Annotated in this window: 65 protein-coding genes and 1 pseudogene (2 of these 66 cut by a window edge); 43 read left to right on the top strand and 23 right to left on the bottom strand. The window is 49.3% G+C overall.

What is annotated here, in order from left to right:
* The 12 genes from mlaE to IE082_RS05685 all read left to right on the top strand — a co-directional run.
* A protein-coding gene (mlaE, locus tag IE082_RS05740; RefSeq protein WP_189492873.1) for a lipid asymmetry maintenance ABC transporter permease subunit MlaE crosses the window boundary here: on the top strand, nt 1-73 show its 3' end. Its footprint begins 710 nt before the window's first position; 73 of the gene's 783 nt are visible here — the last part of the coding sequence; its start codon lies beyond the left edge, outside the window; its stop codon occupies nt 71-73.
* A 13-nt stretch (nt 74-86) separates the two neighbouring features.
* Complete coding sequence (gene mlaD / locus IE082_RS05735; protein WP_189492871.1) at nt 87-575, top strand: outer membrane lipid asymmetry maintenance protein MlaD; 489 nt, start codon at nt 87-89, stop codon at nt 573-575.
* Nucleotides 576-600: 25 nt separating this feature from the next.
* A complete protein-coding gene (locus tag IE082_RS05730; protein WP_189492869.1) occupies nt 601-1,524 on the top strand; it encodes an MlaA family lipoprotein in 924 nt (307 codons plus the stop codon).
* Nucleotides 1,525-1,600: 76 nt separating this feature from the next.
* Nucleotides 1,601-2,182 carry an MlaC/ttg2D family ABC transporter substrate-binding protein gene (locus tag IE082_RS05725; RefSeq protein ID WP_189492867.1) on the top strand — a complete coding sequence of 194 codons (582 nt, stop codon included), beginning with the start codon at nt 1,601-1,603 and terminating at the stop codon, nt 2,180-2,182.
* A gap of 110 nt (nt 2,183-2,292) precedes the next feature.
* Nucleotides 2,293-3,231, top strand: a complete 939-nt coding sequence (locus IE082_RS05720) for an ABC transporter ATP-binding protein (protein ID WP_189492865.1) — start codon at nt 2,293-2,295, stop codon at nt 3,229-3,231.
* A 2-nt stretch (nt 3,232-3,233) separates the two neighbouring features.
* On the top strand, nt 3,234-3,989 hold the full coding sequence (locus IE082_RS05715) for an ABC transporter permease (protein ID WP_189493056.1): 756 nt from the start codon (nt 3,234-3,236) through the stop codon (nt 3,987-3,989).
* Between the two features lies 1 nt (nt 3,990).
* The gene (locus IE082_RS05710) at nt 3,991-4,236 is read left to right on the top strand and encodes a BolA family protein (RefSeq protein WP_189492863.1); all 246 of its coding nucleotides are present in this window, start codon (nt 3,991-3,993) and stop codon (nt 4,234-4,236) included.
* A gap of 32 nt (nt 4,237-4,268) precedes the next feature.
* Nucleotides 4,269-5,564, top strand: coding sequence for a UDP-N-acetylglucosamine 1-carboxyvinyltransferase (murA, locus tag IE082_RS05705; RefSeq protein WP_189492861.1), 1,296 nt, complete (start codon nt 4,269-4,271; stop codon nt 5,562-5,564).
* A gap of 151 nt (nt 5,565-5,715) precedes the next feature.
* Nucleotides 5,716-6,216, top strand: a complete 501-nt coding sequence (locus IE082_RS05700) for a YdcF family protein (RefSeq protein ID WP_229809740.1) — start codon at nt 5,716-5,718, stop codon at nt 6,214-6,216.
* Nucleotides 6,217-6,441: 225 nt separating this feature from the next.
* Nucleotides 6,442-6,981 carry an SRPBCC family protein gene (locus IE082_RS05695; protein WP_189492859.1) on the top strand — a complete coding sequence of 180 codons (540 nt, stop codon included), beginning with the start codon at nt 6,442-6,444 and terminating at the stop codon, nt 6,979-6,981.
* Between the two features lie 19 nt (nt 6,982-7,000).
* Nucleotides 7,001-7,420 carry a VOC family protein gene (locus IE082_RS05690; protein ID WP_189492857.1) on the top strand — a complete coding sequence of 140 codons (420 nt, stop codon included), beginning with the start codon at nt 7,001-7,003 and terminating at the stop codon, nt 7,418-7,420.
* A 131-nt stretch (nt 7,421-7,551) separates the two neighbouring features.
* Complete coding sequence (locus tag IE082_RS05685; protein ID WP_189492855.1) at nt 7,552-7,887, top strand: zinc ribbon domain-containing protein YjdM; 336 nt, start codon at nt 7,552-7,554, stop codon at nt 7,885-7,887.
* 39 nt (nt 7,888-7,926) lie between these two features.
* Here IE082_RS05685 and IE082_RS05680 read toward each other — a convergent pair.
* Together IE082_RS05680 and IE082_RS05675 are read right to left on the bottom strand one after the other, a co-directional pair.
* A pseudogene (locus tag IE082_RS05680) lies at nt 7,927-8,622 on the bottom strand (alpha/beta fold hydrolase); the annotation flags it as partial.
* 27 nt (nt 8,623-8,649) lie between these two features.
* Complete coding sequence (locus IE082_RS05675; RefSeq protein WP_189492850.1) at nt 8,650-8,796, bottom strand: hypothetical protein; 147 nt, start codon at nt 8,794-8,796, stop codon at nt 8,650-8,652.
* Between the two features lie 173 nt (nt 8,797-8,969).
* Between IE082_RS05675 and hisG the strand changes: the two genes are divergently transcribed.
* The 6 genes from hisG (at nt 8,970) to hisC (ending at nt 13,712) form a co-directional block, all read left to right on the top strand.
* On the top strand, nt 8,970-9,605 hold the full coding sequence (hisG, locus tag IE082_RS05670) for an ATP phosphoribosyltransferase (protein WP_189492848.1): 636 nt from the start codon (nt 8,970-8,972) through the stop codon (nt 9,603-9,605).
* Between the two features lie 108 nt (nt 9,606-9,713).
* Nucleotides 9,714-10,232 (top strand): cysteine hydrolase family protein, encoded by a 519-nt coding sequence (locus IE082_RS05665; RefSeq protein WP_189492846.1) that lies wholly within the window; start codon nt 9,714-9,716, stop codon nt 10,230-10,232.
* Nucleotides 10,233-10,291: 59 nt separating this feature from the next.
* A complete protein-coding gene (gene hisD / locus IE082_RS05660) occupies nt 10,292-11,605 on the top strand; it encodes a histidinol dehydrogenase (RefSeq protein ID WP_189492844.1) in 1,314 nt (437 codons plus the stop codon).
* 78 nt (nt 11,606-11,683) lie between these two features.
* Nucleotides 11,684-12,106, top strand: a complete 423-nt coding sequence (locus IE082_RS05655; RefSeq protein ID WP_189492842.1) for a hypothetical protein — start codon at nt 11,684-11,686, stop codon at nt 12,104-12,106.
* 32 nt (nt 12,107-12,138) lie between these two features.
* Nucleotides 12,139-12,594, top strand: a complete 456-nt coding sequence (locus IE082_RS05650; RefSeq protein ID WP_189492840.1) for a hypothetical protein — start codon at nt 12,139-12,141, stop codon at nt 12,592-12,594.
* 2 nt (nt 12,595-12,596) lie between these two features.
* The gene (hisC, locus tag IE082_RS05645) at nt 12,597-13,712 is read left to right on the top strand and encodes a histidinol-phosphate transaminase (RefSeq protein ID WP_189492838.1); all 1,116 of its coding nucleotides are present in this window, start codon (nt 12,597-12,599) and stop codon (nt 13,710-13,712) included.
* A 1-nt stretch (nt 13,713) separates the two neighbouring features.
* Here hisC and IE082_RS05640 read toward each other — a convergent pair whose 3' ends face one another.
* On the bottom strand, nt 13,714-13,896 hold the full coding sequence (locus IE082_RS05640; protein WP_189492836.1) for a hypothetical protein: 183 nt from the start codon (nt 13,894-13,896) through the stop codon (nt 13,714-13,716).
* Between the two features lie 205 nt (nt 13,897-14,101).
* Between IE082_RS05640 and hisB the strand changes: the two genes are divergently transcribed.
* From hisB to pyrE, 12 genes are all read left to right on the top strand, one after another.
* Entirely contained in the window at nt 14,102-14,698 is a 597-nt protein-coding gene (gene hisB / locus IE082_RS05635; RefSeq protein WP_189492834.1) for an imidazoleglycerol-phosphate dehydratase HisB, read from the top strand.
* A gap of 48 nt (nt 14,699-14,746) precedes the next feature.
* Nucleotides 14,747-15,373: a MarC family protein gene (locus IE082_RS05630; protein ID WP_189492832.1), complete on the top strand. Its 627-nt coding sequence runs from the start codon at nt 14,747-14,749 to the stop codon at nt 15,371-15,373.
* A gap of 4 nt (nt 15,374-15,377) precedes the next feature.
* Nucleotides 15,378-16,013 (top strand): imidazole glycerol phosphate synthase subunit HisH, encoded by a 636-nt coding sequence (hisH, locus tag IE082_RS05625; protein ID WP_189492830.1) that lies wholly within the window; start codon nt 15,378-15,380, stop codon nt 16,011-16,013.
* 100 nt (nt 16,014-16,113) lie between these two features.
* Nucleotides 16,114-16,860 (top strand): 1-(5-phosphoribosyl)-5-[(5-phosphoribosylamino)methylideneamino]imidazole-4-carboxamide isomerase, encoded by a 747-nt coding sequence (gene hisA, locus IE082_RS05620; protein WP_189492827.1) that lies wholly within the window; start codon nt 16,114-16,116, stop codon nt 16,858-16,860.
* Nucleotides 16,860-17,630 carry an imidazole glycerol phosphate synthase subunit HisF gene (gene hisF / locus IE082_RS05615; protein ID WP_189492825.1) on the top strand — a complete coding sequence of 257 codons (771 nt, stop codon included), beginning with the start codon at nt 16,860-16,862 and terminating at the stop codon, nt 17,628-17,630. Before hisA ends, hisF begins: the two co-directional genes overlap by 1 nt.
* A 52-nt stretch (nt 17,631-17,682) precedes the next feature.
* Nucleotides 17,683-18,081 (top strand): phosphoribosyl-AMP cyclohydrolase, encoded by a 399-nt coding sequence (gene hisI, locus IE082_RS05610; RefSeq protein ID WP_189492823.1) that lies wholly within the window; start codon nt 17,683-17,685, stop codon nt 18,079-18,081.
* Between the two features lie 18 nt (nt 18,082-18,099).
* Nucleotides 18,100-18,477, top strand: coding sequence for a phosphoribosyl-ATP diphosphatase (locus IE082_RS05605; protein WP_189492821.1), 378 nt, complete (start codon nt 18,100-18,102; stop codon nt 18,475-18,477).
* Nucleotides 18,478-18,491: 14 nt separating this feature from the next.
* Entirely contained in the window at nt 18,492-18,857 is a 366-nt protein-coding gene (locus tag IE082_RS05600) for a histidine triad nucleotide-binding protein (protein WP_189492819.1), read from the top strand.
* A gap of 79 nt (nt 18,858-18,936) precedes the next feature.
* The gene (gene tatA / locus IE082_RS05595) at nt 18,937-19,152 is read left to right on the top strand and encodes a Sec-independent protein translocase subunit TatA (RefSeq protein WP_189492817.1); all 216 of its coding nucleotides are present in this window, start codon (nt 18,937-18,939) and stop codon (nt 19,150-19,152) included.
* A gap of 6 nt (nt 19,153-19,158) precedes the next feature.
* Complete coding sequence (gene tatB, locus IE082_RS05590) at nt 19,159-19,650, top strand: Sec-independent protein translocase protein TatB (protein WP_189492815.1); 492 nt, start codon at nt 19,159-19,161, stop codon at nt 19,648-19,650.
* 45 nt (nt 19,651-19,695) lie between these two features.
* On the top strand, nt 19,696-20,487 hold the full coding sequence (gene tatC / locus IE082_RS05585; protein ID WP_189492814.1) for a twin-arginine translocase subunit TatC: 792 nt from the start codon (nt 19,696-19,698) through the stop codon (nt 20,485-20,487).
* 196 nt (nt 20,488-20,683) lie between these two features.
* Complete coding sequence (pyrE, locus tag IE082_RS05580) at nt 20,684-21,352, top strand: orotate phosphoribosyltransferase (RefSeq protein WP_189492812.1); 669 nt, start codon at nt 20,684-20,686, stop codon at nt 21,350-21,352.
* 48 nt (nt 21,353-21,400) lie between these two features.
* On the opposite strand, the gene IE082_RS11520 is transcribed toward pyrE, so the two are convergent.
* Complete coding sequence (locus IE082_RS11520) at nt 21,401-21,541, bottom strand: hypothetical protein (RefSeq protein ID WP_444542694.1); 141 nt, start codon at nt 21,539-21,541, stop codon at nt 21,401-21,403.
* A gap of 386 nt (nt 21,542-21,927) precedes the next feature.
* Here IE082_RS11520 and IE082_RS05575 point away from each other — a divergent pair, with 386 nt between their 5' ends.
* The 8 genes from IE082_RS05575 (at nt 21,928) to IE082_RS05540 (ending at nt 28,357) form a co-directional block, all read left to right on the top strand.
* Entirely contained in the window at nt 21,928-22,119 is a 192-nt protein-coding gene (locus IE082_RS05575; RefSeq protein ID WP_268244681.1) for a tryptophan 7-halogenase, read from the top strand.
* A 294-nt stretch (nt 22,120-22,413) separates the two neighbouring features.
* On the top strand, nt 22,414-22,602 hold the full coding sequence (locus IE082_RS05570) for a hypothetical protein (RefSeq protein ID WP_229809739.1): 189 nt from the start codon (nt 22,414-22,416) through the stop codon (nt 22,600-22,602).
* 28 nt (nt 22,603-22,630) lie between these two features.
* Nucleotides 22,631-23,275, top strand: coding sequence for a glutathione S-transferase N-terminal domain-containing protein (locus IE082_RS05565; protein ID WP_189492806.1), 645 nt, complete (start codon nt 22,631-22,633; stop codon nt 23,273-23,275).
* Nucleotides 23,276-23,316: 41 nt separating this feature from the next.
* Nucleotides 23,317-24,285 (top strand): hydroxymethylbilane synthase, encoded by a 969-nt coding sequence (gene hemC / locus IE082_RS05560; protein ID WP_189492805.1) that lies wholly within the window; start codon nt 23,317-23,319, stop codon nt 24,283-24,285.
* A 2-nt stretch (nt 24,286-24,287) separates the two neighbouring features.
* A complete protein-coding gene (locus tag IE082_RS05555; protein ID WP_189492803.1) occupies nt 24,288-25,064 on the top strand; it encodes a uroporphyrinogen-III synthase in 777 nt (258 codons plus the stop codon).
* Nucleotides 25,065-25,167: 103 nt separating this feature from the next.
* Nucleotides 25,168-26,364, top strand: coding sequence for a hypothetical protein (locus IE082_RS05550; RefSeq protein WP_189492801.1), 1,197 nt, complete (start codon nt 25,168-25,170; stop codon nt 26,362-26,364).
* Entirely contained in the window at nt 26,364-27,566 is a 1,203-nt protein-coding gene (locus tag IE082_RS05545) for a heme biosynthesis protein HemY (RefSeq protein ID WP_189492799.1), read from the top strand. Before IE082_RS05550 ends, IE082_RS05545 begins: the two co-directional genes overlap by 1 nt.
* Nucleotides 27,567-27,583: 17 nt before the next feature.
* Nucleotides 27,584-28,357, top strand: coding sequence for a peptidylprolyl isomerase (locus IE082_RS05540; protein ID WP_189492797.1), 774 nt, complete (start codon nt 27,584-27,586; stop codon nt 28,355-28,357).
* Nucleotides 28,358-28,413: 56 nt separating this feature from the next.
* On the opposite strand, the gene IE082_RS05535 is transcribed toward IE082_RS05540, so the two are convergent.
* From IE082_RS05535 to IE082_RS05500, 8 genes are all read right to left on the bottom strand, one after another.
* Complete coding sequence (locus IE082_RS05535) at nt 28,414-29,007, bottom strand: OmpA family protein (protein ID WP_189492795.1); 594 nt, start codon at nt 29,005-29,007, stop codon at nt 28,414-28,416.
* 129 nt (nt 29,008-29,136) lie between these two features.
* On the bottom strand, nt 29,137-29,490 hold the full coding sequence (locus IE082_RS05530; protein ID WP_189492792.1) for a RidA family protein: 354 nt from the start codon (nt 29,488-29,490) through the stop codon (nt 29,137-29,139).
* Between the two features lie 244 nt (nt 29,491-29,734).
* Complete coding sequence (locus IE082_RS05525; RefSeq protein WP_189492789.1) at nt 29,735-30,736, bottom strand: DUF2167 domain-containing protein; 1,002 nt, start codon at nt 30,734-30,736, stop codon at nt 29,735-29,737.
* A gap of 10 nt (nt 30,737-30,746) precedes the next feature.
* Entirely contained in the window at nt 30,747-31,175 is a 429-nt protein-coding gene (locus tag IE082_RS05520) for a CDP-alcohol phosphatidyltransferase family protein (protein ID WP_189492786.1), read from the bottom strand.
* 63 nt (nt 31,176-31,238) lie between these two features.
* Complete coding sequence (locus IE082_RS05515; RefSeq protein WP_189492783.1) at nt 31,239-31,568, bottom strand: YkgJ family cysteine cluster protein; 330 nt, start codon at nt 31,566-31,568, stop codon at nt 31,239-31,241.
* A 103-nt stretch (nt 31,569-31,671) separates the two neighbouring features.
* Nucleotides 31,672-32,559 carry a Dyp-type peroxidase gene (locus tag IE082_RS05510; protein WP_189492780.1) on the bottom strand — a complete coding sequence of 296 codons (888 nt, stop codon included), beginning with the start codon at nt 32,557-32,559 and terminating at the stop codon, nt 31,672-31,674.
* Between the two features lie 162 nt (nt 32,560-32,721).
* On the bottom strand, nt 32,722-34,008 hold the full coding sequence (locus IE082_RS05505; RefSeq protein WP_189492776.1) for an NAD(P)/FAD-dependent oxidoreductase: 1,287 nt from the start codon (nt 34,006-34,008) through the stop codon (nt 32,722-32,724).
* Nucleotides 34,009-34,057: 49 nt separating this feature from the next.
* Nucleotides 34,058-35,551 (bottom strand): aldehyde dehydrogenase, encoded by a 1,494-nt coding sequence (locus IE082_RS05500; RefSeq protein WP_189492773.1) that lies wholly within the window; start codon nt 35,549-35,551, stop codon nt 34,058-34,060.
* A gap of 220 nt (nt 35,552-35,771) precedes the next feature.
* On the opposite strand from IE082_RS05500, the gene prs reads away from it, so the two are divergent.
* The 4 genes from prs (at nt 35,772) to IE082_RS05480 (ending at nt 40,852) form a co-directional block, all read left to right on the top strand.
* Nucleotides 35,772-36,614, top strand: a complete 843-nt coding sequence (gene prs, locus IE082_RS05495) for a ribose-phosphate diphosphokinase (protein ID WP_189492770.1) — start codon at nt 35,772-35,774, stop codon at nt 36,612-36,614.
* A gap of 1 nt (nt 36,615) precedes the next feature.
* Nucleotides 36,616-38,106 carry a nicotinate phosphoribosyltransferase gene (locus tag IE082_RS05490; protein WP_189492767.1) on the top strand — a complete coding sequence of 497 codons (1,491 nt, stop codon included), beginning with the start codon at nt 36,616-36,618 and terminating at the stop codon, nt 38,104-38,106.
* A gap of 62 nt (nt 38,107-38,168) precedes the next feature.
* Nucleotides 38,169-40,127: a pentapeptide repeat-containing protein gene (locus IE082_RS05485; RefSeq protein ID WP_189492764.1), complete on the top strand. Its 1,959-nt coding sequence runs from the start codon at nt 38,169-38,171 to the stop codon at nt 40,125-40,127.
* 2 nt (nt 40,128-40,129) lie between these two features.
* A complete protein-coding gene (locus IE082_RS05480; RefSeq protein WP_189492760.1) occupies nt 40,130-40,852 on the top strand; it encodes an NUDIX hydrolase in 723 nt (240 codons plus the stop codon).
* Nucleotides 40,853-40,917: 65 nt separating this feature from the next.
* On the opposite strand, the gene IE082_RS05475 is transcribed toward IE082_RS05480, so the two are convergent.
* The 7 genes from IE082_RS05475 to IE082_RS05445 form a co-directional block, all read right to left on the bottom strand.
* Nucleotides 40,918-41,742, bottom strand: a complete 825-nt coding sequence (locus IE082_RS05475) for an ABC transporter permease (RefSeq protein ID WP_189492757.1) — start codon at nt 41,740-41,742, stop codon at nt 40,918-40,920.
* Nucleotides 41,739-42,659, bottom strand: coding sequence for an ABC transporter permease (locus IE082_RS05470; protein ID WP_189492754.1), 921 nt, complete (start codon nt 42,657-42,659; stop codon nt 41,739-41,741). Before IE082_RS05470 ends, IE082_RS05475 begins: the two co-directional genes overlap by 4 nt.
* A gap of 12 nt (nt 42,660-42,671) precedes the next feature.
* Complete coding sequence (locus IE082_RS05465; protein WP_189492751.1) at nt 42,672-43,781, bottom strand: ABC transporter ATP-binding protein; 1,110 nt, start codon at nt 43,779-43,781, stop codon at nt 42,672-42,674.
* A 218-nt stretch (nt 43,782-43,999) separates the two neighbouring features.
* A complete protein-coding gene (locus IE082_RS05460; protein WP_189492748.1) occupies nt 44,000-45,166 on the bottom strand; it encodes an extracellular solute-binding protein in 1,167 nt (388 codons plus the stop codon).
* A 162-nt stretch (nt 45,167-45,328) separates the two neighbouring features.
* Nucleotides 45,329-46,708, bottom strand: a complete 1,380-nt coding sequence (locus IE082_RS05455; protein WP_189492745.1) for an aspartate aminotransferase family protein — start codon at nt 46,706-46,708, stop codon at nt 45,329-45,331.
* A 183-nt stretch (nt 46,709-46,891) separates the two neighbouring features.
* Nucleotides 46,892-48,259, bottom strand: a complete 1,368-nt coding sequence (locus IE082_RS05450) for a glutamine synthetase family protein (RefSeq protein WP_189492743.1) — start codon at nt 48,257-48,259, stop codon at nt 46,892-46,894.
* 72 nt (nt 48,260-48,331) lie between these two features.
* A complete protein-coding gene (locus IE082_RS05445; protein WP_189492740.1) occupies nt 48,332-49,084 on the bottom strand; it encodes a gamma-glutamyl-gamma-aminobutyrate hydrolase family protein in 753 nt (250 codons plus the stop codon).
* 283 nt (nt 49,085-49,367) lie between these two features.
* Here IE082_RS05445 and pdxR point away from each other — a divergent pair, with 283 nt between their 5' ends.
* Entirely contained in the window at nt 49,368-50,885 is a 1,518-nt protein-coding gene (pdxR, locus tag IE082_RS05440) for a MocR-like pyridoxine biosynthesis transcription factor PdxR (RefSeq protein ID WP_189492737.1), read from the top strand.
* A gap of 281 nt (nt 50,886-51,166) precedes the next feature.
* Here pdxR and dnaJ read toward each other — a convergent pair whose 3' ends face one another.
* The 4 genes from dnaJ to IE082_RS05420 all read right to left on the bottom strand — a co-directional run.
* Nucleotides 51,167-52,294 carry a molecular chaperone DnaJ gene (dnaJ, locus tag IE082_RS05435; protein ID WP_189492734.1) on the bottom strand — a complete coding sequence of 376 codons (1,128 nt, stop codon included), beginning with the start codon at nt 52,292-52,294 and terminating at the stop codon, nt 51,167-51,169.
* 136 nt (nt 52,295-52,430) lie between these two features.
* A complete protein-coding gene (coq7, locus tag IE082_RS05430; RefSeq protein WP_189492731.1) occupies nt 52,431-53,072 on the bottom strand; it encodes a 2-polyprenyl-3-methyl-6-methoxy-1,4-benzoquinone monooxygenase in 642 nt (213 codons plus the stop codon).
* A gap of 146 nt (nt 53,073-53,218) precedes the next feature.
* Nucleotides 53,219-54,520: an MFS transporter gene (locus IE082_RS05425; RefSeq protein ID WP_189492728.1), complete on the bottom strand. Its 1,302-nt coding sequence runs from the start codon at nt 54,518-54,520 to the stop codon at nt 53,219-53,221.
* Nucleotides 54,521-54,597: 77 nt separating this feature from the next.
* Nucleotides 54,598-56,042 carry the 3' portion of an ABCB family ABC transporter ATP-binding protein/permease gene (locus tag IE082_RS05420; RefSeq protein WP_189492725.1) on the bottom strand. It continues 337 nt past the right edge of the window, so 1,445 of the gene's 1,782 nt are visible here — the last part of the coding sequence; its start codon lies beyond the right edge, outside the window — the gene reads right to left on this strand; the stop codon is at nt 54,598-54,600.

The raw sequence follows: 56,042 nt of genomic DNA, 5'->3' as shown, positions 1-56,042 counted from the left end.
ACGGACAGTGGTGAAGTCGGCTTTAATGGTACTGGCTTTGGACTTTTTGCTCACTGCGGTGATGTTTAGTTGATATAGGAAAAATCATGCAACAAAAAAGAATTGATGTTTGGGTAGGGCTATTTGTTTTGCTGGGTGCGATTGCATTGGTTGCACTCGTGCTTCGCGTCGGCGGTAAAGGCGGCTTCAACTCAAGTGATACTTACGAGCTGCGAGCCAATATCACTGAAATCGGGAATTTAAAAGTGCGCTCTCCTGTGAAATTGGCGGGTGTCACCGTTGGTCGTGTTGAAAAAATCACGTTAAATAACTTAGACAGCGTCTATAAAGCCGAGGTTGTGATCTCGATTAGTACGGCGGTGACGTTACCGAAAGATACCAGTTTGGCTATCAACACATCAGGTTTGATTGGTGAACAATATGTTCATTTGACGCAGGGTTTCGAGCAGGATAAACTGGTGGCAGGTGATGAAATTGAGCGTACTGAGCAGGCCATGGGTTTAGAGGATTTGGTACGCACCTTCATATCCAATAAGGTCGATGAAACGGCAGCTACTGATGTTGAAAAAAAATAAAACGCCGTTCAGGCATACGGAGCACATGATGAACACCATTCATTACTCACATAAACATTCGTACTGGTTGGCCTCGGCATTGTTCATGTCCAGCATTGGTTTGGCTCAAGCCCAAGAAACTCAAAGTGTGCAGCCGTCCTCTGACGGTGTCGCACTGACAGTAGCAAATGATGAGTCTGAGGTATATGACCCTTTTGAGAAATTTAATCGAGCGATGTATGACAGCAACACAGTGATTGATAAATACACGCTCGGGCCAGTTTCGCGTGGTTACAGCAAGGTTGTGCCGAAGCCCATTCAGTCATGTGTCACGAATTTCTTTCAAAATCTTTCTGTGCCTTACACCGCTGTGAATAATTTGTTACAAGGCAAGTTCAAAGCCGCAGGTCAGGATGTCTGCCGCTTTGTCATCAACAGTACGGTTGGTTTGGGCGGGTGTATTGATGTCGCGAGTAAGGCAAAAATTCCCAAGCACAATGAGGATTTTGGGCAAACGCTCGGCAAGTGGGGCGTGAAGCCTGGGGCTTATGTGATGTTGCCGTTGTTGGGTCCATCCAATATTCGCGACACATTGGCGATGCCAGTAGATTTCTTCGCAAATCCGCTGGGTTACAAAAAATTTATCAAAATCAGAAACTATACAACCTTACTGAAAGTTGTGGATACGCGTGTCCAATTGCAAGGCACACTTGATTTGATTGATGAAGTTGCTTTAGATAAATACGCATTTTCGCGTGATGCTTGGTCACAAAAGCGCGAAGCAGATGTGAGCGATGTGGATGATTTTGAAGGCTTTGATGAATCTGCTTCTATTTCAATTGGCGATGCACAGGTGATTGCTGAGGTAACTATTCAAGCCCCTACTGTTTCTACACAGCGTGTTGAGCAAGCTGCTCAGCCTGTGGTTGAACCTGTGATTCATTTGATTGACGAAAAAATCACATTATGAGTCAACCGTTTGAGTGTTGAATTCATTGGTTAGGTACCACTTTTGTTCATTCGTTTTATGGTTATAAAGGAAAGTTATGTTTTCGTCTGTTTTTAAGAAGTTTTTAGTTGGTCTGTGTGTTTTGGGTCTCGGTGTTAGTGTCTCTGCGTATGCTGAAACGCCTGAACAACTGATTCGTCGTTTAAGCAGCAATGTCACAACTGCTATTAAAACCGATGCTGGTTTAAAAAATGGCAGTGCTGCTCGCGTCATGTCGTATGTGGATACCAATATCATGCCTTATGTTGATTTTCGCAGCATGGTTGGTTCTGTCGTCGGTCCAGCGTGGGGTAAGGCGAGTGCTGCAGAGCAAAATGAATTGCTGGTTGAGTCTAAGCGCTATTTGGCTCGTACGTATGCGAGTAGTTTGAAAGGTGGTGATATCACCAGTATTGATGTTGCTCCCACCAATGGCAATGTCGTGCGTACCCGCATCAATCGCAACAACGGCAAACCGATTGCTGTGACCTACAGTCTGCGCAACAGCGGCGGCTGGAAAGTGTATGACGTTAATGTCCAAGGCGTGTCTGTTATCAGCACATTCCGCTCGCAGTTTAAACCGATTGCGGATAAGTCAGGTGTTGCAGGTTTGACTGCTTACTTGAAAAACAAGCGTTGATGCCTTTGATGGTTTTCGAAAAACCCGTTCATTATTGAACGGGTTTTTTCATTGTGCGACGGATTGCTTTGTAAGGCACTATAATAGAGGCATCACACAAAAGGATGAATATGACAGTTGCGATAGACGTGTCACACGTCGTGAAACACTACAAAGATTTGACTGCCCTGAACGACGTGAGTTTTACGGTGAATCAGGGCGAGTTTTTTGGACTGCTCGGCCCCAATGGCGCGGGGAAAACCACATTGATTAGCATGATGGCGGGTTTGGCCAAGCCGAGCAGTGGCTCGATTCGCATCATGGGGGCGGATGTGCAGAAAGATGCGCAGATGGCGCGTCGTCAGCTGGGTGTTGTACCGCAGGAGTTGGCGTTTGACCCGTTCTTCACGGTGCGTGAAACCTTAGTTTGGCAGTCGGGTTACTTTGGTTTGAGAAAAAATGATGCTTGGATTGACGAGTTATTAGAGAATTTGGGTTTAACCGATAAAGCGAATGCGAATATGCGCGCTTTGTCTGGGGGTATGAAGCGGCGTGTGTTGGTGGCTCAGGCCTTGGTGCACCGTCCGCCTGTGATTATCCTAGACGAGCCGACAGCGGGTGTGGATGTCGAATTGCGCCAAACGTTGTGGCAGTTTGTTACACGATTGCATCGAGAAGGGCACACGATTGTGCTGACCACTCATTACCTTGAGGAGGCTGAGCAGCTGTGCGAACGGATTGCCATGCTGAAAAATGGTCGTTTGTTGGCATTAGACCGAACCAGTCACTTGCTGCAACAAATCGCTGGCGTGCAATTGCAAGTCAAATTACACAACACCATTGTACCAGCGGCCTTACCTGTGGGTATCCAGTCACTGCTGCGCGTCGATGAGTCTGTTATAGAGGTTAACAAATTGCTGTTTACGTTAAAAAATGCAGGACAAGTGGAAAGCACCTTGGCCGCCGTGCGTGAAGCGGGTGGCGAATTAGAGGATGTTGGCGTATCACAGGCAGATTTAGAGGATGTGTTTATGCGCATGATGAGTGAGCAGAATCGAGGTGTGGCATGAATATGATGGCGACCTATACCTTGTTTCTCAAAGAGGTTCGGCGATTCTGGAAAGTCGGTTTTCAGACCATTGCCGCACCCGTCATGATGGCATTGCTTTATCTCATGATTTTTGGTCATGTGCTGAGTGACCAAGTGCGTGTTTATGAGGGGGTGGCTTATACCAGTTTCCTTGTCCCAGGATTGGTCATGATGAGTGTGTTACAAAATGCGTTTGCGAATTCGTCTTCATCCTTAATCCAATCAAAAATCATGGGCAACCTGATTTTTATGTTGCTCACGCCACTGACTGCGTTACAGATTTTCATCGCGTATATTGCCGCTTCGATTGTGCGTGGTGTGGTGGTGGGGTTGGGGGTGATGGTGGTCACGGTGTGGTTTATTAATGTGTCTGTCACGAGTTGGTTTTGGGTGTTGCTATTTCTTGTGCTTGGTGCTGCGATTATGGGGGTTTTGGGCTTGATTGCGGGGATTTGGGCGGATAAGTTTGACCAGCTTGCAGCCTTTCAAAACTTTGTGATTGTGCCTGCGACATTTTTGTCAGGGGTGTTTTATTCCATTCATTCATTACCGAATTTTTGGCAAAAACTCTCTCATTTCAATCCGTTTTTCTATATGATAGACGGCTTTAGATACGGCTTTTTTGGCCAATCAGATGTGTCGCCATTAACCAGTTTGGCGGTGGTGGCTGTGGCTTTGATGCTGTTGTCTGCTTTGGCGCTGACTCTGTTGCAGCGCGGCTATAAATTAAGATATTGATATGACTTTACCCACACCCGAACAAATTAAATCCTACATTGCGGCAGGTTTAACCTGCGAGCACTTGAGTGTTGAGGGCGATGGCCAGCATTTTTATGCAACCATCGTTTCAAGTACCTTTGAAGGCCAGCGCACGCTTGCGCGGCAGCGTGCTGTTTACGCTGTGCTCGGCGAGCGCATGAAAGAAGAAATCCATGCGCTGTCGATGAAAACTTATACGCCAGCTGAGTGGGCGAGCAAAAACTAAGATTACCATTACAACAAATAAGAAAGACAACCATGGAACAACTCAAAATCAGCGGAAGCCCCGATACACGCTTGAATGGTGACATTCGCATTGGCGGAGCAAAAAACGCCGCACTGCCAATCATGTGTGCCACGCTTCTCACAGGCGACCCGATTCAATTGCGCAATGTGCCGGATTTACGTGACATCCGCACCACCATTAAACTATTGCGTGAGCTGGGTGTGACGGTGTCTGATTTAGAGCACGACAAAGTGACGGTTCATGCTTATGGTTCGATTTCTACCAAAGCGACGTATGAGTTGGTCAAGACCATGCGTGCATCGATACTCGTACTGGGTCCATTACTCGCGCGTTTTGGTGAAGCTTGGGTGTCTTTGCCTGGTGGTTGTGCCATTGGTGCGCGTCCTGTTGATCAACACATCAAAGGCTTGCAAGCGATGGGCGCCGAAATCACCATCGAACACGGTTACATCCACGCGCGTGCGCCCGAAGGCGGTCGCCTCAAGGGCGCACGAATCGTCACCGACATGATTACAGTCACGGGAACTGAGAATCTGCTCATGGCCGCGACGTTGGCTGATGGTACAACGATTTTAGAGAACGCCGCTTGTGAGCCAGAAGTGACTGATTTGGCCAAACTCCTCATCAGCATGGGCGCGAAAATCGAAGGCGTTGGCACAAACCGCCTCGTGATTGAAGGTGTTGAGCGCCTACACAGCGCGACACACACGGTCGTGTCTGACCGCATTGAGGCGGGGACGTTTTTATGCGCTGTCGCTGCGACGGGTGGTGATGTGCGCCTGACCCATGTTGACCCGACCATAATGGATGCTGTGCTTGAGAAGCTGCGCGAAATGGGTGTGGAACTCGAAGTGGGCGATACCACCATCCGTGCCGTCATGAACCAACGCCCCAAACCAGTGAGCTTTCGCACCACTGAGTACCCTGGTTTCCCGACAGATATGCAGGCGCAATTCATGGCCGTGAACGCGATTGCCGATGGTACATCGCATGTGACCGAAACCATTTTCGAAAATCGCTTTATGCACGTTCAAGAAATGAACCGCTTGGGTGCAAGCATTGTTGTGGATGGTCATACGGCAATCACCAAAGGTGTTGAACCTGCTGCGCTATCAGGTGCGATGGTGATGGCCACAGATTTGCGCGCGTCGGCTAGCTTGGTGATTTTGGGCATGATCGCCTCTGGCACAACCATCGTTGACCGCATTTACCACTTGGATCGTGGTTACGAACAAATGGAACGAAAACTCTCCGCTGTCGGTGCAAAGATTGAGCGCGTCAGCGGTATGGGCGAAGAAGAAGTTTGATTTATAGAAATTTCTTTAGCTGTGATTCTTTCAAAAAAGCCATGCGATTGCATGGCTTTTTTGGCTCTTGAAGTGAATCAATGGATTGTGCACTTCACCTTGCCCACATACATGGCATTTAATATGTGGTTTCTTAAAGGGGGAGTTTGTGATGATTCGTCGGTATTTGTCTGGTTTGTGCCACTTGATTTGGCAGCGTGCGTGGCTGCGTTATCCTGTTTTGTTGGGACTGGCTGTGGTTTTATTGTATGTGGGTTTGTGGTTGACGATTATGGTGCATTCGTATCAAGCCCTTGCGCAACCGCCGATGAATAAAGCCGATGCAGCATTGGTGCTAGGTAACCGCGCGTATCTCAATGGTGCACCGAACCCATGTTTGACGGGACGTGTCGATGCCGCTGTGCAACTGGGCAGCTCTGGCCAAGTGACACAACTGGTCATGTCAGGTGGCGTTGATGAGGAAGATGGCCGAGTCGAGTCACAGCTCATGATGCAGCACGCTCGTGATATTGGTTATACTGGTGTGGTACATGAAGAGTCCGCTTCGTCTTCAACGCTTGAAAATTTGTATTTTAGTGCGGCAGTGCTGTGTGCAAATCGCATCAAAAACGGTCATCGTTGTTTCAGAGCCTTACCATCTGTGGCGCATTGAGAGGCTCGTCAACACCGGACACCTTGGTGATGGGTTAAATGTTCAATACGCCGCTGTGCCCAGCTACTGCTGGCAAATTTTGGGTGTTTTTTAGAGGCGTATTACGCAAACCGCTGGCGGCGGTGAATAATTATGTGAAAGGGTATTTTGATTGATGGCTTTTTGATGGCGCGACGAATGGATTTGGGGCAAAATGACTCTCTGTCTTTTTTATAGGAGCGTGCCATGAAATGGTTGCTTATTTTGATTATTCTCGCTGTTGTTGCGGTGCTGATTCTGGCCTCGCGCAAGCCGAATTCGTTTCGTGTTGAGCGAAAAATCCTTATCCATGCTGAATCTGCGACTGTGTTTGCCTACATCAATGATTTTCACCAGTGGACGCACTGGTCGCCTTGGGAAAATATTGCCCCCAATCTCACGCGCTCATACAGCGGTCCTGACATGGGTGTGGGCGCGCACTATGCGTGGCAGGGCAATAAAAATATGGGGCAAGGCAATATGACGATTCTCGAGTCTACGCCTCACTCGTTCATCAAAATCGCCTTGCAGTTCATCAAGCCCTTCGCCGCGAATAACATCGCAGAGTTTACACTCACGCAGCAAGGCGATAACACCGAAGTCGCGTGGGCCATGTACGGCCCGAGTCCGCTGATATCAAAAGTCATGGGTTTATTCATAAATATGGATAAAATGATTGGCACGCAGTTTGAAACGGGGCTGACAAACTTAAAAAACGCAGCAGAAAAAGCGAAACAATCCATTTAATTAATACACAGGAGACATCATGAAAATCAATGCATATCTGAGCTTTGATGGCAATTGCCGTGAAGCCTTTGCCTACTACCAAAAGCACCTTGGGGGCGAAATCCTCATGATGCTGACCAATGGCGAATCGCCGATGGCCGATGAAATGCCCGCTGATATGAAAGACAAAGTCATGCACGCCCGCATGGTCATCAATGGTGATCAAGTTCTCATGGGCGGCGATACGCACACAGGGCAATACGAAAACATGACGGGTGTGATGATGGCGGTCAATATCTATGATGAGTCTGAAGCTGAGCGTATTTTTTCCGTGTTGGCAGATGGTGGTCGTGTTGTGATGCCGCTGGAGGAAACGTTTTGGGCCAAGCGATTTGGCATGACGTATGATCAGTTCGGTGTGTCGTGGATGATTAATTGTGAAAAACCGATGGAGCAGTAATCGGAGTTCTCACTGTTGACTCTGTATTTAATATTAGTGAGTCATATGCTTTAAGCATATTTGTTTTCACCAAAACCGCATTGACTGTGCATGACGCGCTACAATGCGGTTTTATTTTTTGGATGAAAACCATGAGTACACTACCTGCTTGTCCTGTTTGTCACATGTCGAATACTTACCCAGACGGTGAAATGCTCATCTGCGCTGATTGTGGCCACGAATGGTCAGCAGCAGACGCGCCCACCAGTGATGAAGTGCGTGTGGTGAAAGATGCGAATGGTAATGTACTGGTTGACGGCGACTCCGTGATTCTCACCAAAGACCTTAAAGTTAAAGGCTCATCCATCGTCATCAAAAAAGGCACAAAAGTGAAAAACATCCGCATCGTTGAAGGCGACCATGACATTGATTGCAAAGTCGATGGTGTGGCATTGTCGCTCAAATCGGAGTTCTTGAAAAAGGCGTGAAAAATGGCGGGTCATCCCGCCATTTTTTATGGGTAAACGCTATGAGACGCTCTGAATTTTTTCCAATACCGCTTGCGCGACTGCCGATGGATTTTGCAGCGGCGCCATGTGCCCTAATTTCGGCAACACGCTGATCGGATAGTCGGGGCGCATCTTTTTCCATTTTTGCCACGAAACGTCTGGAACCCAATTACTTTGCTCGGCGCGAAAAATGGTGCACGGTACGGACAACTTTGCCACAGCACCCCACACGTAAGCGGGTGTTCGGAAAATATGCGCTTCCCAGCTCGTTGGAAAACTGTGCTGCCACGCATCGCCATGCGGACGCAATCCATGCTGCGCATAATCCATCATCACCTCGCGCGAAATCCCGAGAAACGGAGCTTTATCAATGTGATAATCGACAAATTCATCGTGCGATGACCAGTGCGCACGTCGGCGCACTGTGCGTTTGGCCACGCTGAATAGTCGTTCTCGCAACCACATCGGCATCCAGCCCATTTGCACAAACGCCCGTGTTGGAAACATCACAGGCTCTATCAAAACAATTTGCCGAAACAAATCAGGCCGCTTCGCTGCCGCTAACAGCGTCATCACACCGCCCAACGAATGCCCCACGCCAATCACTCCCGAGGGCGAGATTTGCTCAATCGCCGTAATCATGTCATCCGCCGCATGATCCCACGAAAACCGTGAGGGTGGTGTACCCACGCCTGTCCAAACCGCGCGATGCTCCGTCGCATAAACTGTGCACTCGTGTGCCTACTCACGCAACATCGCTGTATAAGTCCCTGCGGGAAATCCATTGCCATGCGCGAAATGCAGCGGCACTTGACTCGTTTCATGCGCGGGTTGCCAAATGTGCAGCGGCGCGTTTTTTCCGTGAATATTTAAAATGCGAGTGTTCATAAAAGTCTATAACTGGTGTGAATGACCACGCATCATAACCCAAATTCCCTTCATCCCGCATCGGGTGCATCGCCTGCTCAAATCACCGCCCGCCAATCGGCATTTCATGGGATAATTTTACCCTTGTTGCGTCGCCGCATGACGCGAAACCAATACACAACCAGCGAACCACCATGCTCACATTAGCGTTATCCAAAGGCCGAATTTTCACCGAAACCTTACCCATGCTGCGCGCCGCAGGCATCGAAGTGCTTGAAGACCCCGAAGCTTCACGTAAGCTGATTTTGCCTACCAATGATGCCGCTCTGCGAGTCATCATCGTGCGCGCCTCCGACGTACCGACCTACGTGCGCTACGGTGCGGCGGATTTTGGCGTCGCGGGCAAAGACACTTTACTCGAATCAGGTTTAGAGGGCTTATACAGCCCGATTGACCTACAAATCGCCAAATGCCGCATGTCCGTCGCCGTGCAAAACGGTTTTGACTACGAAGCTGCTGTTAAAAGCGGCGCACGCATCCGCGTCGTCACCAAATATGTCGAAACCGCCAAACAGCATTTCGCTGCCAAAGGCATGCACGTCGATTTAATCAAACTCTATGGTTCGATGGAACTTGGCCCATTGGTTGGTTTGGGTGACGCCATTGTTGACTTGGTCAGCACGGGAGGTACGCTGCGCGCGAATAATTTGTTGGAAGTTGAACACATCTGCGATATTTCATCACGCTTGATTGTCAATCAAGCATCGTTGAAGTTGAAAGCCACGCGGCTACGACCGATATTAGCGGCGTTTGAGGCGGCAGTGGGATAATTAAATAGGTGCTGGTTTTTTGCTTTGGTTTATTATTAAGCCCCAATATCTTATAGACAAAATGACGAAATTGCCTTTGCCATCAATGACTTAAATCGAGAGTTAATTATGCAAGCCAAACTCGCCCTAATCATTATCGACATGCAAAAGGGAATGCAATCACCAGTGCTGGATTTGGTGCAATGGTCACGCGCTCAGTCATTTCCCATTGTGCATGTGCGGCATATTTCGCGCACGGTTGGCTCAAGCTTTTGGCCAGGGCAAGCGGGGGCAGAGTTTCAAGAGGCGCTGTCACCTTTGCCGCACGAACATGTGGTTGAGAAAAATGTGCCAGATGTTTTTATCCGGTCGGGTTTGGAGCGTTGGTTACACGTTCGTGGCATTAATCAGTTGATTATCGCGGGGGTGAGCACCGAAAACTCAGTTGAAGCCAGCGTAAGGACAGCGGGAAATTTGGGATTTAACGTCTATGTCGCTGCGGATGCTTGTTTTACTTTTGCCAAATCTGATTGTTCGGGGCGTCAACGAACCGCACAAGAAGTTCATGACATCGCATTGGCCAACTTGCAAGGCGAGTATGCAACTGTCATGAGTGCCCTCGACATTAAGCAACAGTTATCAAATTAAACTTTTTATCATGCGACTGTCTCTTCGACCCACGCAAAAATTTAATAATCAACGAAATTATGACCTCAGTACACATTCCACTCCTCAAAACTACCGCCGCCGATTTTGACCAACAGCTCAAAACCCGCCTCGCTTTCGACGACTCCACTGACGAGCGTGTTGGTGCGGCGGTGAGCGAAATCATCACCGCCGTTCGTTCGCGTGGCGATGTGGCTGTCATCGAATATACCAATCGTTTTGACCGCATCACAGCGCAGTCGATGGCGGATTTGACCCTCAGTCAAGCAGACCTAAAGCAAGCATTCGACAGCCTCGACGTTGCACCACGCGAAGCACTACAGGCTGCGGCGGCACGCGTCAGAAGTTATCACGAAGCGCAAGATCGCGAATCGGGTAACTCGTGGCAATACACCGAATCCGACGGCACGGTGCTTGGTCAAAAAGTCACACCGCTGGACCGTGTTGGGATTTACGTACCTGGTGGCAAAGCCGCTTACCCCTCATCCGTCCTTATGAACGCCATACCCGCACACGTCGCAGGCGTCGAGCAAATCATCATGGTGGTTCCCACACCCGACGGCGTGCGCAATCCGCTCGTGCTTGCCGCTGCGTACATTGCGGGCGTGACGCAGGTGTTCACCATCGGCGGCGCACAAGCGGTCGCTGCTCTGGCGTACGGTACTGTCACGATTCCGCGTGTCGACAAAATCGTCGGCCCAGGCAATGCCTACGTCGCCGAAGCCAAACGGCGTGTGTTTGGCCAAGTAGGTATTGACATGATTGCAGGCCCATCTGAGATTCTCGTCATCGCTGACGGTACGACCGATCCTGATTGGGTCGCGATGGATTTATTCTCTCAGGCCGAGCACGATGAACTTGCGCAGTCGATTTTGCTTTGCCCCGATGCTGAATACATCCGTGCGGTACAATATTCGATTGACCGATTGATTAGCGATATGCCACGTGCAGAAGTGATCCGTACATCGTTGCAAAACCGCGGCGCGCTCATTCTCACACGCAGCATGGATGAGGCATGCGACATCGCCAACACCATCGCGCCAGAACATCTCGAAATCTCTGCGCTTAATCCAGACGAATGGGCGAAAAAAATCCGCCACGCAGGTGCGATATTTATGGGCGCGTACACGTCTGAGTCACTCGGCGACTACTGCGCAGGCCCAAATCACGTCCTGCCGACTTCAGGCACAGCGCGATTTTCCTCACCGCTCGGCGTGTACGACTTTCAAAAACGCTCATCGATTATTCACGTGTCTGAGGCAGGCGCACAAACCCTCGGCAAAATCGCCTCGACACTGGCGCATGGTGAGGGTTTAACGGCACATGCGAGAAGTGCTGAGATGCGGTTGAAGTAAGTGGGGGGGGGGCTTGAGCAGGTAGTAATGTGTGAAAGCTGTTTATTGGTTTTCGGATTTTTTAAAAAGGTAAATTAAATGCGTATAGTTTTTTATATAATATTAGTTCTGTCTCTTACTGGCTGTGCGGCGATTTCGGAAAACATACTACAAGATAAACCGTCGGCGGGTTATGAGCCAGTCGTTGAGATAGCTTATAAAGGCTCAGGTGGGGGAATGTTCAAATATTATATTGCCCCAGAAAGTAAATACGAGCATAAAATTGATTCCATTAACTCTGTGCATAAAAATATTGAAACAACTACTGTAATGGTGGTTTCGGTGGCGAAATCGTTTCCACATGGTGGTGTTCAATACTATACAAAGGGATACGCCTGTATGCAGCAACCAGGCACAACATTTACCAAACGGACTCAATCAAGTAAAGATTGGGATCCAAGATTTCAAATTGCCCCGTTTGGAACTGCTGACTGGCATATATGGAAGACTATTTGTAATTAACTGCGAGCCGGAGCTAAAAAGAAGGAGTTGTTATGTATCCTATAACTCGGAGCTATGTAGAACTCGCAATTAAAAGCTCGATTGGTGATCTGTATCAACATGATCACCATCTGATGGCAGTGAATTCAAGTGAAAGAAGTTTAACGCATCAATTGGCAATTCATTTAGCAAAATACTTTCCAAATCACCATGTTGATTGTGAGTACAACAGAAATGGTTGCGATCCGAAAATGTTGAGGCTACCTGTTTGTTCAAATGTTTCCAGTGATGCACTGGATGCAAAAACAGTTTTTCCTGATATTGTCGTTCACGATCGAGGTAATAATGACAATAACTTACTGGTGATAGAAGTTAAAAAAGCATCCTCTAGTGAAAGTCCAGAACATGATAAAGATAAACTTAGAGCCTTCAAAAACGAACTGAGTTATCAATTTGCATTTCATATTACGCTCGATCTCCAAAAACAAAAATACGAAGAAATAAATTAAATATGCTCATTTCTCCTCAATCCCTCCTCGATAATCTGCGCTCAGATGTTCGCGCCATGTCGGCATATCACGTGCCCGATGCATCGGGTTTGATTAAGCTCGATGCGATGGAGAATCCGTACGAGTTACCTGCCGAATTAAAACAGCAACTCGCCGCCCATTTAGCTGAGGTAGCGTTGAATCGCTATCCTGTGCCGACATACAGCGGTTTGCAAAATGCGCTGAAAACATATGCAAACATCCCTGATGGCTTTGCGACGATTTTGGGCAACGGCTCGGACGAGTTGATTCATTTGCTGAGTATGGCGTTGTCCAAAACACCTGCTGAAAATCACCACGAGCGGCCAGTGATACTCGCACCTGCGCCGAGCTTTGTGATGTATCGCGCGTCGGCGTTGCTCAATCATGTGCAGTATGTTGAGGTAGATTTAGTCGAGACCGACAATGGTTTTCAGCTTGACCCGATGGCGATGGTGATGGCGATTGAGGAGCATCGCCCTGCGTTGGTCTATTTGCCGTTTCCCAATAATCCAACAGGCGCGCAGTTTGACCGCGCCGATATGGTCGCGGTGATTGAGGCGGCCCATCAGCGGCAGGCGTTTGTGGTGATTGATGAGGCCTATCAACCGTTCGCGTCGTATACGTGGATGAATGATTTGGCTCAGTTCGAGAATTTACTCGTTATGCGCACGGTGTCCAAATTGGGCTTGGCTGGCGTTCGCCTCGGTTATATGGTCGGGCGATCTGATGTGATTGGTGAGTTGGATAAAGTTCGTCCGCCGTACAACATCAACGTACTGACTGAAGCAGCGGTGACTTTTATTTTGCAGCATTCAGAGGTGCTCGAACAACAAGCCAGGCAAATTCGCAGTACACGAACTGAACTCATGACGGCGTTGCGCGCGATGCATGGTTTGCATGTGTTTGACAGTGACGCCAATTTCGTCTTGGTGCGCTTTCCCGACGTTGATGCGGCGTTTGAGGGCTTAAAAGCACGCGGCGTTTTGGTCAAAAACATGACACGCGTACATCCGATGCTGCGCTATTGTTTGCGTCTAACGGTTGGCTCGGTGGAAGAAAATCAGAACTTAATCGATGCGATACGAACGTTGGTGTAACTTATTTGAGGCTGCGCAAACGCTTGGTGATGCTGTATGAAATAGGTATGGACAGTAAAACACCCGCCGCCAAAGCGATTAGAAGGTCTTGCGCTGTTTTATAGTCCATCACCAATGCCGCGGTGAATGCAATACCCATCAAAACAGTACTCACTAAAATATGAATCACAAATGACAGTAACATTTTAATCCTCTCGTAAAATAACCACAAAGTTAATATGGTTATTTTACGCTTAATGTCGTGTTTTGCCAATGATAAAGCGGCGCACAATCATGTTAAAAATCAAGTTTGATGCTCTTACAAAGCTATGTGGTGCTTGATTTACCCGCCCCATATCCTTTAAATTCCATTAAAATACCGCTTTGCATCATTTCAATGGAAAAATCCCATGTCTCGCATCGCTCAAGTCACTCGCAACACATCCGAAACGCAGGTTTCTATCAGCCTCAATCTTGATGGGACTGGCAAATCTGAGTTGAATTCGGGTGTGCCGTTTCTCGACCACATGCTCGACCAAATCGCGCGTCATGGCTTGATTGATTTAAATGTGCAAGCCACGGGTGACACGCACATTGACGACCATCACACAGTGGAAGATGTTGGCATCACGCTCGGGCAAGCAATTGCGCAAGCGATTGGTGATAAAAAAGGTTTGACGCGTTATGGGCACTCATATGTGCCACTCGATGAGGCTTTATCACGTGTGGTGATTGATTTTTCGGGGCGTCCTGGGCTGGAGTTTCATGTGCCTTTTACACGAGCACGGGTCGGTAACTTTGACTTGGATTTGTCGATTGAGTTCTTTCGTGGCTTTGTCAATCACGCGGGCGCGAGCTTGCACATAGACAATCTGCGCGGTGTGAACGCCCATCATCAAATCGAAACGGTATTTAAAGCCTTTGGCCGAGCGTTGCGCATGGCGTTGACGATTGATGTTCGCGCCCCCGAAACGATTGCCTCGACTAAGGGTAGCTTGGTGGGTTAACTTTCAGGATTGTTCCAAAACAAAATACATCAATGATTGGCGGTCTTCGTGGATCCATTCAAAACTTTCATCGCACTACTGGCGTTGGTTAATCCATTGGGCGTGTTGCCGATGTTCATTAGCTTGACGCAAGGACACACGCGCAAGGAAAAACAGCGCACGATTCGCGCTGCAGCGCTTACGGTGGTTGCAGTCATTTCGATTTGTGTGTTACTGGGTGAGCAAATCATAGAGTTTTTTGGCATTTCAACAGCTTCGTTGCAAGTGGCGGGAGGCTTACTGATTTTGTTGATGTCTTTGGCGATGTTGAATGCGCAAATGGGCGGCGCGCGAACCACTGCTGAAGAGCAGGATGAAGCAGAACATAAATCTACGCTCGGCGTTGTGCCGCTCGGCATTCCCCTGCTGACAGGGCCAGGAGCAATTTCAACCGTGATTGTTTATGCTGATAAAGCTCGAGGGCTGGGCGATTACGCTGTGATTATTGGCTGTGGGGTAGTTTTGGCCGCGCTGGTTTGGCTGGTTTTACAGTTAGCTGAGCCGATTAATCGTGTTATGGGGCGTTCGGGGATTAACATTGCGACGCGAATTATGGGTTTGTTGGTTGCGGCAGTGGCGGTGGAGTTCATTGTTGAAGGGCTGAAGACGATGTTGCCTGCTTTGGGTGGGCTTTAAATTTATGACGACAATTGCAATTCTAGACTACGGGATGGGTAATTTGCGCAGTGTTGCGCAGGCGATGCGCACCGCCGCGCCTGATGTGAATGTGCTCATCACCGATTCGCCCGATGTGGTGCGCTCGGCGGATAAGCTGATTTTGCCGGGTCAAGGCGCTATGCCTGACTGCATGGCCAATCTGCGCGCCAGTGGCTTGCTCGAAGCCTTAACAGAAAGCGCGAAACACAAACCGTTGCTTGGCGTCTGTGTCGGTGAGCAAATGCTATTTGGCGCAGCCGAAGAAGGCAACTCGCACGGGCTTGGTTGGCTCGAAGGTTCCGTGGTGCGTTTTGCCATTGATGGCATGACAGATGCCAACGGTGCGAAACTCAAAGTGCCGCACATGGGCTGGAATCGTGTGCGCCAGATGCGCGCGCATCCGCTGTGGGCGGGTGTGCCTGACGAGTCCTACTTTTATTTTGTCCATAGTTATTATGTACAATGTGCCACGAGCTTGAGCGTCGGCGATGCGACTTACGGGGTGGACTTTACCTGTGCTGTGGCGCAGGACAATGTTTTCGCCACGCAGTTTCACCCTGAAAAAAGCGGTGCGTTTGGGCTGCAAATTTATCGTAACTTTGCGGGTTGGCAGCCGTGAGTTTTGCCAAAAGGTAGGGGCGGGGTTCCCGCCTTTTTTAAGAACGGTGGGCGACTGAAAGCCATGCTTTCATCCCACACTAAGTGAGAAAGTGTTGAGCATGTTGTTGATTCCAGCCATTGATTTAAAAGACGGCCAATGTGTGCGCCTGCAACAAGGAGAAATGGATCGTGTGACGGTTTTCTCCGATGCGCCAGAACAAATGGCAGCGCATTGGGTTGAACAAGGCGCGCGCCGTTTGCACTTGGTGGACTTGAATGGTGCGTTTGCTGGTAAACCTGTGAACAACGCGGCGATTAAAGCGATTTTGGCTGAGGTCGGTGATGACATTCCTGTGCAGATTGGGGGCGGTATTCGTGACCTTGAGACGATTGAGCGTTACCTTGATATGGGTTTGAGCTACGTCATCATTGGCACGGCAGCGGTGAAAAATCCGGGCTTTTTGCAGGATGCCTGCGTTGAATTCCCTGGTCACATCATTGTCGGATTGGATGCCAAAGACGGCAAAGCTGCCACCGATGGCTGGAGCAAAATCACGGGACACGATGTGACCGATTTAGCAAAAAAATTTGAAGACTATGGCGTGGACAGCATTATCTACACCGACATTGGCCGTGACGGTATGCTGCAAGGCATCAACATCGACGCGACAGTGAAATTAGCGCAAGCCTCAATTATCCCTGTGATTGCTTCGGGTGGTTTGACCAATTTCGCTGACATCGACGCATTGTGTGCGGTGACGCGTGAGGGTGTTGAGGGTGTTATTTGTGGTCGCGCGATTTATAGTGGTGACTTGGACTTTGCCGCAGCGCAGGCGCGCGCGGATGAATTATTGGCGGCGCAATAATGCTAACCAAACGCATTATCCCTTGCCTCGATGTCAAAGATGGCCGCGTCGTCAAAGGCGTGAATTTCGTCGGCTTGCGTGACGCGGGCGATCCCGTCGAGATTGCCAAGCGTTACGACACACAAGGTGCGGATGAGGTCACCTTTTTGGACATCACGGCGACGTCGGATAATCGTGATTTGATTTTGCCGATTATTGAGTCGGTGGCTGATCAAGTGTTCATCCCGCTCACGGTCGGTGGCGGTGTACGCACGGTGGCGGATGTGCGTCGTTTGTTGAACGCGGGTGCGGACAAAGTGGGTATTAACTCCGCAGCCGTGACCAATCCTCAGCTCGTCGCCGATGCTGCCAATAAATACGGCTCGCAGTGCATTGTGGTGGCGATTGATGCCAAAAAAGTGTCAAAAGAGGGTGAGTCGCTGCGTTGGGAAATTTTCACTCACGGCGGTCGCACTCCGACAGGGATTGATGCGATTGAGTGGGCGATGAAGATGAATCAGCTCGGTGCGGGCGAGATTTTGCTCACCAGTATGGATCGAGACGGCACGAAAAGCGGTTTTGATTTGGATTTAACGCGTACGGTGTCCGACGCCGTGAGCATTCCTGTGATTGCGTCGGGTGGTGTCGGTGGTTTACAGGATTTGGCCGATGGGATTCTCAAAGGACACGCCGATGCGGTTTTGGCGGCGAGTATTTTTCACTTTGGCCAGCACACGGTGGGTGAGGCGAAACAGCTGATGAGCGAGCAGGGGATTTCGATTCGATTCTGAATTGAGTCTGCTAATTGATTGAATTAATTAAGAAAAAAGGCGTAAAATCGCTATGTCAGAAGCCGAAATATTGAGCCGCATCTGTTGGGATGAGCAAGGTTTGGTGCCCGTGATTGCGCAAGAACATGCGACGGGTGATGTGCTGATGTTTGCATGGATGAACCGTGAAGCATTGCAAAAAACCTTGGCGTTGCGCCGTGCGGTGTATTTCTCCCGCTCACGCAAAAAGCTTTGGTTCAAGGGCGAAGAATCAGGCCACACACAGCATGTGGTGTCGGTGCGTGTGGATTGTGATCAAGATGTTTTGCTGTTGCAAGTGGTTCAGGACGGTGGCATTGCTTGTCACACGGGTCGAAAAAGCTGTTTTTTTGAGGCTTATGACTTTGAACAGCAGCAATGGTGCGTGACTGAACCCGTGCTCAAGTCGCCTGACGACATTTATCAGAAATAATTCACCAAAGACCACCATATGAACACCGCTGATGTGATGAAACAATTAGAAGCTGTTATTGATTCGCGCCGAGAGGCCGATCCCAACGTGTCCTACGTGGCTCGTCTGTTGAACAAGGGCGAAGACACGGTACTGAAGAAAATTGGCGAAGAAGCCACCGAAGTCGTGATTGCGGCCAAATCGCACGACACCGAAAAAATCATTTATGAAACCGCTGACTTGGTGTTTCACACAATGGTCATGTTGGCGCACTATAATTTGAGTTTTGACGATATCGCGGGTGAATTGGCGCGTCGTGAGGGGCTGTCTGGATTGGTTGAAAAAGCCGCTCGCGTTGACTCTTTGGACGAATCATCGTCTGCAGAGCTTCATCCTTCCCGATTGAATGATGCATAACAAGGCAAACACACATGGCTGACTGTATTTTTTGCAAAATCATCGCAGGAGACATCCCTGCAAAAAAAGTTTATGAGGACGATGCATTCATCGCCTTTCACGACATCAACCCTGCCGCGCCGACGCACTTGCTGATTGTGCCGAAAAAGCACATTGAGACATTGGCCGATTGCACGGCAGATGATGAAGCTTTGTTGGGCAAAATGATGTCACTTGCACCCAAGCTCGCGCTTGAGCACGGTGCGCGCGCATTGCCCGAAGGTGGAATGCGCGTGGTGATGAATGTCGGTCCTGACGGTGGTCAGGAGGTTTATCACATTCACCTGCATGTCCTCGCGGGTGAGCGGCCTTGGCGCGGTTTCGCGCAGAATGCGAACTAAGTCGCACCACAGCATTTTATCGGTCAATCGCGTGTGACGCGGCTGGCTTTGAAAAACATACACCTTTTAGGAGAACGTCATGGGCGGTTTAAGTATTTGGCACTGGTTGATTGTATTGCTCGTTGTCGTCATGGTATTTGGCACCAAAAAACTGCGCAACATGGGCAGTGATTTGGGTACGGCAGTTAAAGGCTTCAAGGACGGCATGAAAGGCGAAGAAGACAAAAAAATCGCCGATCAAACCGACAAAACCATCGACTCTGCTGACAGCAAAACCCGTGACCACCAGTCATAATCACCGATGATTGATTTAGGTCTATCAAAAATCGCCGTTATCGGGGTGGTCGCGCTCATCGTTTTGGGTCCTGAACGCTTGCCCAAAGTGGCACGGGTTGCGGGGACGCTGTTCGGCCGCGCCCAGCGCTATATTCGAGATGTCAAGGATGAGGTCTCGCGTGATATTGAGCTGGCCGAGCTGCGCGAAATGGGTAAAAGCGTCAACGAAGAATTCTCCGACGTCCAAAGCACCATGCGCGCCACATGGTCAGAGGCCGAAAATGAGCTTCGCTCAGAGTCGAGTACCGGACAGCCCTACAACGCACAACCTTATCTGAATCTCGCGGCATCGCGCAATGGCCGTGACCACTGGCGGGTCAGGATCGGTCGCGTCCCCCTCTGGTACAAACAGCAAAACGGCCTGAAAACCAAAGTTACCTCCGAGGCGGCTCGCATGGCGCGTCACCGTCGCTATGCGGCGCATCTGGGCAAAAAACGACACTCGTTTTTTAGTTAATCCCCATATTGACCAACGTCGAATCACAAAAATCCTAAGCCATTAATGACCCAAGCGAATCTCCCGAACCCCAATGATGCCACCGACGACATTGGCCTGACAGGCTGGATGAGCCACCTCGTTGAGTTGCGCTCGCGTCTGGCCAAGGCCGCGCTAGCGGTTTTGCTGGTCTTTGCGGTGTTGCTCTACTGGAGCAACGACATCTTTGGCATGTTTGCCAAACCCATGCTCGACAACCTGCCCGCAGGCTCGCGCATGATATCCACCGAAGTCACATCCAACTTCTTTGTTCCGCTCAAATTCGTGCTATGGGTCGCTTTCACCATCGCCTTGCCGATTGTGCTGCACCAGATTTGGGCATTTGTCGCGCCGGGGCTGTACACATGCGAAAAAAAACTTGTTTTGCCCATCATTGCCTCAAGCTATATATTGTTTCTCATCGGCACTGCGTTTGCGTATTTCCTTGTCTTCCCGACCGTATTTAAATTCATGGCCAACCTCACGCCACTGGGTGTTGAAATGGCTACGGACATTGACGCGTATTTGAGCTTTGGGCTGACCACTTTTTTGGCTTTTGGTTTGACATTTGAAGTACCTGTGGTCGTAATTGTCTTGGTTCGCTTGGGTTTTGTCACCATTGAGCAGCTCAAAATCGCTCGCCCCTACGTGATTGTTGGCGCATTTGTGATTGCAGCGATTATCACACCGCCAGACATCGCGTCGCAGCTTTTGCTGGCAATACCGTTGGTGATTCTTTATGAAGTTGGATTGCAGCTCGCTCGTTGGGCGCAGCCAGCGACGGATGAATCAAGCAACCGTGAGTTCACCAAAGATTAAATACAGATGATTCGTCTGCAAACCATTTCCTGTTCAGGTTGACATAAAACGATGCAAAGCTCTCAAACTGTAGGGGCTTGATTCATCAAGCCCAAAACGACAAGGCCGTAATGAATTGCGCCCGACAATATACAATGGTTTCATCTACTCGCTACAAACGCCATAACCCTCTTACCCACACTATCTCAAAACAGCCATGACCATCGCCACCGACTTCATCCAATTCGCCCTTAATCAAAACGTCCTGCGCTTCGGCGAATTCAAGACCAAAGCAGGTCGTCTGTCGCCCTACTTTTTTAACGCAGGCTTGTTTAATGACGGCAGCAGTTTGCTCACCTTAGCGAATGCGTACGCCGATGTCTTGATTGAGCGACGCGCAGCAGGGTTTGAATTTGACATGCTGTTTGGCCCAGCGTACAAAGGAATTACGCTTGCCGCCGCCACTGCCATGGCACTCGCCGCCAAAGGCCACAACGTCCCCTACGCCTACAACCGAAAAGAAGCCAAAGACCACGGCGAAGGCGGTCATCTCGTAGGTGCCGACATGGCGGGTCAGCGGGTCGTCATCATCGACGACGTCATCTCAGCGGGGACATCTGTGCGCGAATCGGTCGACATCATCAAAGCGGTCAACGCCACACCCGCAGCGGTGCTCATCGCACTAGATCGCATGGAGCGCAGCGGCACAGACACCGATATCGGTGTGCACTCGGCGGTTCAAGCCGTTCAGGCAGAATACAACCTCCCTGTGTACGCCATTGCCAGTCTCGCCGATCTTATCATCTACCTCAGTCAAACCGACAGTACCGAGCTGACCGAGTACCGCGAAAAAGTCACAGCCTACCGTGCGCGATACGGGATTTAAAAACATTATAAATTTTGGTTTTAAAGTTAAGTTGCTTATTGAGAGCAGCTAATGTTTTTGCTGATTTAAAATCATCCAGTTGTGCGTGCCCTTCGATTGAGGGATTTTGTTCTGACGAACCTTATTGACCCATTGCGATAACTGTTTGCGTGGTAAGTCTTGGCGTTTGGCATATTCAATTTGAGACAATCCACTGGCTTCAATCTACGCTCATTTGATTTTTAGAGCCCATAATATCCACGTCATTTGGACTCATTCAAGGTGGCTACATGTGACGCTTACGCCTTCAATCGTTAAGCTGGTGCCTCGTACTGTGAGTCTGGACATTTAGAAGCAGATGAGGCCATAATATTTGGCTCAAAATTGGGTCTTAGATAAACTCGCAAAGAAAATGGCGCGCATGCCTCATTTTCTTTGCTGTACAAAAGGATGTTTCTAGGCTATGTTTACGAGAAGTAAAAACAATTGTGATTTTGGGTGCGGCGCAGCATGGTAAGTTGTTTTGTCTCGTATGGGTATTGGCAATGCCATAAAGAGTTAATGGTATTCATTTTCTGCATATTTGCTGTTGGATAATGCCGTGCTATTCTATATGCAATACCAGAAAAAATTCTTCGTTGCTCAAACAAGCGATTGCGATGAATGCTGATTGGATGTGGCAGATTGCGTTACAAGAGCTTGTTATTGTGGGGTATGTATTAAGTGGCAAACACATGAATGCAGAGCATGCTGCCGATGAAGTTAAATCGTGTTTGGGTTTTGATTGAGCTGATGCCCACGTTGACATTTGAACTGGGCTGCTTTGAAAAGGTTTGTGTCGGCAATGTGTAGTAGCACTTGGTTTATCATCTGACTTTGTGGGGGTCTTTAGTGGCCAGATTTTGGAACAATTGCGTAATCTGGTTCGTATATTCAAATACAAACAAGGTGGTGGCACAACCTGTGATTGGTGACTTTAACAGTGCTAATTGATGGTTTGGGAAGGCATTCGAAATTTTCTGCGAATGCACTATGACGGCCTGTGTCGAGATACACCTTTTTAGCAAGTGCGTGCGCATAGCTTGATTGATGCCGATGGCTATGTGAAGCATGGTAAGCAAGGAGTTTTTCACATCAATAGCTGGACGTATGTCGGTGCCGCGATGGGGGCGATGTCACGCGATGTGGCACGTCAAACACTCCCACGTTTTCCTCTTGATGCGCGCGAGAAGATTGATGGTTTTTTGCAGTGTGTTAAGCCTCGTTTGTAATGGATAATTTTTTAATAAGGAGTTTTTAATGAGTACGTTATATTTCTTTGCAGGTGCTTGCTCACTGGTGCCTCATATCACTGCGCGTGAGTTGGGTTTAGACGTTGTTGCAAAACCTGCTCCCCGTCCTAATGACAGTGGCCGAGCTGAGTATTTGGACAAGATTAATCCGCTGGGAAAAGTGCCCGCATTACAGTTAGACGATGGCACTGTGATTACACAAAACATAGCGATTGTTGAATATTTGGCTGCATTGGGTGAAGCGGCTGGAAAAATGGGCGTGGTTTATCCAAAATTGGGTACGTTGGCGCATGCACAAGCGTTGCGCTGGCTGTCGTTTGCCAACTCTGACATTCACCCAACTTTTGCGCCACTGTTTCGTCCGCAACGATTTACTCAGAACGAAGCCGATTTCCCGATGGTGAAACAATTGGCCACAGAACAGTTGCTTGATTTGTTCGCCCATGTCGATGGTGAGTATCAACAGAACGATTGGATTGCGAATAACCAATATTCATCTGCGGATATTTATATTTATGTGACTTATCGTTGGGCGGCTAGCATGGGCTTGCCGTTGGCACCATACAGCGGATTGAAAAAAATGGTTGCCGCGATTCAAGCGCGCCCTGCGGTCATTAAAGCATTAGAAGAGCAGGGTATTGCGCCGATTTGATATCGGGCTTTAATCGCTTCGCGTTACAATATGGGGTGAGCATGGCTCACCCCATATTATTTTTCAGTAAAAAAATTATGACTCAAAAACTCATCATCGCCACGCGCGAGTCTCGTCTTGCTTTGTGGCAGGCCCATTTCGTCAAAGCGCAGTTGATGCGCTGCCATCCTGATTTAACCGTTGAGTTGCTGGGGATGACCACACGCGGTGATCAGATTTTGGATCAGAGTTTGTCCAAAATCGGTGGCAAAGGTCTGTTTGTCAAAGAGCTTGAGGCCGCATTGGCCGACGGTCGAGCTGACTTGGCGGTACATTCGTTGAAAGATGTGCCGATGACGTTGCCCGATGGGTTCACCTTGTCCTGTGTGATGGCTCGTGAAGATGCGCACGATGCTTTTATCTCAAATCAGTATACGAATTTAAGCGATTTACCTCACGGTGCAGTGGTGGGCACATCCAGCTTGCGCCGTGCTGCACAAATCAAGCACCGCTACCCACATCTGATCATAGAATCGTTGCGCGGTAATCTGGATACCCGGCTTCGTAAATTAGACGAAGGCCAATACGATGCCATTATTCTCGCTGCAGCGGGTGTCAAGCGCCTGGATATGGCTGTGCGTATCAAAGCCCTATTGAGTTTGGATGAATCACTGCCTTCTGCTGGTCAAGGTGCGTTGGGTATTGAGATTGCCAGCCATCGAGAGGATGTGGCGCAGTTGCTTAAACCTTTGCAGGATGTAGACACCACCGCGTGTACAGAAGCGGAGCGAGCGGTTTCTCGTGCATTGGGAGGTTCTTGTCAAACACCATTGGCCGCGCACGCGGTGGTTGAGGCTGGGCAATTGTTTTTACGTGCCAGTTTGGCCATGCCTGATGGTTCTCGTGTATTGCATAGCCAAGCTCGTGGGGCGCTGATGGCGGCGCAACAGTTGGGCGAGCAAGTTGTCCATGATTTGTACAAGCAGGGTGCTCAGGAGATTCTTGATCACCTGTCTTCTGCTGCGGTTTAATCATGAGCCGTACGGTCATTCTCACTCGCCCGCTGCCTGTGCACGATCGTGTTATGGCCGTTTTAGAGGCAGAGGTTGTGCCTGTTCTAGAGTTGCCGACGATGACTGTTTCTCCTTATGTGGATGCAGAACAAGAGCAGCATTTATGTCAAAGCTGGTCGTCTTATGCGGGGGTGATGTTTGTCAGCCAACATGCTGTGGCATTTGCTGGGCAGCGATTAACTCAATTGGGCTTGGATTGGCACGAACCCACTTGGGCAGCGGTTGTGGGGCAGGGCAGTGCACAAGCGATTGCGCAGCATTGGCCTCATGTACGATTGGTGACACCAGCTTTGGATGATGCTCAGGATTCGGATGGTTTGTGGCGTGCCTTGCGGCAAAACAATCTCGTTCAGTCTGGGCAAACCGTGCTCATCGTGCGAGCCCAAATCGGGCGAGACACGTTCATACAACGACTGCAGCAAGCCAATGTGTCTGTCGATGTGTGGTCGTGTTATCGGCGAGATGCGCTCGCGTGGTCTGCGGCACAACGCGGTGCTTTTTGCTCCGCTTTGAATACAAGTGGCGTTGTGCTCTCTGTGACCAGTGCGGATGGCTTATTGGCATTGATGGCGAATGTGCCCGAATCTGATTGGCCGTTGTTGCGTCAGCAAAAATTAGTCACCCTACATCCTGCGATTGCGGCTGCCGCTCATGGAAAAGGCTTTACGGATGTGGTTGTGGTGCCTGCTTCATTGATGGCGAATGCATTGATTGAGTATTCGCGCCAAATCAATTAAAGGTACAAGAACATTCAGTCCCAAGATGTTTTGTTTTACAATGGTGCAATACTTATTTGCAACAGTCGCATCGAGCGGCTCGAACCATGAAAGACATAAACCAATGGAACACTCTACCGAAAACACCCCCAGCGTTGCTGTTGAGCAGACCAAAAAGCGCTCTGGCTTCAAACGCTCGTTAATGTATCTGCTGGTACTCGGCGTTTTGGGTGGCTCAGGTTATATCGCTTATGAACAAGGTGCTTTGGACCAGTATCTGCCTGTGGCGATGAAGGCAAAGCAAGAGACGGCAGTCTCTGCACCTACGGCGGTTGCTGATAACTCTACGACAGCTACACCCAATGCAGCCGCACCAACCACCTCTGTCACTCCCAACCCAGTTATCAATGATGCGACTACGCCATCAAGCGTAGCGCCAGTGACCACTGTGGCGCCCGCTGAGTCGGGTGTTGCTGCGAATGCCACGAATACAACCAGCACGCCTACACCCACCGTCAACAATCTCACACCCATTACACTGTCCATCAATAGTGCGCAAGGCAATGCGCTTTTAACGGCAGTGGATGCTCAGTGGCAGTGGCAAGCCGCGCAGCAGGATTTCAAACAACGTTGGGATAGTGCGGCGCTGTTGCAGCAAATTCAATCTTTGAAAGTACAATTGCAATCGTCTCGTGACGCCAACTTTGCACCTGCCCTTGCTGCCCTTACGCAGGCTGAAACCCAAGTTCAAGCATGGCAAAGCACGCAATCGGTGTCTTATTTAACGGCATTGCAGCAAGCCAGTGTGGCTGCTGACAGTATTCAACTGCGAACCAAAGTCAGCGAACCAGCTGCCGCTGTTGACAGCGCGCCAGCCACAGGATTTTGGGCCAGCTTGATGGCCAGTTTGAAGGATGTGATTGTTGTTGAAAAAGTCGATGCGTCATCTGAAAAAGTGCTTGATGAGTCAAAAGCAGCATTGATTAAACAAAGCATCCATGCGCGCTTACTGCTTGCTCAGCTCGCTGCGCAAAGCGGTCAGTGGCCACAAGCCCAAACACATGCCAAGGCTGCAAACGACTTATTGACCCAATGGGGAGACGGCGGTAGCCAGTCGGTGCTTAGTGGTTTAAAGCCACTGATTGAGCAAACCACTTGGGCGACAGTACCAGATTTAAATGTTGTCACCCTCGCACTGCAGCAGACCCGAGCGGCAATGAGTGCGCAGGCGATTGGGGCAGCGCAAAATCCTATGCCATCTACCACACCTGCTGCGCCGAATACACCTGATGGTCAATCTGGTGTGAAAGGCGGTGTGTGATGAAATTGTTCAAACAGATTTTTTGGCTTTTGCTCATTGTCGCGCTCGCTGCAGGGATTGCCTATACTGCCCGTCACTATCCTGGTGAAGTCATCGTTAACGTCGCGTCATACCGCGTCACGATGAAGTTGTTTGTTGTGGCTTTGTTACTGCTGGCCACGGTTGCGGTTTTAATTGGTTTATGGCGCTTGTATGCCACGATGGTGGGTTTGCCCGAACGTTGGCGTGATTGGCGTAGCCAAAAGCGTGAAAATCGCTCTCTGTCTGCGTTGCAAACAGCCACTTTAGCCTTGCACGAAGGTCGTTGGGCTCATGCGGACAAAGCGGCAAAAATCGCTGCGTGTCATCCACAAGCCGCAGGTTTGGCTGCCTTGCTCGGTGCGGCGAGTGCTCATGCGCAAAACAAGCCACATGAAGCCACAGAATGGCTTGGTCAACTCGACAGTCTGGATGACAAAGCTGACTTCGCGGATGCCAAAGCGTTACAAAATGCGGAAATGGCTTTGGCTAAAGGTGATGCATCGGCGGCTTTGACTCATTTGGATGGCGTTTCGGGACAGCTGCGAAAGCACAGTGAGCGTTACCAAGCCTTGCGCGTCAGTGCTCACGCTGCGGCAAATCACTGGCACGAGGTTTTGCAGATTTCATTGGACAAAAAATGGCAGGTTCCTTTGGCCACAAAAAGCCACTGGCAGTCCCAAGCCATCATTGGCCTATCCAACGACGAAACCAGCAGTGCGAGTTATTTGACTGCTTTATATAAAGACATGCCCGACGATGTTCGTGCCAATGATGACGTCATCACAGCTTATGCCAAAGCGCTGATTCGTACCGAGGCACTGGGTCACGCACGCCGTGTTATCGAAGAGGCTCAACGTGATACTTGGCGTCCTCAGCTTCTCAAACTTTATACTCAAGCCAGTGACGCAGAGTCTCTGACTGCTCAACTCAAAATGCTTGACGCGTGGGACAAACAACGTCAAGCACTCAATCAGCCAGATGCACAACTCCACTTGGCCACAGGTCAACTGTGTCTTAAAGCCCAAATCTGGGGGCGTGCCAAAAAAAGTTTTGTCGACAGCATCAGTATTCGCCCCACTGCTCAAGCACATTACGGCCTCGCTCAAGCATATCGAGCCATGGATGACGTGACGCATGCGCAGGAGCAAGAAAGGCTTGCCGCACAATTGGCTGAGGTTTAAACATTTAAAGAAAACGTATGAATACATTACCTAAATTCAACCACAGGCTGCTGGTCTCGTGTATATCACTTTGTTCCATATTGTTGTTTTTTCCTGCCCGTGCGCAAACGTTTAGTGAGGAAGAATTGTTGTCAGTGTTGATGACCCAGGAAATTGACAGCAACAATAATGAAGAGCCAGATTCGTTACAAATATCTGAACTGCAACGATCATTGCGTGAGTATCTAGCCTTGGCAGAGCTGGCCAAAAAACAAGGGATTGCTGACTCACGTCCCATGAAGGCCAGGTTGTATCTGCAGGAAAGTCAGCTTTTGGCTATAGAGTATTTGAGACGGCAAGTACAAGCTTACCAGCCAACAGATGAGGACTTGAGGGCAGTATATGATGAACAGGTGAGTTCGTTCACGGAGTATCACTTGCGGCATATTTTGCTGAAAACAGAGGAACAGGCGATTGAGGTTATTAAGCAGCTAGACCGTGGTGTTGCATTTACAAAACTGGCCAAAAAATCATTAGATTATGGCAATAAGAATAAGGGCGGTGATCTTGGTTGGGCGCGGCTTAATACGTGGGTTCCTGAGTTTGCAGAAGCTGCTGCAAAACTAAAAAAAGGTGAGTACTCTAGCATTCCTGCCAAAACACAGTTTGGTTATCATGTGATTTTGATGGTTGATGAACCACGTGTTCCAAAAGACTTACCTCCATTCGAATTGGTTAGGGCGCAATTAATTGAGTTGGCCAAACAAAAATATCTAGGCCAAATCCAGAAAAATGCGCTGGTGTCACCATAAATTAAAAACACCTTCGTTTACTCAACGAAGGTGTTTTTGGGTGGATGATGTCAAGATTACTTAACCAGTGTCACTTCAACACGACGGGCTTGAGCGTTGTTGCCTTTGATTTCCATCTGCTCAGGCTTTTTCAACTCCAAAGCATCTGCTGGGACACCAAGTGCAACGATGGCATCACGCACAGATGTGGCACGTTTTTTTGCCAACTCAGCATTTTTAGCTGGATCACCAGTGCTGTCATGATAGCCAGAGATGGTGGCTTTTTGACCACCTTTGATGCCTTTGACGACATCAGCCAAGGCGTCGTTGGCACCAGCGGCTAAGTCCGCTTTGCCTGAAGCGAAGTAAAACTTAACTACGCCATTTTCAACAATGACCTTTGATTCGTCGTCTTTGAGTTCGAGTGTCGCAGTACCGCTTGTCGCTGCTGCATTCGCTGTTGCATTCGCTGTTGCATTCGCTGTTGCGCCTGCGTCTTTATTCTGCTCAATAGTCGATGTAGAGGCTGTGGTCGCGGCATTGTTTTTCGTGTCGCTTGAAGAACCACTCATGGCTGAGAAAGCAATGACGCCTGCAATGATTAAACTGACCAATGCGGCAACGACGATGAGTACTACTTTTTGGTCTTGATCTTCATCTTGTGAAAACATTTTATCTCCAATAAGAGGGGGTTGAGTGTTGATTAAATCATAACCGCATGATTATACGGGATTTTACGGGTGAAAAAAAGCCAAGCGAGGCGCTTGGCTTTTTGGGGATGAAATCGTTGATTTCAGAGATTAAATCGCTGCGCTGACGACGATTTCAACGGTGTATTCGGGACTAGCAAGCTTAGCTTCAACTGTGGCGCGTGTGGGCAAACCTTGTGGTGATACCCATGCTTCCCAAGCCGCGTTCATGGCTGCGAAGTCTGCCATATCAGCCAAATAAATCGTGGTGGTCAGTAGCTTGGTTTTGTCTGTGCCTGCTTTGGCCAAATAAGCGTCGATTTGTTTGAGGATGTTGGCTGTTTGTTCGCCTGCAGGACGGCCGATGACACTGGTTTCGTCCACTTGGCCTGCAAGATAGGCGATGCCGTTATAAATGACGAGTTGGCTCATGCGGTTGTTGCTGTCGATGCGTTGAATAGACATATAGGCTCCAAAAATCTGTCAAAAAGATGTTAAGAATCATCAAAAGTACTCCCGTGACTTGATTGGGAGTGCATACAAGTAGGTGAAGAATGCCGCTCAATTATACGCTTTGACGAGTTGTCTGGGTACGGCCGACAGAGCCTACTCATAAAAATATCTTGAGAATATAGAAAGGCCAATGATGATCGGTCATTGGCCTTTCAGTATGTCTGAGTCCTACCAGGTTAAATGAATCGGGTGCTTGTTACAGTTTTGTGGTGTCTTTTAATTCTTGTTGAGCCTGTGCTTCAGTGGTTGCTGATGCAGGTGGCGTCTGTTGCTCGGATTCTGCTGAGTTCTTTGATTCCGCATGTGTGCTTGATTCTGAAGCGGGCAGATCCTTTTTCTTAAACAGTCGTTTGAATATAGGAAATGCGGCAAACAGCGCGATGATGCCAAATTTGGCAAATTTGGCCAAGAATGCAGCAATAATGGCAAACAAACCGAGCTTCTTCGCTGCAGCACCAGTGATTAGAGCCGCTAAACCGTATTCGGCGACCTTATCGCCTGCGCTGGCACTGAAGTTTTCATATTTCTTACCGTCAACGTATTGCACACCAGCCGTTATTGCGTCGATTTGTGATTTGTTGGCAGCATTAAGGTCCTTTAAAGAAGCGAGCCAAGTGATGCTGATGACACCCTCACGTCCCAAAAGGCGGGTTTGGTGGTTGATGGTGTCTTCGTCACTTGGAGCAATGCCTTTGTCATTGGCCTTTAATGCCCACGTCAGACGATGCAGCTTTTCATCATAAACAGGTTCTTGTGCCCAACCAGACAACTCCATGGCTGGAAAGCCTTTTGCTACACGTTCTTTATTGCCTTGCTCAGTACCTTCTTTATAATCGGCCAAAATGTCTTTGGCATTTAAGTCTTTGGCGTCATCATCCTTGATGTAGCCTTCGGCACTGTAGTCAATAGTGTACATGCCAGCTTGACTTGCGTCGGTGGGTACAATCAAGCCTTGTAAGTCTTCGTCGATGCCATTACCCATGGCGGTCATGGTAAGTTGAGCTTCTTGTTTTGGGATGAAGCTAAAGCCTTTTGGGATGCTGATGTCTGCTTGGTTGGCGATGGTGACTTTGGTTGGTCCCACGACTTGGGCTTTTTCGGCGGCAGCCCACGCGCTTTCGATTTCTACTTCGTTGGGCGCAGACATGGCTTGTGTGCCAAAGCACAATAAAATTAGGCCAAAGATATTTTTTTTCATGATTCCTCCACTATTTAAGGTTGGCCATTATATCGTGAAGTCGAAATAGGTGTTTTGGAAAGAGTTGTTTGAATGACTTATTGTCATGCGGATTAGTAGCCCGCAGCCAATTAATTGCACAAGCCAAATGGTAGAGAGCCGCATCAGATAGCACATCGGTTAATTCAATGAGGTACGCGCCCAGCGTGTACTGCTGGTGAAATTCTCGTGCCAACATGCCATCAATGGCATTAAATGCCATGCGAATAAAAAACCAGAGTGGTATGAGAAAAAACCCCCAACGTGGCGCATCGAGGGTGTACAACGATAGGCCGAGCACAACCGAAATGGCGCAAGCGGTGAGGGTCACTTGATTGGCGGTGATACCACATGTATGTAAGGTTACCACCAGTGGGCGTAGTAGATTTTGAAATCGGGATTTGAGTAAATAGATCAACATGATGAGCCATCATGCAGTAAGAGTGGGGTGGCTGTCAAATCGAACTTGTTTTTTGATTGGGTGTTACACACCCGTCGACAAAACGGTCACAGGCGGTAAACCGCAGTGCGCCCGTGCTCTCTGGCAAGGCTCAGACCCCATGGCAAACTCCCTACACGTGGTAGAACGCTGCTCATAAATTTGGCAAATGCTGCGTTGGCCTATTTCCCCCGTCAAAGCCACGCAACGCGGATTCTTTTGATTTGTGCCCCGCATGGCAACATAGTACGGCGAAACTGCTGTCGTAAGTGCCTCGGGGACTGTGCCCTCAGGATGGGCGGTGGTTTGTCCCCAGTAAAAAGACACGCGAAAATGGGCGCAACATGCGCCACAAGTGGTGCAAGGCTGAGTCATACGTCAAAAATCGATTCAAATGAACTAAAGGTGTACAAAAAGTAAGTGTTCGCTTTCCATGTACGCTTGATAAATCAAGTTTTTTAGTTTTTCTGTACTTGTCTTATAGACCCAAAGCACGTAAATCCAAATGTCCTTCAAGCATGGGTGGGCACCAAAAATAATCATGGGTCATTGGTTCGGAGAATTGAAACAAGGCATCCTTGATACCATCATCCAAGCCCAGCATACGTCGCCACTGAACTTCAAACCCATCAAGGTTGTGGCCAAACGAGGTGAACATCAAGCCGCCCTCATCTCCATTCGTCCACGGCATGGAACGACGCACAACGAACGCTTCAGGCTCGAAACTTTCTTGCGCCGTGCGTTTGACGTGTGCAGATTCTGGCGCGTCTTCTAACTCATCGTTGCTCACGCGTTCGCGGCCGATGGCGTTGTCTTGATCTGTTTTGCTCATCGCATTAAACGTTGCCCACTGATGTAACCATTGCTGAACAGCGACGAAGCTTGAGCCGTGCAAACCATCGGGTGCGGTTTTGCCCACAATCGCGGTAGCCACAGCGGCATTGCCTTTGGGATTTTCCGTACCGTCTTGAAAACCTGTCAAATCATGGCCGCCTCGGTGTGTGAAACCATCCACGCATTGACGTAGAATGAAAGCCGACTGTAGTAACGCGGTCAGCTCATGCCCGCGTTGCCACAGCTCACCACGCTCATCGCCGCGCAACCAACACCATAACGCAGCTGCAGGTTGTGAGTCGCCCATGCGCAATTCGCGTGGAAATTCACGCAAATCAGGAATGCTGCAACCCAACGCCGATACCAAAGGTACACCAATACCAATTAACAGATACTGGCCATCCGTCTGGGTTGATAATGACTTCAGTGATGCGCTTATCGTCGCTGTATCCACGCCCGCTTTTAAATCAAAGGTCAAATATCGTGCGTGTGGAGCGGTGGGAAATAGGATGGCTGACTGGATGAGTTGCATGCTGTTCTCTCTTGTTGGGTTTTATGATGGTGAATCCAGATGAAGAATTATAGTCAAATTTAAAAATAGACAGATATTGAAAACGCATTTTACGGAGGATTTTGTGGACAATAAAAGAGACGCGATGAATCGCGTCTCTAAAGTGTGAAACTTTGAAAACCATCACAGCCCAAATCTGTCTCTCAGTGAGTAGTAAACGGCACCTGCTGCTGTGAAAGGCACGCGGAACAATCGTCCACCAGGAAATGGGTAATGCGGCAGTTTGGCAAATGCGTTGAATCGGTCGCGTTGTCCCATGATGGCTTCTGATAGCACTTTACCCGCCAAATGGGTATAAGTGATGCCGTGACCTGAGCAGCCTTGTGAGTAAAAGATATTTTGGTGGTCACCAAGGATACCCACTTGTGGTAAGCGTGACAGCGTGAGCAAGAAATTCCCCGTCCATGCAAAGTCGATTTTGACGCCTTTGAGTTGTGGGAATGTTTTTTCGAGTTTCGGACGGATGATGGCTTCAACATTGGCAGGATCACGCGCGCCATAAATAACACCGCCGCCGAACAACAGTCGATTGTCGCCTGTGAGGCGATAGTAGTCGAGCAGGTAGTTGCAGTCTTCGACACAGTAGCCTTTGGGCAGCAGGCTTTTTGCCATGTCATCAGGCAGTTGTTCAGTGGTGACGACTTGGCTGCCGCAAGGCATCGATTTTGCCGCCAATTCAGGGACAATTCCACCCAAATAAGCGTTGCCAGCCACGACGACAATACGTGCCTTGACACTGCCTTTGGCAGTACGGACAATCGGTTGAGCACCGCGCTCAATGCTGGTTACCGGTGATTGCTCATAAATTACGCCACCGAGTGATTCAAAAGCTGCTGCTTCGCCCAGTGCCAGATTCAAAGAATGGAAGTGACCGCCAGAATGATCAATCGAGCCGCCCACGTAGATATCTGTGTTCACAATGTCACGCAATTGGTTTTTATCGAGCAACTCGACTTCGTTGTGACCATGGCGAGCCCAGAGTTTCTTTTGGTGTTCCAAGTGACCCATTTGCTTGCTGGTGAACGCGGCAAATACGCCACCATTTTTTAAATCACAATCAATGTTGTATTTGGCAATGCGTTCGCGGATGATGCGATTGCCTTCAAAAGCCATTTGGCCAAATACTTTCGCGCCGTCCACGCCAACTTGTTTCTCGATGGTGTCGATGTCTCGGCTGTAGCTGTTGACGATTTGGCCACCGTTGCGACCTGTTGCACCAAACCCGATTTTGGCGGCCTCGACGATGGCGACTTTAAAGCCGTTCTCTGCCAAAAATAAACCCGTTGATAAACCCGTATAGCCCGCACCAATGATACAGATGTCAATCTCAACGTCAGTGTTGAGAGCAGGGCGATCTGGTGATGGATTGGCCGTGGCGGCGTAATAAGTAGGAGCGTGTAATGTTGTCATGATGTATGTGATAAGTAGGTGTTAAACGTTCTGATTCATTGATGAGGGCTTAAGCCTCGTCTATTTTGATCCACGTTGTTTTTAATTCGGTGTATTTGTCCAATGCGTGCAGTGACTTGTCGCGGCCGTTGCCTGACTGTTTGTAACCACCAAATGGCACGGTGATGTCGTCGTCATTGTATTGATTGACGTGTACGGTGCCTGCTTTGATGGCGCGAGCGACGCGGTGTGCTTTAGAGATGTTCGCTGTCCAAACCGCTGCTTGTAGGCCGTATTCGGTGTCGTTGGCCAGTGCGATGGCCTCAGCTTCAGTCTCAAATGTCATGGCGGCAAGAACTGGGCCGAAAATTTCTTCGCGTACAATCGTCATCTCAGGTTTGGCGATGAAAATCGTCGGTTCAATGTAGTAGCCGCCTGTCTCCACACGCGCGCGAGAGCCGCCTGCGATGAGCTCTGCACCTTCGTTTTTACCAGACTCAATGTACTTGAGCACGGAGTTCATTTGGATGTCATCAACAATGGCACCCATGGTGGTGTCGCCATCGAGCGGGTCAGCCGGTTTGAATGATGCAACGTGTGCGGCGACCTTTGCCATGAATTCGTCTTTGATAGATGCTTCGACATACAGGCGCGTTGGAGCGTTGCAGCTCTCGCCTTGGTTGTAAAACACATTGCCAGCGGCAGCGGCAGCTGCTTCGTCAAGGTTTGGCGCGTCGGCGAAGACGATGTTCGGTGATTTACCGCCGAGCTCCATCCATGCCCGTTTGAGGTTTGAGTTCGCAGCGGCGGCCATGATGCGTTTACCCACGGCGGTTGAGCCAGTGAAAGCGACACAGTCGATGTCCATGTGTTCGGCCATGGCTGCACCCGCTTCGTGACCATAACCGGGCAGCACATTAAAGACACCTGCTGGAATGCCAGCTTCTAATGCCAACTCTGCCAAACGAAATGCTGTTAGTGGCGATTTTTCGGATGGTTTGAGAATCACGGAGTTACCTGTTGCTAATGCGGGCGCGATTTTCCAGCTGGTCATGAGCAAAGGATAATTCCACGGCACAATCGCGGCGACCACGCCGACGGGTTCACGCGTAATCAGTGCAAGCGAATCGCGCGGCGTCGGTGCGACTTCGTCATACACTTTATCAATCGCTTCACCGAACCAACGAATCGTGTTTTGTGCGGCATTCACGTCAACCGCCAGAGCGTTCGACACGGGTTTACCCATATCCAATGTTTCGGTTACGGCCAGTTCGTGTGCATTTGCCACAATTAAATCAGCGAACTTAATCAAAATTTCTTTGCGACGCTTCGGTGACATGTGCGCCCAACGTCCATCTTCAAATGCAGCACGCGCCACGGTGACGGCGTTGTCCACGTCTGCCTTTTTGCAACGGGCGATATCAATTAGCTTGGTGCCATCTAAAGGACTGATGCAAGCGAAAGTGTCGTTGTCCACTGCGTTGACACGAACGCCGTTGATGAATGCACGACCATCTAAATTGGCTTTGACTTGCGCGGCTTTTTCTTTCCAATTAATACTCATTTTGTACCCTCCTGAGGTTGATGGGGGGATTATAGAAGCGGGGTGGATGCAGCGCCAGTAAAAAGCGGAAGTGGACTTAAAATTAAGGAATAAGTGGTTCTGATTTAGAACCATTTTAATCACCTTGTCACCTGTTACGCCAAAGCATAAACACCGTAAACTCACTTGACATATATATTGGCTTTATGCCAATATATAGCCAATCAACAAGGAGCGCCTCATGAGCATCACCGTCCAAATATCAAACCAGATTCAAATCATTGCTCAGTTCATCGGCTTTTCTGGCGGTGAGCGTCATGTGCAGCTAACGAACTTACCCGAGGAGCCAATGACAGAGGTGCTTATTCGTGCGAATGTGCGAAGCAGTGACGGGATGATGGATTTGTTGTTGCTCGAAGATGCGCTGTTGCGTCATTCACCTGATGTGCAGATTGATCTGGAGTTGCCTTACCTGCCGTACGCGCGCCAAGATCGCGTGTGTGCGACGGGGCAAGCATTCTCGATGGATGTCATGGCGAAATTGTTACATCTCCATCCAAAACGTCAAATAGCCGTCTGGGATGCGCACAGCGCAGTCAGTCTGTCACTCACCCAAGCGCACAATGTGTTGCCCGAAACCATCATCGCGCACAGTGAGTCGTTAAGCACCTTACTGCGCGACCAAAACACGGTGTTGATTTGTCCTGATAAAGGTGCTGTGCCACGTTGTGAAGCGATACAAAAAGCCTTTAACACACCGCGCATGGTGTATTGCGAAAAAAAGCGAGACCCGAGCACTGGACGCATTCTGCGCAGCGAAGTGCTGGCTGATGATTTAAGCGGTAAAACCGCGGTGATTACCGATGATATTTGCGATGGAGGCATGACGTTTATTGGTATTGCACAAGGTTTGCGTGCATTGAATTGTCAGCGCATCGTGCTGTATGCCACTCACGGTATTTTTAGCAAAGGGCTGTCGGTGTTTGATGGCTTGATTGACCAGATTTATACCAGCAACAGCTTTATTCACGCATCTCAACCACAATTAACACAAATCAACTTTCAACACCCATTCGGAGGATAACATGGGCATCAAAATCAACCCACTCAACGCCATAGACTTCTACAAAGCGGATCACCGCCGTCAGTACCCAGTCGGTACAGAATATGTGTACTCAAACCTGACACCGCGCTCGTCGCGTCTCGCACCTGTACTGGAAGGTTTTGATGAACGTGTGGTGTTCTTTGGTTTGCAGGGATTCATCAAACACTTTTTGATAGAAACATGGAATGAAGGATTTTTTAACCTGCCAAAAGCGCAAGTGGTCGCTGAATACAAACGCCGCATGGATGCCTCACTGGGCGAAGGTGCGGTGCCGACCGATCACATTGAGGCGTTGCACGATTTGGGCTACTTACCATTGCGCATCAAAGCATTACCCGAAGGCGCGCGCGTGAACATCAAAGTCCCTGTTTTGACCGTGGTGAATACGCACCCAGACTTCTTCTGGTTGACCAATTATATTGAAACGGTGATGAGTGCCGATTTATGGAAAGCCTGCACCACCGCCACGATTGCTTATGAGTACAAACGCCTCCTACTTGATTACGCACGACGCACGGGCGGCGACGAGGGGTTTGTTGCGTTGCAAGGTCACGACTTTAGTTGCCGTGGCATGAGTGGCATTTATGATGCGACGCAATCTGGCGTAGGGCATTTGACCTCGTTTGTGGGCACTGACACGGTATCGGCGATTGATTATGCCGAGCAGTACTACAACGCCACGGGTGTGATTGGCTTATCGGTCCCTGCCACCGAACACAGCGTGATGTGTATGGGTACGCAGGACGACGAGTTAGACACATTTCGCCGCCTGATTAATGATGTATACCCGACGGGCATTGTCAGCATCGTGTCGGACACTTGGGACTTTTGGCAAGTGGTGAGCGAGTTTGCTGCTGTGCTCAAAGACGATATTTTAAATCGTCAGCCGAACGCGACTGGGCTGGCCAAAGTGGTATTCCGTCCAGACAGCGGCGATCCTGTGAAAATCATTTGTGGTGATCCCGAAGCACCTGCTGGCTCCCCCGCTCACAAAGGCGCGGTCGAATGCTTGTGGGACATTTTTGGTGGGACAATTACGGACAAAGGCTACAAGCAATTACACGAACGTGTCGGCTTAATCTACGGCGACTCCATCACGCTCAAACGCGCGCAGGCGATTTTAGAAGGCATGACCGCCAAAGGTTTCGCCTCAACCAACATGGTCTTTGGTATCGGCAGCTTCACTTATCAATACAACACCCGCGACAGCTTCGGCTTTGCCATGAAAGCGACGTGGGGACAAGTCAACGGCGAAGGTCGTGCGCTATTCAAAGACCCCATCACCGACAACGGCACCAAAAAATCCGCGAAAGGTCTGCTCCGCATCGAGGCGACCGACAACGGCTATCAATTATTTGATGAGCAAACCGCAGAGCAAGAGCAACAAGGCGCACTTGAAGTGGTGTTTGAAAACGGCAAACTCATCAAAGACATCACGTTGGATGATGTGCGGGTGAGGCTGTCTCAGTAAAGTGAATAAACTACGTGCTGATCGAGACAAAAGTGTCATCCACCCACAACCCCTGCGAAACAATGAATACATCAAATAACCATCACGATACAAGCTCTGAAGAGCTGAAACAACAATATCAAAATCTTTTTGCCAGCAATCCCGCCGCTTACGGAACGGCTGACAACATCAGCAAAGACGGCTGCTTGGCACTGGCAAAACTCGGTCATCGGGTGTGGAATCAATGGCGAAAAGACCACCCCGTGACGCAAATAAAACACGAAAATGGTGAAATTGAGAATCGCAATATTGCTGATTTCAGCAAAACGGTATTCATCGATGGCGAAGCTGAGTTTCAGAACTTTAAGTTTGGAAACAACTGCACTTTTAGCGATGCAGAATTTAAGGGGGCGGCTAATTTTGTAAATTGCACATTTGGTGCTAACAGTTCTTTCAATGCTGCACGATTTGGTACTGAGAGTCAGTTTACGAGAAGATTGTTTAACGCAAACTTTGAAATGAGCACTTTTGATGCCTATTGTCACTTTGTTGGTAGCCAATTTTATGGGCAAGCCATATTTAACAATGCTAAATTTTTGCTTAACACCACATTTTCCAACACCGTTTTTCATAATAAAGCTGAATTTAAAGACGGCGCTACTCTTAACGCGTGTAAATTTTCTAATGTAACCTTCAGCCAAGTTTTTTTTGACCGTTCAAAATGGACTTCGACAAGTTTTTCTGATGCAACATTCAAGGGGGAGGTTTCTTTTTCAGGCGATACTTTCGATACGACTGTTGTTTTTAAAGACTCGATTTTCGAAAAAAAGGTGACATTTCATGCGACAGATTTTCATGGTAGTGATTTTGATTTCATAAATGTAACGTTTCATTCAGAGTTAGAGTTTAATGGCTGTGAGTGGAAAGGCAATGTGAGTTTCCAAAAAATCTTTGGGCATTCTGTTCAGTTTCTAGGCAATGTTTGGCATCGTAAATTCGATGCCAAGCTCTCTAGCTGGAAGCTTGCTGTACTTTTCACAGATGAATATTTTCATTCGACGTTTGATTTAACAGGTGTTCAGACTCAAGTAATTGGATTGACTAACTGTAGTTTTGTTAAGGAAGCATCCTTCGCTGGGATAACAAAAGATCTCATGCGTAGTCTGTGTAGCGAAGACTACAACAAGCGAACCGATGAGTTTTCGAAGGCGAATGATCTGTCACCCAATAAATTCTATGAAGCTCATTTTAATGGCTGTGAGTTTAAAAGCGAGGTTGATTTTAGAAACAGAGAGTTTATCAGTGCAGCGATCTGGACTAAAAGCCATGATTTGATCTACAAGAAAATGGTCAAGCAGGCCAATGGAGAAGTCGTTGCGGAAGAGAAGAAACTTGAGAGTAGAGATACCGTTTTTTTTAAAGTTCCACCAATATTTCACGGCGCAAAGTTGCCGCAAGATTGCAGTTTTGTTCACGCCAACTTCCCAGACCCCTTAGGTAAAGAAGAGTATGAGCGCAGCTACCGCACCTTGAAGCTTGCGCTTGCCCAACACGGTTCGATTCGGGAGGAGCAGCGGTTCTTTCAATTAGAAATGGCAGAAGAGCTGGCTCGAATCGAAAGTAAACCGAAACTTAATTGGTCTAAGTCTTGTCTTCACAACATTGGTGTAACTGCTAAAAAGATGTGGCGATTTGTGTTTTATGAAACGGGACGTTCTCGGTTGATTATTCTTTACCGATTGATGGGCTATGGGGTCAGTGTGAAAAGGCCGTTGCTGGCGTTGCTTGTTGTTTTGATTGCCATGATGGTGAGTCTGGGTTTTAAAAATGGCTTTGCGTTTAATTTAAGCGGGGATGGCGTTTGGAATGGTTTTTCGCGGTTGTCATGTGCTATTTCGACCTTGGTTCCGCTATTGGGTTCACCGAAGAGTTGTGAAGGCTTACAGTCAATTCCCGTCTTAACTGAGATTTTCAAGGTTATCGGTTATACGTTGACGTTCTTGGTGGGTTTGGCTTTGAGAAACCACCTGAAAATGAAATGACCATGAGCAAACTTGAAACGACAAGCGACGTTGAGTTTCTCAAAACGTACAACATCCACGATTATGACGTGCCGCTGACCACGGTGGATATGGCGATTTTTTCGATTGTTGAGCAGCGTTTGCATGTGCTGGTGGTGACGCGTGAGGAGTCGCCTCAGCTTGGGCGCTGGGCGTTGCCGGGTGGGTTTATTGATTTAAAAAAAGACGTGAGTTTAGATGCGGCTGCGCATCGAAAATTATTTGAGAAGACAGCCATTGCATCGCCTTATTTGGAGCAGGTGCAAACTGTGGGGGATGCCACACGGGACCCGCGTGGGTGGTCGGTGACGGCATTGTATTTTGCGTTGATTGATCATGCCACGCCGCTTGCCATGAATGCCCAATGGCTGCCTGTCGATGAGGCGTCGAATTTAGACTGGGCGTTTGATCATCAGATGCTGTTACGGTTGGCGGTTGAGCGGTTACGTAGCAAAACGCTCTATACCGCATTGCCGATTGGGCTGATGCCTGAGTTGTTTACCTTGACGGAGTTGCAGCAGGTGTTTGAGGTGATTTTGGGGCACGGCCTTGAGAAAAAATCATTTCGACGGCGGGTGCTGGATGCGGGAGTGGTGCTGCCAACCGAGTTCAGTAAAAAAAGCGGCAAACGCAGCGCGCAGCTTTACCGCGCAGCAGCGTTGTCATTGGATTTTGTGTTTCCACGTGCGTTGGATGTTTTGCTGTAAAAAGTAGTGAGTAAAAAACCGAGCCAGTGATTGGCTCGGTTTTTTCTGAAGTGCAGCGCAATACTTTAAGAGGCATCGCGATACGCTGCGGCGATTTCTCGCTGGATGCGTTTCTCTCGTTTTTGTAGCCAGATGCTGCCTGCGATGAGCAGCGTGGAGACCACGAGCACGATGACTGTGCCGACGGCGTTGACGACGGGTTTTGCACCAAATTTGGCATTCTCAAAAATCACAGTGGGTAGAGGTTTCACACCTGGACCACTTAAGAATTGTGAAATGACCACATCATCAAATGAGATGGTGAACACCAGCAACCATGCGGATAACAGCGACTGAGCAATCAGGGGCAGTGTGACAAGGAAGAAGGTGTTCAGTGGTTTCGCGCCGAGGTCTAATGCAGCTTCTTCGTATGATTTTGGCACTTCGGTCATGCGTGCTTGAATCACGACAGAGGCATACGCCGCGCCGAGCAGGATGTGGCCGAGGATGATGGTTGTGTAGCCGCCTTGGATACCAACCCAGCTTTTAAATACCAACAAAAGCGACAAACCGAGCACGACCTCAGGCATCACCAGCGGTGTACTGGCCATTCCACTGAACAAGGTTCGTCCAGAAAAACGTGTGTAGCGCACCAGTACAAAGGCGATGAGTGTGCCAATCATGACGGAGAAGGTGGCAGAGGTCAGCGCGATTTTGAGCGAGACCATGAGACCACTCATCATTTGACTGTCTCGCAGGAGGGCTTGGTAGCCTTTGATGGAGAAGCCCTGCCACACGGATGAGCGACCACTATTAAAAGAGAAGAGGATGAGGATGAAAATGGGCAGGTACAAAAAACCATAAACCAGTGTCATCCACGACAGGGAGAACCAACGGTGTTGTGCTTTCATTTCGTTTCTCCTGCGACTTCTTGGTACTTGTTGAGAATCATCATTGGGACGATGACCATGAGGATGATGCTGATTGCCAATGCAGAAGCACGCGGCCAATCGGCATTTTGGAAGTATTCGTCAGCCAATACACGACCAATCATGAGTGTGTCTGCGCCACCGAGTAGCTGTGGAATGACGTATTCGCCAATGCATGGGATGAATACCAACATTAGTCCCGCGATGATGCCTGCTTTAGACAGCGGGACGGTGATGAGAAAAAATGTTTTCAAAGGCGTCGAGCCCAAGTCAGCAGCGGCTTCCCAATAGCGTGAATCCATTTTTGACAATGTCGAGTACAGCGGTAAAATCATGAATGGTAAATACACATAAATCATGCCAAACATCATGGAAAACGATGTGCCGAGTAAGTGCAGCGGTTCATCAATCAACCCCATCGAGGTGAGTGCACCAGTGAGCGTGGTGACCAAAAACCCTGAGTCGTCAAACAAAATTTTAATCGCATACACACGGATGAGCATCGAAATCCAGAAAGGCAGCATGACAAACATGAGCAGTGTCGGCTGCAATTCTTTCGGTGCGCGAGCCATGAAGTAGGCAAACGGGTAGCCAATGATGAGGCAGCCGATGGCGGTTAAACCTGCGTAATAAACCGATGACAGATAAGCGGTGCGATAAGGGCCACCTTCGATGATGTCAGTCAAAATCGGGCTGTAATTGTCTTTAAAGAACCAGCCGCCATCACGATAAACAGGCATGAAACCGCCGCCTGAGACCATTTCGGCGACACTGATCATGGCCAAATAAATAAACGGCACCAGAAGCATGACGAATAGCCAAAAGTATGGAATACCGATGACTGTCCATTTGCCCCATGCGCTTCTGGGCGTGGTTGGGCTTTTGTTGCTTTTTTTCATGTCAGTCCCCTTTTATAGGTACAAAGGTACGATGGCTTCAGATGTCCACGACAGGTGCACTTGCTCACCCCATGTGAATTTGTCTTCATTAGACAGGCGAGAGGTGTTTGCGTTTTGTACTTTAACCACTTTGCCTGTGCCGTTCAGTTTGACGTGATAAATCGTGTCTGAGCCGTAGTATGAGACCTCGGTGACTTCACCTTTGGTTTGGTTGCCGCGATGGCTCGGTGCTTCGCGGGTGATGTCGATTTTTTCTGGGCGGATGGCGATGGTGACTTTCGAGCCGACTTGACCTGTGATGGCATGGTCGATGACGTGCAGCGCATCGGCGGTTTGGACTTCGGCGGTTTCTAAGTTTTCTAAGATAATTTCGCCTTCAAACAAGTTCACGTTACCAATGAAGTCCGCAACGAACTCTGTGCGCGGAGTTTCGTACACTTCTGTGGGCGAGCCGACTTGGAGGAATTCGCCGTTGGACATGATGGCGATGCGGTTGGCCATGGTCATGGCCTCTTCTTGGTCATGTGTCACCATGACGCAGGTCACGCCGACTTTTTCGATGATGTTAACGAGCTCAAACTGTGTGGCTTCGCGTAATTTTTTGTCCAATGCACCGAGTGGTTCATCAAGCAGCAATAGTTTTGGCTCTTTGGCCAAACTGCGGGCGAGTGCGACGCGTTGTTGTTGGCCACCTGATAGTTGGTGTGGTTTGCGTTTAGCAAATTTGGTCAGCTGCGTGAGCTTGAGCATGGACTCTACTTTTTCAGCCACAACGTCCTTAGATAAACCATCACGACGCAGACCAAAGGCGATGTTGTCCCAAACATTTAAGTGTGGGAACAGCGCGTAGGATTGAAACATCATGTTGATGGGGCGTTTGTAGGGTGGGACATTTGAGATGTCTTGGCCACCGAGCAAAATGCGCCCAGAGGTCGGCGACTCAAAGCCAGCCAGCATACGCAGCAGAGTGGATTTACCACAGCCTGAGCTGCCCAGTAGCGCAAAAATCTCGCCTTGGGCAATGTCGATAGACACCTTGTTGACGGCGGTCATGTCGCCGAATTTTTTTTCAAGGTTATCAATGCTTAAAAATGACGCATCGCGTGCAGGGGTGGCCGTCATGTGTGTCTCCTCATGTGGCGGGCGGTTGTGTCCGCCAGTGGGTGTGAAAGAATAAATCCATTGAAAATGACCAAAGCAGTCATGACAGCATCGTGGTTCTTTTCGTGACGCGTTGTGAATGACGAAACAGAGTGCGAAACACGGTGCTGTGATGAGGACTCAAGCAAAGCGAAGAAAAAATAAGCCTCGCAGCGAACAGCACTGCGAGGCTTATGGGCTTACTTGCCTGACTTGAATTGACGGAATACGTCAGTCATGGCTTTGCGAGCGTCTTCAGACTCTGGTAAGCGGCGAGGTGCCATTTCTTTCAGAACCGCCGCGTCTAAGAAAATCGTTTTGTTTGCCGCTTCTTCTGGAGCGACGAACTCCAATGACGCTTTGTTTGCAGTGGCATAACCGAGTTCATTGGTCATGGCTGAACCGACTTTGGCATCTAAATAGTAGTTAATCCATGCATAAGCATTGTCCACGTTTTTAGAGTCAGCTGGAATCGCCATGGTATCGAAGAACACGATACCGCCCTTGCCGAGCAACATGCGCATTTTTGGGTTGTTGGCGCGTTTTGCAGCCATGTTGATGTCACCTGACCATGCCAATGCCACACACAGATTGCCATTTGCAAAGTCATTGACCACACCTGAGTCGCCAAATTTACGAACGTCGGCGCGCACAGGTTTGAGTAAGTTGTTCAGAGCGTCTGTGTAGTCAGCCACATTAGAGCTGTTTGGTTCTTTGCCCATGTATTGCAAGGCAGCTGGCAAAACCTCTGACGGTGAGTCGAGCATGAAAATACCGCAAGATTTGAGTTTGCTGGTGTACTCAGGCTTAAATACCAAGTCAAACGGGTTCTCTGGCAAAGGCATGCCGCCCAGTGCTTTCATAACCTTGTCTTCGTTGATACCTATACCTGTAAAGCCCCATGCCCAAGGAATTAAATGCTCATTGTTTGGATCCATCTTGGCGACTTGTTCCATCAGCGCTGGGTCGAGGTTTTTGTAGTTCGGGATTTTGCTCTTATCGAGCTTGAGGTATTTGCCTTGTTTGATTTGTTGCTCGCCCCAAGCAGAACCTGGTATCACGATGTCGTAGCCTGTGTTGCCCGCGATGATTTTTGCATTGAGCGTTTCGTCGGTGTCAAACGTGTCGTAATTGACTTTAACGGTGGTTTGCTTTTCAAAATCAGCAGCCATGGCTTCAGGGATGTATTCTGCCCAGTTATAGATGCTGACTTGACCTGATAGCTTTACAGGAGCCGCTTCAGTTGATTTGGCATCCGCTGGTGCTGCATCAGCTGGTTTTTCAGCTGGCTTGTCACCGCCACAAGCGGTTAAAACTAAAGCTGCAAACATTGATAGGCCAAAATGGCGGAGGTTTTTTGCATTCATGAGTTTGTCTCCTAAACAAAGCAAAGTGAATCATTGGAAAAAATACCACAACTTATAGTAAAGCGGTTTGAGCTGAGTGTCATGCCTTATGATTGCGCACGGACGTTCATGAGCAGTGATTTTGCACCAAAAGTGGGCAAAATGCACGAAAAACTGTGTCGTTTATTTTGAGACATCCTTGAGCGTTGCATCGAGGGCTTTGCGCGCTTTGCTTAACAACTCGTCGATGTTGTCATGTGCCATGGTGAGTGGCGGCGCGATAATCATGCGATCGCCGACGGCGCGCATGACGAGGCCGTTGTCAAAACAGTGGCCTCGGCAAATCATACCGACGTTGTCGTCGTCATCAAAACCGATGTTTTTGTCTTTGTCTTTCACAAGAACCAAGCCGCCAACCATACCGAGTGTCTGAGCATCGGCGACGAGTGGATGGTCATTGAGGGCTTCAAACATTTTTTTCAGATACGGTGCCGTGTCGTTTTTGACCGTGTTGACGATGTCGAGCTTTTGCATCAGTTTGATGTTTGCCAGAGCCACAGCGCAGGCTACAGGATGGCCCGAGTAGGTGTAACCATGGTTGAAGTCGCCGTCTTTGTAAATCACATCGACCACGCGCTGACTGACCATCGCGCCGCCGAGAGGGATGTAACCTGAGGTGACACCTTTGGCGAATGTCATGAAATCAGGCTTTGTGCCCATTGTTTCGCAGCCGAACCATGTGCCGAGGCGACCGAAGCCGCAAATGACTTCATCAGAAATGAGCAGGATGCCGTATTTGTCACAAATGCGTTGGATTTCTGGCCAGTAGGTTTTCGGCGGGATGATGACGCCACCTGCGCCTTGGACAGGTTCGCCGATGAAAGCGGCGACTTTGTCTTTGCCGATTTCAAGGATTTTTTCCTCTAACCAGCCAGCGGCGACGATGCCGAATTCGTCCTCGGATAGATCTTTGAGTTCTGGCTTGTCTTTGACCGCTTCGCGCAAATACGGTTGCTCAATGTGGACAATCCCTGGAATCGGTAAGTCACCCTGCTCATGCATGCCCGTCATGCCGCCAAGAGATGCGCCCGCGACGGTTGAGCCGTGGTACGCGTTTTTACGGCTGATGATGGTTTTGCGTTGCTTCTCGCCCTGCATGTCCCAGTAGCGACGAACCATACGCAAAATCGTGTCGTTTGATTCTGAACCAGACGAGCTATAAAAGACATGATTGAACTGCGGCGGCGTGATTTCAGACAACAACGTCGCCAGTTCAATTGCAGGCTCGACCGAGGTGTTGAAAAAGCTGTTGTAAAACGGCAGTGTTTGCATCTGTTTCGTGGCGGCATCGACCAGCGACTGCTGACCATAGCCCATGTTCACACACCACAGCCCGCTCATGCCGTCGAGAATCTGGTTGTCATTTGAATCCCAAATGTGCACGCCTTGCGCTTTCGTGATGATTCGTGCTCCTTTTTTCGCCAAATCAGTGTGATCGGTGAAGGGATGCAGATAGTGTGCAGAGTCGAGTTTTTGCAGCGCAGCGGTGTTGATTTGGGTCATGTTGTCTCCATGAGTTTAAATATTTGTAAACGCAGTGTAGTGAATGTGTTCTGCGGTGGGTGGAATGGATGGGATGATGGCGTAAAAGTGGATGGTGAAGCTTGAAGTTGTGGTTAAAGCCTTTGTTCGACAGCACAATTATGCGGCTCAAAACAAAGGTGGGCAAAAAGCCCACCTGAATCATTAAACGTTCAGCAGTAAATTCTCCCGCTCCCACGGGCTAATCACTTTCATGAATTCCTCATACTCAGCTTCTTTCACTGCAAGGTAAACCTGAACGAATTTCGGGCCGAGTACTTCGTGGAGTTCTGGGCATTCGCGCAGGGCGTCGAGGGCTTCGCCGAGGCTGCGTGGAAGCTCAAAGTCTAAGTCGTTGACTGCGCCAAAGGTTTCGGCAGATGGCTTGATTTTGTTCTTCATACCAAGGTAGCCGCAGGCCAGAGTGACAGCAAGTGCAACGTAGGGGTTTGCATCCGAGCCGACGACGCGGTTTTCGACACGGCGAGCTTGAGGGCTTGATGCTGGAACGCGCAGGCCGACGGTTCGGTTGTCTTGCGCCCATTGCACGTTAATCGGTGCGGCGGTGTGTTTGGTGATGCGGCGGTATGAATTGACATACGGTGCTACGAGTGCCATGGCGAGTGGCATGTATTTTTGCAACCCACCGATGTAATGCATGAACGTCTCAGAGCGTGTGCCGTCTTCGTTTGAGAAGATGTTTTTACCGGTTTTGGCATCCACGATGGACTGGTGGATATGCATGGCCGAGCCAGGTTCGTTTTGCATTGGCTTGGCCATGAACGTGGCGAACATCTCGTGACGAATGGCTGCCTCGCGTAAGGTGCGTTTGAAGAAAAACACTTTGTCGGCCAAATCGAGTGGTGCCCCGTGGAGGAAGTTAATCTCCATTTGACCGGCACCCCATTCGTGAATCAATGTGTCCACGTCCAAATCCATCGCTTCGCAGTAGTCGTAAATGTCTTCAAACAGAGGGTCAAATTCATTTACCGCGTCAATCGAGTATGATTGGCGACCTGCTTCGCGGCGACCATTTCGGCCAATCGGCGGGATGAGCAATTGATTTGGGTCAGTGTTGCGTGCGACAAGGTAAAACTCCAGTTCGGGCGCGACGACAGGTACCCAACCTTCAGCAGCGAATAATTCTTCAACGCGGCGCAGCACCGAGCGCGGTGCGAACTCCACCAGCGTGCCATCCATATTGAAGCAATCATGCAACACTTGAGCTGTAGCGTCAGACGCCCAAGGCACGAGGCGTACCGTCGATGGGTCGGGACGTAGCTCCATGTCCATGTCGGTTGGGGCGATGATGCCGTCTAGAGCTTTGTCTTCGGGGTATTCGCCCGTCACCGTTGAGCCAAAAATGGCTTCGGGCAGACGCATCCCGCGTTCCTCTGAGAACTTGTTGCGCGGTAAGATTTTTCCTTTTGCGATGCCTGTGAGGTCGGGGACGAGACATTCCACTTCGGTGACGCGATTTTCATCGAGCCAGCGATCCATCTCGTTGAGGGTGGTGAATTTTTGTAGTGCCATTTTGTATCTCCTGTGTAATTCTGTATGCCTGCTTGAGTGATTGGGGCGATGTGTTTCGGTTGCTGTGTGAGGTTATTGGGTGTTGCTATAATCCAGACAGGCTTGTCCAAATGCTTTGAACATGGCGATGGAGTCTGGGTTTTCTGACATCTTCCATTCGGGGTGCCACTGCACAGCAATTCCGAAATTGGGGTGGTCTTTCATTCTAAATGCTTCAATTAAACCATCAGGGGCAAAGGCTTCTGCCACCAAGCTGGGGGCCAAAAACTTGATGCCTTGGCCATGGACAGAATTGACCTGAATGTCGGTTTTTCCCAGCATCTGGTGCAACACGCCGCCTTCAACCAAGCGAGCTGGGTGGCTAAAGCCATAGCGCTCATCAGGTGTGACATCACCTTGTAGAAGATGTGTGTCGTAGTCATCCAAATCATGCACGGCTTGATGCAGTGAGCCACCGAGCGCCACATTGATTTCTTGAAATCCGCGGCACACCCCCAAAATCGGGACGCCACGTGCAATCGCTGCCTTGACCAGCGGAATCGTTACATCATCGCGCAAATGATCTTGTGGCAAATGAGGCTGTGTCACTTCTTCTCCATACAGTGCCGCGCCGACATTTGATGGCGAGCCTGATAAGAAAATCCCGCTTGCCACACCCAGTAGTACCTCAATGTCCAGAGCTGAGCCCATTGCAGGAATGAGTAGTGGTGTCATGTCGCTGCCATAAAACACCGCGTCGGTGTATTTTCTCTGAACCGTGTGTGACGCATGACCACGGATGTCGTTGCTGCATGAGGGAATCAAGATAATGGGAGGACGAGCCATGGTGAGGGTGAAACTCCTGTTCGGCAGACGCTTTTGATGCCTTTTTGTTAGGCATGGTGGGGCGCAATGTGGGTTAATGATGATTGTAGTGTAGCATTGGTTCTATAGGCAGTGCCACTTTTATATGATGGCTTGAACCACTTTTTGTTGAAATGGTTTGATTTAGTGGTTAAAATCTGAGTGAAAATTAAGCCAGTTGGTGGCGGATGCTTTTTGTTCAGAGCTCTTTGAATGAACACTCGTTTGGCAAACATGATAAATAACAGATTGATTTGAGACACATATGAAACGAACGCCACTGGCTGAATTGCTGCAAACCGAATTGGAGCGTCAAGACTTTCATCCGCGCTTACCGGGTTACAAACGTGTTTATGAGGCGATTCGCGGGGCGATTGTCAACCGTCGCTTGCCCGCTGGTGCGAAGTTGCCCAGCTCGCGTGACTTGGCGCGTGAGTTAGACGCCTCTCGCAACATGATTGTCGCGGCGTATGATCAGCTGCAGGCAGAGGGCTATGTGGAGAGTCAGACAGGCAGCGGTACTTATGTGGCTGAAGCCTTGCCTGATGGCTTCTCGAACGATGGCAGTCATGTTCGCTACCAGTTTCTCGGTGATGCCGCAGAAGACGATGAGGCGGTGAGTTTATCCAAGCGCGGCGCACGACTGACGCGTGAAGAAGGTATGGATGCTTACGAAGTTCAGCCTCTGGCACTGTCTGGTAAGATGGATTTGCTCAATTTCCCCATCAAAACATGGCAGCGCGTCCAGAACCAAGTTTGGCGTCGCGATGATGTCAACCTGTATGACTATGACACCACGGGTGGTTATTTGCAGCTCAAACGCGCCGTGGCAGACTATCTGCGTGTATCGCGTGGCGTCGCACTCGATGCTGACCAAGTGCTCATCACGGGCGGCACGCAGCAGTCACTTGACCTCATCAGCCGTATGCTCGCGGATCAAAACGACATCGCTTGGGTTGAGAATCCTTGTTACTGGGGGGCTTGGAGCTCATTTTACGCCAATGATTTAAACATTCGCCCTATTGCGGTTGATCTTGAGGGTATGAATCCATCCGCAGAGGACTTGGCCAGTCCGCCGCCGAAGTTTATTTATGTGACCCCTTCCCATCAATACCCGACTGGCGCGGTTATGTCGCTCGCGCGTCGTAAAAGCCTCATCGAATACGCCCAGCGTGCCAATGCATGGATACTCGAGGACGACTATGACAGTGAGTTCCGCTATGCAGGTCGCCCTGTGGCTTCACTGCAAGGCTTGGCGGCTGAAGCGGGGGTGCCGCGTGTGTTGTACATGGGTACATTCTCTAAAGTTATTTACCCTGGTATCAAACTCGCTTACGTTGTTTTGCCGCATGCTTTGATTCCTTCATTCAAAACAGCTCTTTATGACTTATACCGCCCTGGTCAATTACATTTGCAAGCAGCACTTGCAGAGTTCATTGACCAAGGGCACTTCACCACGCACATCCGCCGCCTGCGCCAAGCCTATGCGCAGCGTCGAACATTGTTGCTCGCTGTGCTTGACCGAGCGCTCAAAGGCAAAGTGCAGCAAGTGGTGGTTGATGCGGGGTTGTTATTGGTGATTAAGTTACCCTCGCACATTGATGACGTGGCTCTGTCCGCTCAGTGTCAGTCGAATGGTTTATCGGTCAGGCCTCTGTCACGGTATTATATTGGTGAGACGGATGTGCGTGGCTTGGTGGTTGGCTTTGCTTATGTTGATACCAATGACTTGGTTGAGTGTGGTAAACGGTTGGGAGACATGATTGGGGCTGTGTTGACGTGATTTAATGCTTGGGGACTAATTCGTTAGAATTAGTCGCAAAATGTATATTACTTGACTCTAAAATCCGCTTTTAAGCTGTTTTTTTGTGATTTTTAGGATATTTGGCCAGTCGCGGAGTGCTGGGGGATTTTTAGAGGTTCCCTCAAATTAAAACTATTTTTGTATCAAACTAAATGCCCCGCGACTGGTGAGTATCCGTGCAGCGATACGAGACATGCTGCTTTTCACAAAAAATCGCACCTTATGGTGCGATTGGGGGGGAGCAATGATTATCTGTACATTCAGTCGAAAAAACCTTTGACCTTGTCGAACCAGCTCTTGCTTTGTGGGCTGTGTTTGTCGCCATTGGATTTGAGAGATTCGTCGAATTGACGCAACAGATCCTTCTGTTCGCCACTTAACTTGACGGGCGTTTCTAATGTGACATGAATGAACAAATCACCAATGGTAGAGGCTGAACGCACATGAGGCATCCCTTTGCCACGTAGGCGGAAGCGCTGGCCTGTTTGAGTGCCCTCGGGAATTGTCATATGTGCGCCACCGTGCAAGGTCGGGACTTCGATGTCGCCACCGAGTGCTGCAGTCGAGAAAGAAATCGGGACGGAGCAATGCAAGTCAGTACCATCTCGCTCAAACACGTTGTGTTTTTTGATGTGGATTTCAACAAATAAATCACCCGCAGGACCGCCATTGACGCCTGGCTCGCCTTTACCTGCATTGCGGATCCGCATGCCGTCTTCAATGCCCGCAGGGATATTGACTTCGAGGGTTTTATTGTTTTTAACTTTACCTTGGCCATGGCATGTTTTGCATGGTTTGGGAATGTGTTTGCCTGTGCCGTGACACTTGGGGCAGGTTTGCTGGACCGAGAAAAAGCCTTGCGACATGCGAACTTGCCCTTGACCTTGGCAGGTCGGGCAGGTTTCGGGTGTGCTGCCCGCTTCGGCACCTGAGCCGTGGCAAGTGTCGCATTCGTCCCAAGTGGGCACACGAATCTGGGTGATTTTGCCGTGGGCGGCGTCTTCTAAGGAAATCTCCATCGTGTAGCGTAGGTCTGAGCCGCGATAAACTTGTGGCCCACGTTGACCACCACGACCACCCATACCGCCAAAGATGTCACCGAAAATGTCGCCAAATGCATCACCAAATGGATGGCCACCGCCGCCGCCACCCATGCCGTTGGGGTCAACGCCCGCGTGGCCGTATTGATCGTATGCCGCACGTTTTTGTGGATCTGACAGCATTTCGTACGCTTCTTTGACTTCCTTAAACTTTTCTTCGGCGTTCGGGTTGTCCTGATTGCGGTCGGGGTGGTATTTCATCGCCAATTTGCGATAGGCCTTTTTGATCTCTTCGTCCGATGCATTGCGTGCGACGTCTAAAATTTCGTAAAAATCTTGTTTTGCCATGATGTGTTCTTGATTAAAGTAGGTTTTGTTGATGGTGAGCACTCGCAAATTCAAATGCTCAAACGACAGAATGAGTCAGACATGGGGGTGTTCGCCGACTTTTCAAGAGTCGTATGGTTGAGTGCTTGAGGCCGTATTATATTTTATAAGCTGTGGTGGTCATGACTTTGGCCATGCCGCGCATGGCCAGCTTGACCAAATTAGGCAGCTCCATTGCACCAGCTTGTCGTGCGTGTTCTGCGTGCGCCAGCTCTTCATCACGCATGGTGCTGACAATGGCACGAGAAGGGCTGTCCTGTAGGGGCAAGCCAGTGTCTTGTAAATGGCTTTCCAAATGAGCACCGACCTGCACTTCCGTTTCGACCACAAAGCCCAAGCTGACGGCCTCTGATATTTTGCCCGCCACAACGCCGAGTGTGAAAGCACCGGCATACCACAAAGGATTGAGCAGACTGGTTCGGCTGCCCAGCTCGTTTAATCGCTGCTCCGTCCATGCCAAGTGGTCAACCTCCTCCTTGGCCGCGGCCAAAAGCATGTCGCGGTTGTGTTGATTTTGACTCACCCACGCTTGCCCTTGGTACAAGGCTTGCGCGCACACTTCACCAACATGGTTCACGCGCATTAGGCCAGCGGCGTGCTTGCGCTCAGCCTCAGAAAGAACGGCTGACTCCGTGTACGCTGCAGGACTTTGTCTGTTTGGTACAGCTTCGCTGGCAATGGTGCGTAAACCATGGTCAATTTGTGCAACAAGGAGGTCGAGTTGGGTTGATTGGCGCATATGAATAACAATAATAAAATGATGATGAATTATAGCTTGTGAGTGGTCAAAGAGAGAGACTTTGTGTTTTTAGGCATTTGGAGCGATTTTGATTCTTTTAGAGTCAAAGAGGTTTTTGTCTGTTTTATTTCATCGACTGAGTGCGGTCATGCTGCAGAAACCTGCTGTAAGCGACGTAGTCTGAACAAAAATAGCAACCCGATGACAAAGAAGCCTGCCATGGCCAATGCGGATGGTTTGACTTGGCCTGTGCGTTCGATGATGAGGCTGTAGGTGAGTGTGCCGACGACGATGGCAAGCTTCTCTAACACATCATAAAAACTAAAAAATGTGGTGTTTTCATCTGTGGCGGGTAGGAGTTTACTGTAGGTGGAGCGTGACATGGATTGCAGACCGCCCATGACCAAACCAACTAAGGCTGCAATGGCATAGAACTGATAACGCACATTGGGGTTATCTTTATCGAGGAAAAATATCGCCACACAGGCGATTATCCAAAAACCAACGGCGATCATCAGTACGCTGCGGTTGCCGATTTTGACGGACAAACGTGACAACAGCTGTGCGCCGATGATGGCTTCGATTTGCAAAAATAAAATAGTGGTAATGAGTTGACCAGAAGTTAAACCGATTTCGTCGCCAATGAACGTCGCCATGAGAAAAATGGTTTGCATGCCAACGCTGTAAAAGAAAAAAGCACCGAGAAAAATATTCAGATTCGGCGTGCCAAATAGTTCATGCGCGGTGTGGCGAATGCCGCCAAAGGCACTGACCAATAGCCCTTTGAATGATCCAACTCCATCAGCTTTGGCTGTGCCGCGTGGTAATTTGGCGAAGCTGTATTGTGCAAAGCCGAGCCACCAAATCCCTGTGAGCAAAAAGCATAAGCGTGTGTAGAACGAGCGGTTCTCATCATTGGCGACGAATTGAATCAAGACCAAACTCAAAATCAGAATCAGCATAGATCCTGCATAACCGAGGGAGAAACCACGGGCTGATAAAGCGTCCTGTTTGTCCTTACTCGCAATTTCGGGCAAGTAAGCGTTGTAAAAAACCAAACTGCCGTAAAACCCAATGCTCGCTATGATATTGAGTAGAAGACACAAGCCAATGTTAGACGCATCGGTAAAAAAGAACAGCCCCATACAAGCGAGAGAGCCGACAGTACAAAAAAACTTCATGAAAGAGCGTTTGTTGCCGCGATTGTCCGCTATGGCAGACAAGACAGGACTCATCAGCACGAGTATCAAAAATGATAAAGTGAGCGAGTAGCCGAAGACAGCCTTGGGCTCTAAGCTCATGCCTGCGATTGTGACTTCTTGTCCTTTGGTCACTGCCGCGTAATAGATGGGGAAAATGGTTGAGTTAATCACCAATGCGTAAGCAGAGTTTGCCCAATCATAAAAAGCCCAAGCGCGCGTTGTGGTGGGGTTGTTCAGTATGGTCATAAGGTGTCGTGGCTGGTTGTTTGATGCAGTCTATCAGAAAACTCAGGGTAACTGCTGTCATCGCCCTGAGTGACTGGTCAAACGCCAATTGAACCCTGCTCATCTTGTTGCGCTGCCCACATCGCAGTGTATTCGCCATTCTTGGCAAGTAATTCAGCATGTGTGCCTCGTTCGACGATGCGGCCATCGTTGAGCACAAGAATCTGGTCTGCGTAGACAATGGTGGATAGGCGATGTGCAACGATGAGCGTGGTGCGGTTTTTAGCCGCGTCATCAAAGGCGGACTGAATGGCTTTTTCGGCGTGTGAGTCCAGCGCTGATGTTGCTTCGTCAAAGATTAAAATCGGTGTGTTTTTAAGTAAGGTTCGGGCGATGGCGACACGTTGCTTCTCGCCGCCAGAAATTTTTAAGCCGCGCTCGCCAACGGGTGTTTCCAGCCCTTCGGGCAAGCGTTTGAGAAAGTCGCCCAAATGTGCGGCTTGGGCAGCAGCCATGATGTCGTCGGGTGTCGCATCAGGACGACCGTAGGCGATGTTGTATCCGAGTGAGTCATTGAACAGCACAGTGTCTTGCGGCACGATGCCTATGGCTTTGCGTAGGGACAGTTGCGTGACGTCTTTGACCGATTGTCCGTCAATCAAAATTTCGCCACTTTGAATGTCGTAAAAACGAAACAACAAGCGAGATAAAGTCGATTTGCCTGCACCGCTTTTGCCGACAATCGCAGTGGTCGTGTTTGGCTCAACGGTGAACGACACATCATGGAGGATTTGTCGGTTTTCCATGTAGCTGAAGTCCACATGTTTGAATTCAATGCGACCATCTTTCACCACAAGCTCACGTGCATCATCGGCATCGGCGATGTCGGGTTCGCTGTGCAGTAAGGTGAACATTTTATCCACGTCCACGAGCGACTGTTTGAGCTCGCGGTACATGACGCCGAGGAAGTTAAGCGGAACATATAACTGCAGCATGAGTGTGTTGATGAGGACGAGATCGCCGACGCTGAGCTTTTTGTTGACCACACCTTGAGTGGTGTACCAAAGAATCACAATCAGCGCGAGGGAAATGATGAGCTGTTGGCCAAAGTTGAGCAAGGAGAGTGAGCTTTGTGAACGAATGGCTGCTTTGCGGAATTGTCCTAAGCCTTGATCATAGCGGTTGGCTTCAAACTGCTCGTTATTAAAGTACTTCACCGTTTCAAAATTGAGCAATGAATCAATCGCTTTTTGATTGGCGCGCGAGTCCAACTCGTTCATGTGTTTGCGGTACTGCGTGCGCCATTCGGTGATACCAACCGTGTAGCCAATATAGCCAACCAGCGCTGCTGCTGTGATGCCCACAAAAACCAAGTCATACTTTGCCCACAAAAAGCCCAACACCATGCCCATCTCAATCAGAGTGGGCACAATGGTCATGAATGAAAAGCCAATCAAGGTGCGCACGCCACGTGTGCCGCGCTCAATGTCGCGAGTTAAACCACCGGTTTGACGTCCGAGGTGAAAGCGCAATGACAAGCTGT

It is taken from the genome of Formosimonas limnophila, assembly GCF_014652675.1.
Taxonomy (GTDB): Bacteria; Pseudomonadota; Gammaproteobacteria; order Burkholderiales; family Burkholderiaceae; genus Hydromonas; species Hydromonas limnophila.
The sequence above is the reverse complement of the archived record's forward strand: the minus strand, read 5'-3'. Positions and strand labels throughout refer to the sequence as shown.

Coding starts and splice junctions, on each gene's coding strand:
- IE082_RS05665 (WP_189492846.1), top strand. CDS start 9,714: ATGCAAGCCAAACTCGCCCTAATCATTATCGACATGCAAAAGGGAATG.
- IE082_RS05455 (WP_189492745.1), bottom strand. CDS start 46,708: ATGACCCAAATCAACACCGCTGCGCTGCAAAAACTCGACTCTGCACAC.
- hisA (WP_189492827.1), top strand. CDS start 16,114: ATGTTGTTGATTCCAGCCATTGATTTAAAAGACGGCCAATGTGTGCGC.
- IE082_RS05600 (WP_189492819.1), top strand. CDS start 18,492: ATGGCTGACTGTATTTTTTGCAAAATCATCGCAGGAGACATCCCTGCA.
- IE082_RS05655 (WP_189492842.1), top strand. CDS start 11,684: ATGCGTATAGTTTTTTATATAATATTAGTTCTGTCTCTTACTGGCTGT.
- IE082_RS05650 (WP_189492840.1), top strand. CDS start 12,139: ATGTATCCTATAACTCGGAGCTATGTAGAACTCGCAATTAAAAGCTCG.
- IE082_RS05535 (WP_189492795.1), bottom strand. CDS start 29,007: ATGTTTTCACAAGATGAAGATCAAGACCAAAAAGTAGTACTCATCGTC.
- tatB (WP_189492815.1), top strand. CDS start 19,159: ATGATTGATTTAGGTCTATCAAAAATCGCCGTTATCGGGGTGGTCGCG.
- IE082_RS05490 (WP_189492767.1), top strand. CDS start 36,616: ATGGGCATCAAAATCAACCCACTCAACGCCATAGACTTCTACAAAGCG.
- IE082_RS05525 (WP_189492789.1), bottom strand. CDS start 30,736: ATGAAAAAAAATATCTTTGGCCTAATTTTATTGTGCTTTGGCACACAA.
- IE082_RS05470 (WP_189492754.1), bottom strand. CDS start 42,659: ATGAAAAAAAGCAACAAAAGCCCAACCACGCCCAGAAGCGCATGGGGC.
- IE082_RS05605 (WP_189492821.1), top strand. CDS start 18,100: ATGAACACCGCTGATGTGATGAAACAATTAGAAGCTGTTATTGATTCG.
- IE082_RS05720 (WP_189492865.1), top strand. CDS start 2,293: ATGACAGTTGCGATAGACGTGTCACACGTCGTGAAACACTACAAAGAT.
- IE082_RS05565 (WP_189492806.1), top strand. CDS start 22,631: ATGAGTACGTTATATTTCTTTGCAGGTGCTTGCTCACTGGTGCCTCAT.
- IE082_RS05505 (WP_189492776.1), bottom strand. CDS start 34,008: ATGACAACATTACACGCTCCTACTTATTACGCCGCCACGGCCAATCCA.
- dnaJ (WP_189492734.1), bottom strand. CDS start 52,294: ATGGCAAAACAAGATTTTTACGAAATTTTAGACGTCGCACGCAATGCA.
- IE082_RS05690 (WP_189492857.1), top strand. CDS start 7,001: ATGAAAATCAATGCATATCTGAGCTTTGATGGCAATTGCCGTGAAGCC.
- hisF (WP_189492825.1), top strand. CDS start 16,860: ATGCTAACCAAACGCATTATCCCTTGCCTCGATGTCAAAGATGGCCGC.
- hemC (WP_189492805.1), top strand. CDS start 23,317: ATGGCTCACCCCATATTATTTTTCAGTAAAAAAATTATGACTCAAAAA.
- IE082_RS05520 (WP_189492786.1), bottom strand. CDS start 31,175: ATGTTGATCTATTTACTCAAATCCCGATTTCAAAATCTACTACGCCCA.
- IE082_RS05450 (WP_189492743.1), bottom strand. CDS start 48,259: ATGGCACTACAAAAATTCACCACCCTCAACGAGATGGATCGCTGGCTC.
- pdxR (WP_189492737.1), top strand. CDS start 49,368: ATGAAACGAACGCCACTGGCTGAATTGCTGCAAACCGAATTGGAGCGT.
- IE082_RS05500 (WP_189492773.1), bottom strand. CDS start 35,551: ATGAGTATTAATTGGAAAGAAAAAGCCGCGCAAGTCAAAGCCAATTTA.
- pyrE (WP_189492812.1), top strand. CDS start 20,684: ATGACCATCGCCACCGACTTCATCCAATTCGCCCTTAATCAAAACGTC.
- hisG (WP_189492848.1), top strand. CDS start 8,970: ATGCTCACATTAGCGTTATCCAAAGGCCGAATTTTCACCGAAACCTTA.
- IE082_RS05485 (WP_189492764.1), top strand. CDS start 38,169: ATGAATACATCAAATAACCATCACGATACAAGCTCTGAAGAGCTGAAA.
- hisH (WP_189492830.1), top strand. CDS start 15,378: ATGACGACAATTGCAATTCTAGACTACGGGATGGGTAATTTGCGCAGT.
- tatC (WP_189492814.1), top strand. CDS start 19,696: ATGACCCAAGCGAATCTCCCGAACCCCAATGATGCCACCGACGACATT.
- IE082_RS05550 (WP_189492801.1), top strand. CDS start 25,168: ATGGAACACTCTACCGAAAACACCCCCAGCGTTGCTGTTGAGCAGACC.
- IE082_RS05465 (WP_189492751.1), bottom strand. CDS start 43,781: ATGACGGCCACCCCTGCACGCGATGCGTCATTTTTAAGCATTGATAAC.
- murA (WP_189492861.1), top strand. CDS start 4,269: ATGGAACAACTCAAAATCAGCGGAAGCCCCGATACACGCTTGAATGGT.
- IE082_RS05515 (WP_189492783.1), bottom strand. CDS start 31,568: ATGACTCAGCCTTGCACCACTTGTGGCGCATGTTGCGCCCATTTTCGC.
- IE082_RS05575 (WP_268244681.1), top strand. CDS start 21,928: ATGCCGTGCTATTCTATATGCAATACCAGAAAAAATTCTTCGTTGCTC.
- hisI (WP_189492823.1), top strand. CDS start 17,683: ATGTCAGAAGCCGAAATATTGAGCCGCATCTGTTGGGATGAGCAAGGT.
- IE082_RS05555 (WP_189492803.1), top strand. CDS start 24,288: ATGAGCCGTACGGTCATTCTCACTCGCCCGCTGCCTGTGCACGATCGT.
- hisD (WP_189492844.1), top strand. CDS start 10,292: ATGACCTCAGTACACATTCCACTCCTCAAAACTACCGCCGCCGATTTT.
- IE082_RS05710 (WP_189492863.1), top strand. CDS start 3,991: ATGACTTTACCCACACCCGAACAAATTAAATCCTACATTGCGGCAGGT.
- IE082_RS05545 (WP_189492799.1), top strand. CDS start 26,364: ATGAAATTGTTCAAACAGATTTTTTGGCTTTTGCTCATTGTCGCGCTC.
- IE082_RS05530 (WP_189492792.1), bottom strand. CDS start 29,490: ATGTCTATTCAACGCATCGACAGCAACAACCGCATGAGCCAACTCGTC.
- IE082_RS05480 (WP_189492760.1), top strand. CDS start 40,130: ATGAGCAAACTTGAAACGACAAGCGACGTTGAGTTTCTCAAAACGTAC.
- IE082_RS05460 (WP_189492748.1), bottom strand. CDS start 45,166: ATGAATGCAAAAAACCTCCGCCATTTTGGCCTATCAATGTTTGCAGCT.
- IE082_RS05540 (WP_189492797.1), top strand. CDS start 27,584: ATGAATACATTACCTAAATTCAACCACAGGCTGCTGGTCTCGTGTATA.
- IE082_RS05715 (WP_189493056.1), top strand. CDS start 3,234: ATGATGGCGACCTATACCTTGTTTCTCAAAGAGGTTCGGCGATTCTGG.
- IE082_RS05725 (WP_189492867.1), top strand. CDS start 1,601: ATGTTTTCGTCTGTTTTTAAGAAGTTTTTAGTTGGTCTGTGTGTTTTG.
- IE082_RS05695 (WP_189492859.1), top strand. CDS start 6,442: ATGAAATGGTTGCTTATTTTGATTATTCTCGCTGTTGTTGCGGTGCTG.
- hisC (WP_189492838.1), top strand. CDS start 12,597: ATGCTCATTTCTCCTCAATCCCTCCTCGATAATCTGCGCTCAGATGTT.
- IE082_RS05510 (WP_189492780.1), bottom strand. CDS start 32,559: ATGCAACTCATCCAGTCAGCCATCCTATTTCCCACCGCTCCACACGCA.
- prs (WP_189492770.1), top strand. CDS start 35,772: ATGAGCATCACCGTCCAAATATCAAACCAGATTCAAATCATTGCTCAG.
- hisB (WP_189492834.1), top strand. CDS start 14,102: ATGTCTCGCATCGCTCAAGTCACTCGCAACACATCCGAAACGCAGGTT.
- tatA (WP_189492817.1), top strand. CDS start 18,937: ATGGGCGGTTTAAGTATTTGGCACTGGTTGATTGTATTGCTCGTTGTC.
- IE082_RS05475 (WP_189492757.1), bottom strand. CDS start 41,742: ATGAAAGCACAACACCGTTGGTTCTCCCTGTCGTGGATGACACTGGTT.
- IE082_RS05730 (WP_189492869.1), top strand. CDS start 601: ATGATGAACACCATTCATTACTCACATAAACATTCGTACTGGTTGGCC.
- IE082_RS05675 (WP_189492850.1), bottom strand. CDS start 8,796: ATGAACACTCGCATTTTAAATATTCACGGAAAAAACGCGCCGCTGCAC.
- mlaD (WP_189492871.1), top strand. CDS start 87: ATGCAACAAAAAAGAATTGATGTTTGGGTAGGGCTATTTGTTTTGCTG.
- IE082_RS05685 (WP_189492855.1), top strand. CDS start 7,552: ATGAGTACACTACCTGCTTGTCCTGTTTGTCACATGTCGAATACTTAC.
- coq7 (WP_189492731.1), bottom strand. CDS start 53,072: ATGCGCCAATCAACCCAACTCGACCTCCTTGTTGCACAAATTGACCAT.
- IE082_RS05700 (WP_229809740.1), top strand. CDS start 5,716: ATGATTCGTCGGTATTTGTCTGGTTTGTGCCACTTGATTTGGCAGCGT.
- IE082_RS05640 (WP_189492836.1), bottom strand. CDS start 13,896: ATGTTACTGTCATTTGTGATTCATATTTTAGTGAGTACTGTTTTGATG.
- IE082_RS05445 (WP_189492740.1), bottom strand. CDS start 49,084: ATGGCTCGTCCTCCCATTATCTTGATTCCCTCATGCAGCAACGACATC.
- IE082_RS05425 (WP_189492728.1), bottom strand. CDS start 54,520: ATGACCATACTGAACAACCCCACCACAACGCGCGCTTGGGCTTTTTAT.